Origin of the sequence: Desulfoplanes formicivorans (assembly GCF_001748225.1) — a bacterium.
GTDB classification, from domain to species: Bacteria; Desulfobacterota; Desulfovibrionia; order Desulfovibrionales; family Desulfomicrobiaceae; genus Desulfoplanes; species Desulfoplanes formicivorans.
Genome location: NZ_BDFE01000015.1, coordinates 576,715 through 634,385, shown reverse-complemented (window position 1 = coordinate 634,385; position 57,671 = coordinate 576,715). Strand labels below are relative to the sequence as shown.

The following is a 57,671-nucleotide window of genomic DNA, read 5'->3' as shown; positions in this document are numbered from 1 at the left end:
CAGTGCGCAGAACACAGTACGCAGTGGTTTTCGGCATCTTGTGAATTTAACATGATATTGCGAAACAAATGTATTTTAATGATTCATGAACATTATAAATTTTATAACTGCGCTCTGCGTACTGAGTACTGCGTACTTAAGTGCACTGCGTACTTAAATGTACTTAAATTATTTCAACCAAGGATCATTCCATGGAACGAAACATTTACCTCGATTTGATGACCATTCCCGAAGCCATAGACAAGGTCACCGCGGCCCTGGACCGGGACGGATTGATCAAGCAGGAAACCATCCCTTCCCACGAGGCCGCAGGCAGGGTTCTGGCCCGACCCGTGTACGCCAGGACCTCGTCGCCCACCTTTCATTCCGCAGCCATGGACGGCATCGCGGTCAAAGCAGCGTCCACCTTTGCCGCCCGGGAAGGTCGGCCCATCCAGCTGGTCCGCAACAGGGACTATATTCCCGTGAACACGGGCAACCCCCTGCCTGCGGACATGGACGCGGTGATCATGATCGAAGACGTCATTGAGGACACGGGCGAAAGCGTGACCATTGAAAAGGGCGCCTTTCCCATGCAGCATGTCCGACGCATTGGCGAAGACATCGTGGCCACGGAACTGCTTTTGCCCCAGAATCGCACCCTGTCCCCCTATGACATCGGCGCCCTGCTCAGCGCGGGTATCTGGGAGGTCTCGGTATGGGAACCCGTGCGCATGACCATCATCCCCACGGGTGACGAGGTCCTGGATTTCACCACCCGTCCCCAGCCCAAGCCGGGCCAGGTCATTGAAAGCAATTCCCAGGTGTTCATGGCCCTTGCCAGTACCTGGAATTGTGAAACCCAGCGAGTCACCCCGGTCCCGGACAATCCCGAAGCCCTGCAAAAAGCCGTGGATCAGGCCATTGACCAGGGCGCCCATGTGGTCATTGTGGGGGCGGGCTCTTCGGCCGGAAGCAAGGATTATTCAAAATCAGTGATCAGCAGGATGGGAGAGGTTCTGGTTCATGGCATTGCTGTCATGCCGGGCAAGCCGTCCATGCTGGGCACGGTCAGGGGCCGGCTTGTGGTGGGCGCCCCGGGCTATCCGGTCAGTGCCGTGGTCTGTATCGAGGAATTGCTGGGCCCGATCGTGGCCTGGCTCTCACGTGCAAGGGTATGGGAACGGCCTGAAATCACCGTGGAAATGGCCCGCAAGGTCCCGTCCAAACTGGGCCTTGAAGAACGGGTCAGACTGGCCATTGGCCGGGTTGGGGAAAAGAACGTGGCCATCCCCCTGGCCAGGGGCGCGGGCATGATCACCACCCTGACCAAGGCCCACGGGATGACCTCCATACCAGCCACCAGCGAAGGGGTGGAACAGGGAGCAACCGTTAAGGCTAGGCTGCTGGTTCCCCAGGCCGAACTCCACCAAACCCTGCTGGTCATCGGCAGCCACGACAACACCGTGGACCTTCTGGCCAACAAGCTCATGGGGCTTGAAAACCCCTTGTACCTGGCGTCCAGCCATGTGGGCTCCATGGGCGGACTCATGGCCCTCAAATCCGGATCAACCATGATCGCTGGCGCCCACCTCTTTGACCCGGAAACCGAAGACTACAATTTTCCCTTTATCCGCAAGTACCTGCCAGACATGGACCTGATCGTTGTCAATCTGGCCATTCGCCATCAGGGTTTCATTGTCGCGCCGGGCAATCCCCTGCACATTACCGGCATCAAGGATGTGATCGCCAAACAGGCCCGGTTCGTGAACCGCCAGCGGGGTGCGGGAACACGCATTCTTTTTGACCACGCCCTCAAACAGGCAGGAAAATCTCCCGCCGATATTGTGGGATATGACAGCGAGGAGTTCACTCACATGGCCCTGGCTGCCAACGTGCTCACGGGAGCCGCCGACTGCGGTCTGGGCATCTATGCCGCGGCCAAGGCCCTGAACCTGGATTTCGTCCCTCTGGCCCGGGAACGCTACGACCTGCTCATCCCCAGGGCCCATTACAACGACCCCAAAATCCAGACCCTGCTGGCCATGATCGGCCAGGAATCAACCCGCCAGCAGATCCAGGCCCTTGGAGGCTATGAAACCACCCTCACCGGCCAGATCATGCAGCCCGGTCAGGGACTGGACGCAACCCAAACAAGCTGAAGCCGTTCAGAAACCAATACCTGCAACCGGACCCTGCCGTTTTGACCGAAGCGTACCCAAAGGTGCCTTGTCTTGCGGCTCTGCCTGTCATGCAGCAGGCCGGGTCCACCTGATGCCGCCAACAGCGTGCATGATCTCCAGGGGGCTCGGTTCGAAACAACGTCTGTTTACTCCCTGTACCTCTGGCCGAAGATCCGGAAGCACAGGTACACGAACCACTTAACACCAAGGAGAACCACCATGAAATCATTTCTCTGGTCCCTGGCCCTTGTTCTAGGCATCACCCTGATCTCCTCTTCGGCATGGGCCGAGCCTTCGGGCAAGGTTGTCCTCTTCCATGCCGGCAGCCTCACCGTGCCCCTGGCCCAGATGGAAAAGGAGTTTGAAGCCAAATACCCCAAGGTGGACATCCTGCGCGAAGGCGGGGGCTCCACCAAGATGGCCCGGCTCATTGCCGAGGTGGGCAAGTACGCCGACATCATGGCCTCGGCCGACTACACGGTCATCGACAACAACCTCATCCCCAAGGATGCCGCCTGGAACATCCGCTTTGCCACCAACCAGCTGGTCCTCTGCTACACCGACAAGAGCCGGTACGCAGACCAGATCAATGCCGACAACTGGTACGAAATCCTCCAGAAAAAAGACGTGGTCTGGGGCCATTCCGACCCCAACCTGGACCCCTGCGGCTACCGGAGCCTCATGGTCCTTCAGCTGGCCGAAAAATTCTACGGCATCAAGGGCCTGAACCAGAAGCTGCTGGACAACCGGCCCATGAAGAACGTTCGCCCCAAATCCGTGGAACTGGTCAACCTGCTCAAGACCGGGAACATGGACTACGCCTGGGAATACCTTTCCGTGGCCGTGCAGCACGGGCTCAAGTACATCACCCTGAACGACCATATCAACCTGGGCAATTACAAGTACGACAACTTTTACAAGATGGCCGAGGTCAAGGTGACCGGCAAAAAACCCGGCACCTGGAAAGTCAAAAAGGGCAAGTCCTGCACCTACGGCATTACCATGATCAAAAACAGCTCCAACAAGGAAGCCACCATCGCCTTTTTGCAGTACATGCTTGATCCCCAAGGCGGTCTGAAGATTCTGAAAGACATGGGCCAGCCCCCGTTCATCCCCTGCCGCATTGCCGACCAGGCCGAATACGACAGCCTCCCCGCCAGCCTGAAACCTCTGGTGGAAGTCAAGAATTAAGGCAGGTCCCACGCGTTTATACCTGCCTGGGGCATCCTCCCATGGGGTGCCCCGGGCAGAACCAACCGTAACCCGTGCAGCACAACCCATGACCGTCAAACCCGGCGTTTTTTCCTGGATACTGATCCTGTTCAGCCTGCCCCTTATCGGACTGATCGTCCTGCCCCTGTCCAAAATGGTCCTCACCCCCACCTGGGCCGCCCTGTGGGAAAGCCTGAACGATCCCGTGGTGCTTGAGGCCATTGGCCGCAGCATGACCACATCCCTTGCCGCGGCCCTGATATGCTTTGTCTTTGGCACTCCCCTTGCCTATCTCATGGCCAGGCGGGATTTTCCGGGCAAGAGCCTGGTGGAGGCCATCATTGATCTGCCCATCATGATCCCCCATCCGGTCATTGGCATCGCCATCCTCAGTCTGGCCGGACGCAACCATCCCCTGGGACGCATGCTGGCCGACATGGGCATCCAGGTCATGGGCACCCTTACGGGAATCATTGTAGTCCTGACCTTTGTGGGCATGCCTTTTTACATCAACACGGCCAAGGCCGGGTTCGAGGCCATTCCCAAACGCCTGGAAAACGTGTCCCGCAGTCTGGGCGCGCCCATGGGCGCTACCTTTTTCCGGGTCACCTTTCCCCTGGCCTGGCAAAGCATGGTCCTTGGAATGATCATGTGCACGGCCAGAGCCATCAGCGAATTCGGGGCCGTGGTCATTGTGGCCTACCACCCCATGACCGCTCCGGTCCTCATCTACGAGCGGTTCACGGCCTACGGTCTCAGGTACTCCCAGCCCGTGTCCGTGTGGCTCATCGGCGTGTCCCTGATTCTCTTTGTGGCCATGCGTCTTGTTTCCAGACCACACCGGGAGATGTCATGATCCACCTGTCCCATCTGTACCTGACCCTGCCCGATTTTTCCCTCAAGGACATCACCCTGACCATTGATCAGGGCGACTTTTTTGCCCTCATCGGGCCCACGGGCGCGGGCAAGTCACTCATTCTGGAAACCATGCTGGGCATGCTCCCGGTCCACAGGGGAACCATCAGCCTGAACGGCACGGACATCACCAGACTGCCACCGGAAAAACGGGGGCTGGGTATTGTATACCAGGACTTTGCCCTGTTTCCCCATTTGAGCGTGCGCAAGAACATCCTCTATGGAACCGCATTTCATGACCTTGCCCCCCACAAGGTGGAGAACCACCTGAAATTTTTGGTCGAAAAACTGGGTATCGCGCACCTGCTCGACCGCAAGCCCACCACCCTGAGCGGTGGTGAAAAGCAGCGTGTTGCCCTGGCCCGGGCCCTGATCCTTGAGCCGGCCGCCCTGCTCCTGGACGAGCCCCTTTCGGCTCTGGACCCGGTTTTACGCGAAGAGATCAAGGATCTGCTCAGGTCCATCCACAGGGATCTGGGAACAACCATGGTCATGGTTTCCCACAGTTTTTCCGATGTGTTCTACCTGGCCAACAAGGTGGCCATCCTCAAGGACGGCAGCATTGTCCAGCAGGGCGAGGTGGAGCAGGTCTTTGACCAGCCCAATTCGCGATTCACCGCAGGATTTGTGGGCATGCGCAACATCCTGGAAGCCACCATAGAGGACAACCGGGCCCAGACCCGGGGACCGGCCGTGATCCTTCCCGCAGGCAACCATCCCGCGGGCGGCTTTCTGGCCATCCGGCCCGAAGACATCTGCCCCTTGCGTGCGGGCCACAACGGATTCGAAAATACCCTCTCCGGGACCATCACCCACATGGCCCACCAGGGATTTTATTTCGATGTCTGGCTTGATGTTGCCGGACTCAGGCTGCAAGCGGTCTGGGACAAACATTTTGTTCTTGAACACGATCTGGAACCCGGTACACGCGTGGACATCGGCTTTTACGCCCACAAGGTCCACGTGCTCCCGGAAAACACGGGGTAAATCTCCACCCACAGCCCATCGAGGTAAGAACCATGCCCATCGCCATAAGCATTGTCGGCTACAAGAACGCCGGCAAGACCAGCCTGGCCATTGATCTGGCCAGGGAACTCACCCAAACGGGCCATACTGTTGCCGGTGTCAAATTTTCCCACGAAGGATTTGATCAGCCATCCACCGATACCCATGCCCTGAGCCAGGTCTGCCAGCAGGTCATTGGCATGGGCCCTGACCAAACAGCCATATTCTGGCCCAAAGCAAGCTACCTTCCGGACCTGCTGCCCCTGGTCAATGCGGATGTGATTCTGGTGGAAGGCGGCAAATCCCTCACCTGGCTGCCCAGAATCCTGGTGCTCAGGTCTCCTGAAGAAGCCGAATCCCTGGACAACGGGCTGGCCCTGGGAACCTGGGGACAGGTGACGGCCAAGGGACTGCTCCCCTTGACCACCATGGAACAGCTGGCCCGGGTAGTTCTGACTCGCGGATTCATGCTGGCTGGCCTTGACTGCAAATCCTGCGGCCGTCCCGACTGCCTGACCCTGGCCAGGGAAATTGTGCAAGGCAAGGCCCTTCCCCGGGAGTGCAAGGCCTTCAAGACAGGCATGAAAATCACTGTCAACGGCCATCCCCTGCCCATGAAATCCTTTGTGGAAGACATGATTGCTGGCTCCCTCAAGGCCCAGCTGGCAACCCTCAAGGGATATGTTCCCGGATCAAAAATCGAGATCACCCTGCGCTGATCACCAAACCGTTCTGCATGAAAAAAGCCCGCTCACATGCGGGCTTTTTTCATGGCAGGCGCGCGAGCACGGCCTCCACCAGGGGAGCAAGGGAAGGCCGGTGCTTGGCCGAAACAAACACGGCCCGGGGAAATATATTGGCCACCACCTCCCGTCGGGCATCGTCCACAAGATCGTTCTTGTTCATGACCAGAATTCTCGGGATCTCGTGGACCCCCAGCTCGGCCAGGATGGCATCCACGGCCGCCACCTGGGCTTCCACCTCGGGATGGCTGGCATCGGCCACCTGCACAAGCAGATCGGCCACTTCCAGTTCCTCAAGGGTGGCCATGAAGGCCTCCTTGAGGTCCTCGGGCAGCTCCCTGATGAAGCCCACCGTGTCCGTGAGAATGATCTCCCGGTCCCGGGGAAAGCGAAGACGCCGGCTGGTGGGATCAAGGGTGGCAAAGAGTTTGTTCTCGGCCAGGACTCCACTGTGGGTCAGGGTATTGAGCAGGGTGGACTTGCCCGCGTTGGTATACCCGATCAGGGCGACAATGGGCACTCCGGCCCGGGCCCGGCTGGCCCTTGTGGCATGGCGGTGCTTGCGAAGCCTCTTGAGTTCTCCCTTGAGCAGGGAGATGCGGTTGCGGATCTTGCGCCGATCCATTTCCAGCTTGGTCTCACCGGGTCCACGGCCGCCAATGCCCCCGGCCAGACGACTCATAGCCCGGCTTTTGCCCACCAGCCGAGGCAGGGTGTATCCCAGCTGGGCCAGTTCCACTTGGAGTTTGCCGGCCTTGGTCACGGCATGCTGGGCAAAGATGTCCAGAATGAGCTGGGTCCGGTCCAGGATCTTGCGCTCGGTCAACCGGGAAAGATTGCGCATCTGGGTGGGTGAGAGTTCCCCCTCGAAAACGATCACGGCCACACCGTGCTGCAAAGCAAGAACCTCCAGCTCGGCCAGTTTGCCCTTGCCCAGAATGTGCTTGGGATTGACCCGGGCGACCCGCTGGACGATTCGGCCAACCACCTCCAGCCCGGCCGTGTTCGCCAGATCCGCGAGTTCATCAAGGCGGGATTTCTGGACCGGCTTGGGTTCCGTGCCCACACTCACAAGCAGGGCATTGCCCTCCCTGGCTCCGGTCTCAATGCGCTGACCGGTACGGGCCAATTCCTCTTCAAGGGATTCTGCCTGGGCCGTAAAATCCGTATCCACCCGGTCCCAGGGCCGGGGAGCATGCACCATGTACGGGGTATCGCCCGCACCAGGAGGGAGCAGATGGGCCCAGTGCAGCCGAAACGGCATGCCTTCCAGCACCGAAAGCACGGCAAAGGAGTCCAGACGCAGGAAAACCATATCCATCAGGTCTTCCGGAGTGATGACCGCGTCCCCGAACCTGGTCAGCAAGAACCTGACCCCCCGGAGCCGGCCGGCACTGGTGCGGAAACCGGTCAGTTCGGGAATGAGCATGGCATCATGCTCGCCAATGACAACCATGACCGGCCGTCCCTTGCGATCAATGACCAGACCGATCTGCCGGGAAATGTCCTGGCTGAGCAGGGCCAGCTCCCGCGCCTGTTCCAGCAAGTACCCTCCCCGGGGCGGAAACCTCCGGTTGTACAGCCGGGTCAGCCGTTTGATCTGACCGGGCTTGAGCCCGGTCAGATTTCCCTTGAGTTTGGAGGCTATAGGTCGTCCCTCCCCAGATAGTCGGCGATCATGCGATCATAGGCGGAAATCAGGGAAAAGGTCTTCACGGCCATGGCCCGCCTGAACGGCAGGGAAACCTTCATGTCATGGGCCGACAGCTCCTGCATGAAGGCGGGATAATCGGCAATGTCCGGAAGCACGGTCATGGAATGAAAATTCTTGGCCCCGGCCCGAAGCAGGGTGGGTCCGCCAATGTCGATCTGCTCCACGGCGGACTTGAGATCCATGGTTTGGGAAACCGCCTGGGCAAAATTGTACAGATTGACACAGATGAGATCAAAGGGTGCTATCTTCTTGTCCTCAAGGGTTGCCAGATGATCCGGGTTGTCCTTGTCGGCCAGGATTCCGGCGTGAATGCAGGGATGCAGGGTCTTGACCCGGCCGCCCAGGATCTCCGGGAATCCGGTCACCTGGCTGACCGGGGTGACCGGAAGACCGGCATCGGCCAGCATCTTTCTGGTCCCCCCCGTGGAAACCAGTTCAACGCCATTGTCCACCAGAAAACGGGCCAGTTCGGGCAGCCCGGATTTATCCGTCACGCTGAGAAGCGCGCGCCTGATCGGAAGCAGTTCCATTCTATTCCTCGCTTGGCATCCTGTTATGTTGTGACCGCACCGCTCCCAACGGACCGGTGCACCATGTGATCAGACCACTGATCATGGGGGTGATTGCCAGAAACCGCAGCAATAGGCAAGACAATAGGCACCATCCCGTCTTACATTCGCGCAAGACGTGATGGTGCCTATTGTCAATAAAGGGTCCTCTGTCCGAAAAAGGGCGGTTTAGACCTCTTCTTCCAGCTGATTAAGCAGCTCCCGGGCATCCTTGTGGGTTGCATCGGCCGCCAGAATGGTCTGAAGATGCGTTGCGGCCATGTCCTTTTTGCCCAGGGCAAAAAAACATCCGGCCAGGGAATATCTGACTTCATGCTTGGCGGGGTCAATGGCCAGATAGGTTTCAAGAAAGGGAATGACTTCTTCGAGCCTGTCACAGACATGTCCCAACTGGACCACCCCGAAAAGGGCTATCATATTCTCGGGATTCTTTTCCAGGGACTGGGCAAAAAGTTCAAACGCCCGATTTGTATTGCCGGTTTCCATTTCAATAAGTCCCATGCCTGCCAGGGCCTTGTCCCCGGGCTCTATGGATGCGGCCTTTCGGTACATCTCCATAGCCGAGTCCAGCTCGCCCTGTTGCACGGCAATGGTGGCCAGACCCAGATAGGGATCAGGGTGAATGCCGTTACTCTGGGCCGCTTTTTCATAATAATCCTTAGCCTTGTCGAGTTCTCCCATAAACAGGTAACACTCGCCGAGTTCCTTATTGATTTCGTAATCCAAATGACTGCTCATTGTTTTTCCCTCCTGGCTGATTGCGCGCTTGCCCATGGCTTGGAACATGATGGTTGGGCCAACTTCCTTTCCTCCGGTCAGCTTGCATTTTCCGACAGTCCGGACAGGGGTACCCCCTGTCCGGATAAGAAACCTTGTGCCAAAGAATTGATCAAGCATACCGGCGCCCAGCTTAATGCACAAATCATGCCGGACAATTTATTCTTAAATTAAAAACAAATAAGAAACTGCAGGACATTCTGGAACAAAGGTTGCTTGGCCTGAAACAATACAGCGTATCCGGGCGAGGAAAATAGAGGCGTATCATCCTTGCAACCATTTGCCATCCAAAGATTTTTTACTCGAAACAACCATGAAATCACTCTTTGCTCAACACATGAATCTGACGGAAAAGGTCCTTGACCTGCGTTTGCAACGTCAAAATGTTGTCGCTGCTAATATCGCTAACATCGATACCCCGGGGTACAAGGAACGGCGACTTGAGTTTGAAAAAGAGCTCCAAGAGGCCCTTCAGATTGACCCCCAAAAACGCATGACACGGACATCTTCCAATCACCTGCCAACACCATTTGCTTTTGAGTCCTGCCAGGGAACCTTAATCAAAGAATTAAACCCTCAGATCGTCCAGGGCAAAGACAGTGTTGACCTAGACAAGGAAATGTCCCGCATGGCCAAAAACACACTCTTGTACAACGCCATGGCCACTGTGCTCAAAAAAAGCTTTGATGGACTGGAAACCACTATTCAGGAGGCAAGCAAGTAATGGATTTCATGACCGCCATAGACATTGGCTCCTCAGGACTCACGGCCGAACGAACCCACCTGAACGTCGTGTCCATGAATCTGGCCAACGCCAATACCACTAAGGGGCCGGATGGGCTCCCCTATCGCCGTAAGGAAATATCCTTCAAGGCAGTGCCTGCTGAACCGACCTTTGAGAAACAGATGAAAAACGCCCTGACAAGGGAATTACATGGCGTGGAAGTGGATGACATACGCGATGATCCCCGTCCCTTCAGGCGTGTCTATGATCCAGGGCATCCTGATGCCGGGGAAGACGGGTATGTCAATTATCCGGACATCAATGTGGTCCAGGAGATGGCCTCCATGATGACCATCATGCGCAGTTACGAAGCGTGCGCAACGTCCATTTCCACTACAAAAACCATGTTTAACAAGGCCCTTGAACTGGGCAAATAAGGAGAATGGTTCATGGCTATCAATCCAGTGGCCCTCAAGGCCTATACCAATCCCCTGACCAACGGGACCCAGGAGACTGCCGGTCAAGCCTCGGGAATGGCCCAGAAAACCGGCGGCACCCGCTCTTTTTCCGATACCATCAAAGAATCCCTGGGCAAGGTCAATGACCTGCAAGGAACCAAGGACGCCATGATCAAGTCCTTTGCCTCGGGAGAACGACAAAACGTCCATGAGCTCATGATCTCATTGCAGAAAGCAGGCATGGCCATGCGCATGACCTCGGCGGTACGCAATAAGGTCCTCGAAGGGTACAAGGAACTCGTAAAAATGCAGTTCTAGGTGCCTGCAACGTCCGAAAATGACCATTTGAACCCCTTTTCACCGAGTCGAGACCATGCATCCCCTTGCGCAAAAAACAGTATCAAAGATCACATCCTTCTGGTCCACAAGCTCCATGGCCCAACGGATTCTTGTCACCGGCCTGTGTGTCAGCGTCATCGTCGTTTTCCTGCTGATGCTTTTCTGGCTTAACCAGACGTCCTACAAGGTTCTTTATACCAATCTCTACCAGGAAGATGCCTCCCGGGTGGTGGCCTTTCTGGAAAAAGAACACGTCAAATACAAGCTGGAAAACAACGGATCAACCATCCTGGTCCCAGAAAACAGGGTCTACAATCTCCGTCTGGCTCTTGCCGGAGCCGGTACCCTACACGGCCAGGGTGTGGGCTTTGAACTTTTCGACACAACCCAGATCGGACAGACCGACTTTATCCAGCACATCAACTACCAGCGCGCCCTGCAGGGAGAACTGGCACGGACCATTGCCGAATATCCGGATATCATCTCGGCCAGGGTGCACTTGGTCATTCCGGACAAAAGCCTGTTCATCGAAGATCAGGCCCCCACATCCGCATCCGTAGTTCTGAAAATGAAGCCCTCAACCACCCTTTCCAGGCAGGAAATACAAAGCATTGTCAATCTGGTGACAACCGGCGTGGAGGGCATGACAGACGAACATATTACCATATCCACCACCAAGGGACAGGTCCTTTACCAGCCCAAGGCTGAAGAAGGCATCGGCCTGACCAGCACGCAATTCGAGTACCAGCAGAACCTGCAACGCAATCTGGAACAGCGCATCGAACAAATGCTCGCGCCCATCGTGGGGCAGGACAGAGTCATTGCCCGGGTGGCTGCGGATCTTGACTTCAGCCAGACAAATACCCGGGAAGAAATCTATGACCCCGACAGTTCCGTGATACGCAGCGAACAGCGCAGCGAGGAAGAGAGTTCGGGCAATTCCATGATCGAACAAGGGGTTCCTGAAGCCGAATACCAGGCCGCCCCCAACAAGGCCACAGGCACTTCACAATCCACATCAAGGACCACCTCGACCATCAACTATGAAATCAACAAGGTGGACAAGCACACGGTGTCCCCGCTAGGAAAGATCGACCGGTTGAGCGTGGCTGTCATTGTAGATGGAACCTACGAACGCAATGAGCAGGGAGAATACGTTTATCAGCCCCTGTCGGCGGCACAAATGGACCGCATCCGCAGCCTGGTTGAAAAAGCCGTGGGCTTTGACGCAACACGCGCCGACTCCATCGAGGTTTCCAACATCTCCTTTGGCAAGCCCGAAATAGAGCCTGTGCCCACCATCAGTGATACGGTCTCCACCTATTTCAAACTGATCGGCAAGCCACTGCTCAATGCTCTGCTGGTTCTGCTGTTCCTTCTGCTCATCGTCAGACCGGTCATCCTGACCATTATCAAGCCCAAGGTTTCGGGCGAGGACATGGCCGTGACCGAGGAATTGCCCCAGGGTGAAGGCCGTATGGCTCTAGCCGAAGGGTTGGACGATGAAGTCATGCAGGACATTGAAGATCAGACCAAAATCAGCGATGCCAGGGCCTATGCCGCGCAATTGGTTGATCAGAACATGGAACAGGCGGTGCAGGTTATCAAAAAATGGGTTACCAAGGGAGGTTGATCCGTGGCAAATCCGGAGAATGCTGCAGCTTTAAACGGCCCCCAAAAAGCAGCCATCGTGCTTTTAGCCCTGGGCAAAAATCTCGCGGCGACGATCTTCAAGCAACTTGAACGGGATGAAATCACGGCCATATCCAAGGCCATGGTGGAAATGGATACCATTTCCAAGGAAATGGCCCAGGAAGTCCTCAAAGAATTCAACGAAACCATGCTCATCCAGAAGGACATGCTCATTGCCGGTCCTTCCCAGGTCAAAAAACTGCTTACGGAAAATCTTGATCCCGACACGGCCAAATATGTACTGGACTCCCTGGACCTGAATCTGGGCAGGACACCCTTCAAGGAGTTGAACAATGTCAGCCCCAAGATTCTTTCCCAGATCCTGCGCAACGAACATCCCCAGACAATGGCCCTCATCGCAGGGCATCTGCCCCCGGACAATGCGGCCGAGCTTCTCCAGCACCTGTCCCCTGGTGCCAGGGCCGAAGTCATGATGCGCCTGGCCAAACTCGAAGCGGTTCCCGAGGACATGCTCCTGGAAGTGGACAGGGTTCTGCAAAATCAGCTTATTGCCATTGGTGGCAAGGAAGGCAAACACGTGGGTGGAGTCCAGGCAGTGGCCGAAATTCTCAATGCCATCGACCATAGTACTGAAGAGGAAATCCTCACGGAAATCGAAGAAGATTCGGCCTCCCTGGCAGATGAGATCAGACAGCTCATGTTTGTTTTCGAAGACGCCACCAGCTTGGACAACAGGGCCATCCGCGAAGTACTCAAAGAAATCAGTAACGAGGAACTGGGCCTGGCCATGAAGACCGCTTCGGACGAGCTCAAGACTAAATTTTTCAGCAACATGTCCGAACGGGCCGCCACCATGATCCAGGAAGACCTGGAAATCATGGGCCCGGTCAAACTCTCTGAAGTGGAATCGGCCCAGCAGAGCATTGTCAAGACCATCAGACGGCTCGAGGCCGAAGGTCGAATTGCCATCCCTGGCAAGGGAGGAGGCGAGGTCCTTGTCTAGCACCCCCAAACCATTTCGGACCGGACGCATTGTTATGGGACTCAATGCCCAAGGCAATGATCCCTTAGCGCCTCTCCATGATTCGGCCAGGTTCACCCAGGAGATGGAAGAGGAATACACCCTGCGCGTCAAGAGCAGGGCAAGGGCCGCTGCCAAAGACATCATTGCCAAGGCCATGGCCGAAGCCGAGGCCATCAAGCAACAGGCCCACGAGCAGGGATATGAACAGGGTATGGCCACGGCCCACGAAGAACTGGCAAGCCATAGCCGGAAACTTTCCGACAAGTTCAATGGATTCCTGCACGAACTACACGCCTACAAGGATACGGTTCGCGCCGAATATTGCCGGGACATGTCGTTACTTCTCAAGACGGCCCTGGAAAAAATCGTAAGTATGGAGATAGCCACTGACCGGGTCCCTATTCTCGACCATCTCCTGAATGAAGCCCTGACCCTTATCGACAATCGGGAACGCATCACCCTTTTTTGTGCACCCGAAGACGAGTCACTGCTGAACGATCTTGTAGCCCAGTCCGTCGCTACATTTCCCGACCTGCAACAATGGATCGTCAAGGCCTCGCCAGAAATCCGACAAGGCGGCCTGAAAATCGAAAGCAGCAACGGCATGGTCGACAACACTATTGATGCCCGCTTTGCCCTGGTCAGGGAAATCGTCGATCAGATCTCCCTGGAGGACGAACAGTGAACCTGTCTACCGAGGCCGCCATGCATCTCCTGTCGGACCTTTCCCCTGCCCAGTCATACGGCAAGGTGAACAAGGTTGTGGGGCTTGTTGCCGAAGGCCAGGGTATCAAGGCACCCCTTGGCTCCATCTGCCAACTGCTCCCGGAATACGGGCACAACGCCGAGGGTATACCTGCCGAAGTTGTGGGCTTCAGGGACGGATCGGTCCTGTTCATGCCCTATGATGACATGCGCGGCATCAAACCCGGAAGTTTGATCCGCAACGCCCCCTCTCCCCCGGTCTTTCCCGTGGGCAACCGGTATCTCGGCCATGCCCTGGACGCCTTTGGCCATCCTCTGGACAAGAGGGAACACATTACTCCGGCACGATTCAATCCTCTGTACACCGCAGCACCCAATCCCCTTGAACGACCCAGGATCACAGAACCCCTGGATGTGGGCGTCCGGGCCATCAATTCCCTGCTCACCCTTGGCAAAGGCCAGCGAGTGGGCATCATGGCCGGGTCGGGTGTGGGCAAGAGCACCCTCATGGGCATGATCGCCCGATACACTGAAGCCGACGTCAATGTCATCGCCCTCATTGGTGAACGCGGTCGGGAAGTCCGCGAATTCATTGAAAAGGATCTGGGACCTGAAGGCATGGCCAGATCGGTTCTGGTCATTGCCACCTCGGATCAAGGTCCCCTGGTGCGCATGCGGGCGGCCTACGCGGCAACCGCCATGGCCGAATTCTTTCGGGACCAGGGTAAAGACGTCATCCTGATGATGGACTCGGTGACCCGCTTTGCCATGGCCGCCCGGGAAGTGGGCCTGGCTGCGGGCGAACCGCCGACCACCCGGGGATACACGCCAACCGTATTTTCTCACCTGCCCAAGCTTTTGGAAAGAGCAGGCAAGAATCAAAACGGCAGCATAACTGGTATTTATACGGTCCTAGTCGAGGGGGACGACTTCAACGAGCCCATTGCCGATGCCGTGCGGTCCATCCTGGACGGACACATTGTCCTTACCCGAGAATTGGCCGACCAGGGCCACTACCCCTGTATCGACGTGCTCAAGAGCGTCAGCCGCCTGCGTTCCGACGTTTCGCCCCAGGACATCATTGCGGCCGGTCAGGGACTCATCCGCCATCTGGCCACATACAACAAGGTCGAGGACATGGTGAACATCGGGGCCTACGCCAAAGGCAGCAATCCGAATATTGACACGGCCCTGACCATGATCGATCCTATCCGATCTTTTCTCCAGCAGCCCATAGCCGAGAAGGCGACACTCCAGCAGAGTTTTCAAGCCCTCAAGCAACTCATCGCCACCCAATCCACCTGATCCACTGAATTGAACTGTTGCCCTGTGCTGGTCCACCCTCAAGATTTTCTCCTGCCGGCCGATATAGTCTGTATGAGCATTCATCAAGGCAAGCCAGCCAGGCGCGTCCATGACACGGCGCCATTGGGGATCTGCAGGATGCGAATCATCATTCTGACGATTCTTTGCGCCCTCGGCTGCGCCCAGCAGCAAACAGCGTTATCCCTGCAATCCCACGACCCTTGCACTGTCAACGCCACCATTGAAGGCAATCCGGCCACGGGATCATCACAAACCCCGCGCACCAGACCGGACGACCTGCCGGCAATCTTTTCAGACAAACCGGCAACTCAACAGCACCAATCCGCCCGCCTCAAGGATGCCCGTGCATTTGCTCGCCAGGTACACGAGCTTGGCGAACAACTTGTGGCCAAACTGTCCGACGGCACCACGCCCGATCCCGCCAACCAACCGATAATCATGATTTTCCCGTTCAGACCACTGGATGGCTCCAGACAAACATCCATCCTGGGCACCTATATCGCCATGCAGCTCACAGCCCACTGCGCCCAACAGGGACTTGCCGCCCAGGAACAACACGTTTTTGACGTTTCCAACGATCAGGCAAACATAACGGAGAGCTACCGCATTGAGGGGACCTATCATGTCAATGCGGGAACCATCACTCTCTCGGGCTGGCTAATCAACCAGCACACAACAAGGATTGTGAACGCGGCAACCAAGATTGTGGCGGCCACACCGTTTGTCCATGGGCTGCTCCGGGATGAAAGCCTGCAGGAAAACACGGCTGTTCCCATTCGCGACCCCCTGTAACCCTGACCGGAAAGAACAGAACCGCGCCAGGCAAACCCTGAGCATGTTCATGCCCCAAGAAGCGGAGATCAATGCCATGCGCACTTCCATATTATTACTCTTTTATTCGGCCGTCTGCCTGATCGCATGGACAGCGCGTCCCTGCTTTGCCCTCGCCGCCCCGTCGCCATGCGCAATCATGGGACAGGACCTTGTGCGGCAACTCCAACACAGAGCCGACAACCAGGGTGTGGACCTTGACACCCTGACCTTTGTTGTCACCACCCCGGTCAATCTGGATGATCTGACCCGCAGCTCCCCCCTGGCACGGTTTACCGCGGAAAATCTGAGCATGTGGCTTGTGAGGCAGGGATTCAGGATCAGGGAGATCCGCCGGGCTGACGCCATCCTTATGGCACCAAGGCAGGGAGAAATGAGCCTGACCCGCAAACCGGAAGACCTGTACACCACAACGGTCAGCGGAACGCTTCTGGTCACGGGAACCTACACGGTCTTGAGCGACCGGGTGCTTTTTCACATCCGGGTGCTCAAAGCCGATTCCAACGAGGTCCTGGCCATGACGCACATGACCCTGCCACGAGATGCCAACACCAATGTTCTTCTGACTCGAAACGACAAAAAGGGGCGAACATCCCTGTTCGCCCCCAGTGTCACCACATCCCTGCCTGCCTATTGAGCAACAACCAGTCACCGTGCACACGCGGACCGGATATCACATCCGGTCCAGTCATGCCGGTCATCCCCTGGACGTTGCCCCTCCTGTCACCCGGAGAACTTCCTCAATGGTTGTTTTGCCGGCCCTGACCTTTTCCATGCCGTCCTGAAACAGGCTTTTGATGCCCCTGGTACGGATGGACCGACGCAATCCTTCCACATCCATGCCCGCATCAAGACCCTGCCCCAATCCGGCATCAAGGGGCACCACCTCGAACAGCCCCTCGCGTCCCAGATAGCCGGTGTTGCGGCAATATTCACACCCAACCCCCCGGTACAGGGTATCTTCCGGAGTAAAGAGCTCCCCTAGCCCCCATCCGTCCAGGTCTGCCTGGCGGGGATGGCTGGGAACCCTGCAGTGGGGACAGATGGTCCGCACCAAACGCTGGGCAATGACTCCCAAAAGGGAGGCATTGAGCAAATAGGATTCCACCCCCAGATCCCTGAGGCGGGTCAGGGTGGACGCGGCATCGTTGGTATGCAGGGTTGAAAGGACCAGATGGCCGGTCAGGGCGGCCTGAATGGCCTCTTCAGCCGTATCCAGGTCCCGCATTTCCCCCACCATGACAATGTCCGGATCCTGACGCAGGATGTGCCGAAGCATCTTGCCAAAGCCCACGCCAATGCGATCCTGGATGCCGATCTGATTGAAATCCTCCACAATCATTTCAATGGGGTCTTCAATGGTCACCACATTGATACCCGAATGGGCCATGACCTTCAGGGTCGAATACAGGGTCGTGGACTTGCCGCTTCCCGTGGGTCCGGTGACCAGGATCAGACCATGGGTCCGCCGGATCAGGGACTGGTAGGCCCCAAGCTGCTCAGGCCCCATGCCCAGGGCGTCCAGGGGCTTGAGAATGGACTCGCCTGAAAGCAGGCGCAAAACCATCTTTTCCCCAAAGGCCACGGGAATGGTCGAAACCCGGACATCCGTTGGGGTGCCCTCGAGCACGAGCTGGACCCGGCCATCCTGGGGCCGACGTTTTTCGGAAATATCCAGCCGGCTCATGCCCTTGAGCCGATTGAGCATGGCCTGGTGCACACTGGTGGGCAAACGGTGAACAGGATGCAGGATACCGTCGATCCTGAACCGGACCAGACTGTGATCCCGCTTGGGTTCGAAATGGATGTCGCTGGCCCGTTCCACCAGGGCCGTGGCAAGCAGATAGTCCACCGCCTTGACCAGATGATGCTGGGAGGTCGGGTCCAGTCGGCCGGCAATGCTCACCCGGGCTTCCTGATCCCCGAGCCCTGCCTGGCCCTCGATTTCCCGCTCGGCCGCCCTGACCGAAAGACGAAACTGGAAAACATCCTCGATCAGCCGGGTAATCTGTTCCCTGGAAGTCAGAAAAACCCGGTGCGGCAGGGTTGTCACCCGGGCAACATCCTCCCACAGCTCGGGACAAAAGGGGTTGTGCACGGCAACGCACAAAACCCCGTCCTGGATGTACAGGGGCACAAGCAGATTCCTGCGGGCAAAACTTTCGGAAACCAGACCGGCGCTCACTTCGAGATCAATCTCCAGGGGATCGATCCGCTTGTACTCAAGCCCGGCATCCTGGGCCACGGCACGCAGGATGCTTTCCTCGTCAAGACGGCGATCCGGACCGGAAGCCATTGCCCTGGCCCGGGTGAGCCCCAGACGAATGAGGAAATCCAGCCCCTGGGGATCATCACGGCCAATGCCATGTTCCCGGGCCTTGCGCACCACCAGGGAGGTCTGCTCCCGGTTCAATTCGCCCTGCTGGCCAAGCACAGGCAGCAAAAAGGACAGGCTGTAGGTATGACGGGGCCAGATCTTCGCTGTCATGACCGAGACCCCGTGCCGGTTCCGGAAGCGTACAGGGCGCAAATCCGTTCAATGGTCCCTGTTGTCGAGTACCCGTCCAACACGGGCAGACTCAAAACCTTCCCGCCTTTGGCCTCGACAATATCCCGGCCCACGATCCTGTCCACGGGCCAATCCCCTCCCTTGACCAGAATGTCCGGCTGAACCAGCTGGATCAGCCGGTAGGGCGTATCCTCTTCAAAAATGATCACATGATCCACACAGGCCAGGGCCCCAAGAACCCCGGCCCGGTCGTGTTCCTGATTCACGGGCCGCTTCTCCCCCTTGAGCCGGCGCACGGACGCGTCGCTGTTCACCCCGACCACGAGCAGGTCACCCAGTTGCCGGGCACGGGTCAGATAGTCCACGTGGCCCAAATGCAAAAGATCAAAACATCCGTTGGTAAAGACCAACCGCTTCCCGGCACAGGCCGAACGAAGGGCTGAAATGTTGGCCCAGGAAACAAGCTTCTGGCTATACGTCATGATCATCCTGTTTTTGCTGGTAAAAGGGGGATACACGTCAACACGGTCCGGTACACACTCCGGGAAAAAGGACCAGACGGCACCTTGCAGCGCATCGCCACCGGCCCGCAACCAACCCCTGATTACCCCTTTCCCAGACAAAAAAAAAGGCCATCCGCCTTGCTGGGAACGGATGGCCGGACTAGATTGACCGATTATGCTTCAACGGAGGCCTGATTGCCGCTTATGCGCACATTCTCCTCGGGAATACGCAACCCGAGGCAATAAGCAGACAGCGCAGCAGCCTTCCAAGTAACCATTTAGCGTAGACGGTCCCCAGTGTATTCATCTGAAGCCTTCTGGATATTCCCACTCGAATTTCAAGACGCACGTCCTGTTTTCTGCCCATGCTTGCCCATCACCTCCAAAACGGAGGTGATTCAAGGCATGATCCCTGTCCACATCCATTCCCTAGAACATGGACAGCGCGGACAAAAAAACAACGGTCCACGCCATGGCCATGCACAGCGTCATGCGGCATAGCGCTTTGGCACAAAACAGTTACTGGCATTGACTTGACACCAACACCATCAAAGAGAATAGTTTCTCCACCCCTATGTACGTGCATGGGCCTTTGTCCTTCTTGTCCACGCCATCAGGATCAATGCGTCCTGGCAAGACAGCCCCCTTTCCAACCACGGCACAAGGATTTGTCATGTCAAAATCATGGATCAAACAGAAACGGGATGAATTCGTCAGGGACGTTCTCAGGGATTTTTGCCTGGTAAGCGTACAACTGGAAAATGAATTCAAGCATTATGATCTCAACGGGTTCACCCGATTCACGTTTTTCAGGGATCTTCTCGGGGCCCGCACCAACAAGGGGCAATTGTGGCGCCTTAAAGACACGGCCCACCTGCTGTTCAGAAACGAGCCCGAAGAGTCGATCATTGCCCATTACCTGGACTGGGCCATTGGGTACATTTTCCACGAGTGCATGAAACTCATGGAAGACAGCTACCAGCGCCGCCGCTACAAGCCCTGGTTCGAATCCCTCCCGCCCAAGACCAACATGGAACCCGAAGAGGTGCTCATTGGCAAGGAGCTGTACATGCTCATCGAGCAGACCAGGGAAAGCATCGACAGGGAAATCAAACGGGTCAGATTCCTGCTTTTCCACTGCCGCAGGATGCTGACCATCTACCTGCCCGCCCATCATGAAAACGCCCTGCTGGCCCGGTTCATTTACGATCAGAACGACCTTGTCCGCCAGGTCTTTCGAAGCGGGTATGACAGCTTCATTCAGGCCCTGTACAATGACTCCCCGGACAGGCTGTTTTCCCTGGCAGCCCAGAGCCTGGAACAGGGAGGATGGCATCGCGAGGCACGGGAAGCCCGGGAGGCCGGGAAAAACAACGAACTCCTGGAATTCAGCTCATCCTTGCAAGCCTGAACAAGACATGCTATTTCTTCGTGCTCAGCGTAATCCTGACATTTTCACCCAACCCAAGACAACAACTACCCAATAGGAGGAACCTTTTCATGAAACGCGTGATCGGACTCATTTTCCTCAGTGCTCTTCTTTTCAGCTTCGGCTGTGCCAAGAAGACCAAGGTGACCTGCCCTGAACCCCAGACCCAGCAGCAGGAACAGGTCGCACAGGACGCCCCCATGGCAATGGAAGAGGCCGCTCCTGTTCCCGTAGCCGAGCCAACGCCCATGGAACTCTACGCCAAGGACTATGCCGAATTGCCAACCCAGTACCAGGTCGCCAAGGGTGATTGCCTGTGGTGGATCGCCGAGTTCAAGCAGATCTACAACGACCCGTTTATGTGGCCCCTGATCTACAAGGCCAATCGCGACAAGATCAACAATCCCGATCTCATCTACCCGAACCAGATTTTCTCCATTCCCAGGGATTTCAGCCTGACCGAACTGACCCAGAGCCGCAAGCAGGCCGGGGCAGCCAAGCCATACATCGCCCCCCAGGATGCCAACCTTCCTGCCAACCTGCGGGCAGAGCTCGGCTGGGGCTTCTAACAACCGCATGCGCCCACAAAAAAACGCCCCAGCTTGCCGGGGCGTTTTTTTGTGGGCGGCCTCAAGTGACCATGTCTGCTTAAGGAACTTGAGGTAAAAAGGGACATGCTGTCGCCAGGAGAGAGCGAGTGTCTGACAATGAATATCAAGCCGTCTTCACGGAACCCTCAAGACGGCTTGACATGATTTCGGACATACACGACCCCTTGTTGCCGGTCCAAACAGACTCGTCATCATGATGATGCATGCCCCTTCCGGAAACAGTTTCCACACAAGCCGTATCCCAGAAACCACTTGGTTTCTGATCCAATACGAGCAAAGGCGTCGTGTCTTGTTTACCTAAAAACGCCTGCCACCCGGGCAGCCAGAAAGTTGTCGCAACCACAACGTTTGGGAGCAACCATGCTGAAAAACGGCCTTCACTTCAACCCGGCCCGTCTGGACCACGACTTGATCAATCGCGACAAGCCGGAATTGTACCGTTCCATCTATCCGTACAAAAAAATCGGTCGGATGCCCTTTGACGACAATTTTGTGCTTCCCCGTTTTCCCAAGGAACTGTTCATCACGGACACGACCTTCAGGGACGGCCAGCAGGCACGGCCCCCGTACACGGTCAAACAGATGGGGGACATCTTTGATCTGCTCCACAAACTGGGAGGACACAGCGGGCTGATCCGTCAAAGTGAATTCTTCCTGTACTCGGACAAGGACAAGCGTGCCGTGGAGCTCTGCCAGTCCAAGGACTACCGCTTTCCCGAAGTGACGGCCTGGATACGGGCCAACACCGAGGATCTCAAACTGGTCAAGTCCATGGGGATCAAGGAAACGGGCATGCTCACCTCGGTCTCGGACTACCACATCTACATGAAGCTGGGCAAGGACCGCAAAACCGCCATGCGCGACTACCTCACGGTGGTGGAACAGGCCCTGGCCGATGGCATCCGCCCCCGGTGCCATTTTGAGGATATCACCCGGGCGGATATCTACGGATTCTGCATCCCCTTTGCCCGCCAGCTCATGAGCCTGTCACGTCAAAGCGGCATCCCCGTGAAAATCAGGCTCTGCGACACCATGGGTTTCGGCGTTCCCTACCCGGGTGCGGCCCTGCCCCGCAGCGTGGGCAAGATCGTCCGGGCGTTTACGGACGAGGCCTCGGTTCCCGGGGAATGGCTGGAATGGCACGGACACAACGATTTTCACAAGGCCCTCATCAATACCACGACCGCATGGATCTATGGCTGCTCCGGGGCCAACGGCACCCTGCTCGGTTTTGGCGAACGGACCGGCAATGCCCCCATTGAGGCCCTGATCATCGAGTACATTTCCCTGACCGGTGACGACGATGCCGCCATCACCCAGACCATTTCCGAAATCGGCTCGTATTTTTCCCGCGAACTCGACTACGCCATCCCCCACAACTACCCCTTTGTGGGCCGCGATTTCAACACCACCAGCGCGGGCATCCACGTGGACGGCTTGCTCAAGAACGAAGAGATCTACAACATATTCGACACCAAGCACATCCTCAACAAACCCGTTCCCATCACCATCACCGACAAATCGGGCAAGGCCGGAATCGCCTACTGGATCAACACGGCCCTGAATCTGGAAGGCACCCGCAAGGTGGACAAACGCCATCCGGCCGTGGGCAAAATCTACAAGCGGATCATGGAATCCTACGCCCGAGGGAGAACAACCAAGTTCTCCTATGACGAAATGCACGCTATTGTGGCCAGGTTCATGCCCGAGCTGTTCTCCTCGAGTTTTGACCATCTCAAGAAGCTGGCCCAATCCATTGCCACCAAGATCGTCACCAAGCTCGCCCAGAGCCCGGCCATCACCTCCCTGGACCGGGACGTGGCGGCCCAGCACATGACCGCTTTTCTGGAAGAATATCCGTTCATCCAGTACCTCTATCTCATCGACACCAAGGGATTCCCCATCACCTGGCAGGTCGCCCATCCCGAGGACCAGGAGCTCTACAGAAGCAAGCTTGGCCCGGATCACGACTTTTCCGGCCGGGACTGGTTCAAGGGGCCCATGAGCAGCGGCAAGTTCTGTGTCACGGACTTCTACCGTTCCTATCTCTCGGGCAAACTCTGTCTGACCGTGTCCACGCCCGTAAGCGACCAGGAAGACGAAATCCGGGCCATTCTCGGGGCTGACATCCGATTCGAGGAACTGGTCAAAATCCAGCAGAGCATCGAAAACGATGAAAAAGAGCAGGAACTGGATTAAATCCCCCCTTGCCAAGCTGCTCCTGGCCACGGGTGTTGTGTTGATCCTGAGTTCCCTCCTGTTTTATGGCATTGAATTCCAGGAGCAGGACCGGAACCTGTTCGAGGCCCTGTGGTGGTCGGCGGTGACCATTACCACGGTCGGCTACGGGGATATTGTTCCCCTTTCCCCTGCGGGCAGGCTCCTGGGTGTCGTGGTCATGCTCTCGGGCATCGGGCTGATATCCACCCTGACGGGCAATCTGGGCCGTCTTCTGGCCCGGCATGTGCGCCGGGGCAACCGGGAACAAATCAAATTGACAACCGCCCTGGCCCTGGCCTTGTCCCTCCGGGGGTGAACAAAATCATCATATTCCTGCCTTCCACCCATCTCTTGCACACTCCGGGACAAGGGTGACCGGCCGGAAGCAGGCACCCATCTCGCCCCCAAGCACTCACAATGCAGGGCCCTGGGACAGAATGGGCGAAACCATGTTGCCAGGGCCGCAACCATCAATCCCGAACCGTTTTTCTTGACATCTCTGCCGAGAATGGTTCTCTTCTCAATTCCGTTTGTCCCGAGAGGACACGATGGGCAGCATAGCCTGCAAAACCTCTTATTTCTTCACTGGAGGAAGGTGAAGCCATGAAAAGACTTCTTGTGATCCTGATGCTTTTTGGAATGTTTGGAATGGGATGTGCCGGCATGGGGGGAAGTGACAAGACCGCCACGCAAAATCCTGCAACCCCCACCCAGTCCCAGCAGGTCAACCCGGAGGATGTCGATTCCTATTATGATTTTGATGATGTTCTTGTGCCCCGGGAAATGGAGATCGACAGCAAAAAATCCCTGGTCTTTGAAAGCCCCAACCTCAAGGCTGGCATGATGTCCTTTGAAGGACGCGTTGATGCGGTTTCCCTGTTCGATTTCTTTGTCAACTCCATGCCCAAGGACGGCTGGCAAACGACCAGTTCCTTCAAGTACGGGCGGTATATCATCGGTTTTGAAAAGCCCAACAAGGATTGCATCATCTCCATCACCGACGGGTCCTTCAAGACCGGCCTGCAGATCTGGGTCAACGAACGCAAACCCTCCAGTGCCTCAACGAGCGTGGAACGCAACCTGAGCGAATAACCATGATCCCTCTGCGTCTCCCTGTTTTTGCCGGAAAAAGGGTTCACCTCGGCGTGACCGGCAGCATTGCCGCGTACAAGGGGCTGGACCTGCTTCGGCTGTTCGTGAAAACCGGCCTGACGGCCGGGGCGACCCTGACCCATGCGGCCTCCAGATTTGTAACTGATCTTTCCTTTGCATCTCTGGGGGCCGATCCGGTTTATGGTGACCTGTTCCAGGACCGGCTGGCCCCCTACGGACACCTCGAACCGGGCCAGGTGGCCCAGGCCATGGTCATCGCCCCGGCAACGGCCAGCATGCTGGCCAAACTGGCCCATGGCCTGGCCGACGACATGCTGTCCACCCAGGCTCTGGCCTTTGACGGCCCCCTGATCATTGCCCCGTGCATGAACCCGAGGATGTGGCGCAATCCGGCCACAAGGGCCAATTGGGAAACCCTGCTGTCCCGCGGCATCATCGGAGTTCCTCCCTGCTCGGGAGACGTGGCCTGCGGTGATTCGGGCCAGGGACGACTGGCCGAAACCGCAGATATCTATCTGGCAACATTGAAGGCCCTGGCTCCCCACGATCTGACCGGACAAAAAATCCTGATCACCCTGGGGCCGACACGGGAACATTTCGACAAGGTCAGATTCTGGTCCAACCCCTCTTCCGGCAAGATGGGCTGGTCCCTGGCCATGGCCGCATGGCTGCGCCATGCCCGGGTTACCGTGGTCCATGGCCCGGTCAATCTGACCTTTCCACCGGGCGTGGACACCATCGGGGTGAACACGGCCAGGGAGATGTTTGACGCATGCATGGACCTGTGGCCGGATATGGACATGGGCTGCTGCACCGCGGCGGTGGCGGATTTTTCCCCTGTTCCCCATGGACGGGGCAAACTCAAAAAAGACGAATGCCCGGAAGGCTTGTGCGTCACCTTTACCCGCAATCCGGATATTCTGAAAACCATGGGCGAGCACAAACGACCCGACCAACGGCTGATCGGATTTGCAGCCGAGGCCGAGGTCGACCTTCAGACCACGGCCAAAGCCAAGCTCACGGCCAAAAACCTGGATCTGATCGCTGCCAACCGCATCGACTCGGATGAAACAGGATTTGCCCGGTGGAACAATTCCGTGCTTTTGCTGGACAGCCAGGGCCAATCCGAACACATGCTCAACCGGCCCAAAATCGACATTGCCTGGAGGATCTGGGATTGGATGTAAGCGGGATCGACCTGTCCCTGACCATGCATCTGTGGCATGCAAGCGGCCTGCGCGCCATCCTGACCGATCCCCAAACGGTCAAGCGGGCCATGGAGTCATCCCCCGCGCCCCTGCCGCGTGCCAATCCACCCCAACCCACGCGGAAGTCACAGCCCGGGGCGGTGACGCCCACACCTACCGCACCCCGCAAGAAGACCTCTGCCCCTCTCGCCAACAAAAGCGCCCACGGCTCGGCCTCCACATCCAGGCCCGGGTCGTCCAGACCGGTCCCTTCATCCAGGACTCCCCAGCTTCCCCCAGAGTTGCGCGCCTATTTTTCCCGGTTGCCCGTTCCGGCCTTTTCCCTGTGGACCTATTGGGATCTGCCCGTGGACCTCGGCCCGACCCCCAACAAGGCCCGACAGACCTTGATCAAGAACATGCTGCATGCGTTACACTGGCCGGCCCGGTCATCGGTTTTCTGGCCCCTGTCCCGGCTGCAGGGGGATACGGTTGTGGCGGATCTTGATCTTTTCACCTTTGGCGTCCAGGCCGTCACGCCGGTTTACGTATTCTGCTTTGGCGAGCAGGCATGCCGTGTCCTGGTGCCGGACAAGGATCCGGCCACCCTGCAGCGCTCCACGTCCCCATACACCCAGGCCCTGGTACAATGTTTCCCCAGCCTGAACGCCATGCTTCCGGACAATCGCGAGCTCAAGACCATTGCCTGGAAAATCCTCAAGGGCTATGCTCCCATGCCCATGTAGTCTTTTTTCACGCCTTGTCCTTGCCCTCTTTTGCGGAGCAGGGTACACTTGTTCCTCATACGAGTACGATCACTTCTGTCCCACCGGCCTCGCATCCGCTTTTGAGGAGGTTTTGCCATGGTCTGTCAGCCTTTCAAACTGGTGCTGCTTGTCTACCTGCTCGCACCGTTCTGGTGCCCCGGATCATTGTCGGCCGCTCCCCTTCCTGCTGTGTCCTGCCTCTATCTCCAACTTGAAACGCCCCTTGGTCCCGCCCAGGAAGAACTGCTTGCAAATTGCCTGAGCCAGAGCCAAACCATGGCGGCGGATCTTGTCCTGATCCGGCTGGACACCCCCGGAGGACTGGGCACGTCCATGCGGTCCATGGTCACATCCATCCTCAACGCGCCCGTTCCCGTTGCCATATGGGTCGGGCCCGCAGGAGCCAGGGCCGCATCGGCCGGAGTCTTTCTGGTGGCGGCTTCGGACTACGCCGCCATGGCACCGCAAACCTCCATCGGGGCGGCATCACCCGTGGGCATGAGCGGCAAGGAGATGCCCGAGACCATGGCCAGAAAGATTCAAAACGACATCATCAGTCTGCTGCGTGGCGTGGTCACGGCCAGGAACCGGAACATGGCCTGGTATGAGAAGGCGGTCACCGAGAGCGCAAGCATCACGGCCCACGAGGCCGTGCAACACCGGGTCGTGGAATTTCTGGCCCCGACCGTGGAAGATTTTCTGGATCAGCTGGGCTCCCGAGGAATCGAACAGGGCGAGGACACGCTCCTTTTTGACCACACCCAGGTCCGGATGACATCGTTTGAACCTGGCCTGAAGTACAAGCTCCTTGCCTGGCTGCTCAATCCGAGCATTGCCTATCTCCTGTTTCTCGGGGGCATTGCCGGACTCTTTTTTGAACTGTCCAATCCCGGTGCCATCTTTCCCGGGGTCTTCGGCACCCTGTGTCTGCTCCTTGGCATGTACGCCCTGTCCATTTTGCCCACTACCCCGGCCGGCGTGCTGCTCATCCTTTTGGGGTTGATCCTGTTTGTCATCGAGCTCAAGGTGGTCAGCTACGGGCTGCTGACCTTGGCCGGCATGGCCTCCCTGACCATTGGCTCCCTGATCCTCTTTGATTTCGAATACGGGCTGACAGCATTGCCCCTTCGCATTATCATCGCATCCATTGCCGGTATCGGGGCCCTGTTCGTGGCCGTTCTCCTGCTGGTGGCCAAGGCCCACACACGCCCCAAGGCCATGGGTCTTGCAGCCCTTGTGGGCCAATCAGGCGAGGTGCTCATCTGGGAAAAAAACCGCGGCCAGATCAAGGTACGGGGCGAACGATGGTCGGCCAGGACCAGCGTTCCCTATCCTCTTGTCCCGGGCGACAAGGTTCTGGTCACCCGGGCCGACGGACTCGTTCTGGACATTGATCCCGCATCACCACCCACCCAAACCGTATAACCATGACAAAAGGCCCGATTTCCGGCTTACATCCATCCAACGGAGGCACACCATGCTCACCCTTGCTCCGATCATTGCCATCATTGTCTTGTTCCTGTTTTCCGCCCTCAAGGTACTCAACGAGTACGAACGGGGCGTGATCTTCCGTCTCGGCCGGGTCATCAAGACCAAAGGCCCCGGCCTGATCATCCTCATTCCGGTGATCGACCGCATGATCCGCATGAGTCTGCGCATCATCACCCTGGATGTTCCCCACCAGGACGTGATCACCAAGGACAACGTGAGCATCAAGGTCAACGCGGTGGTCTATTATCGGGTGGTTGACCCCCAAAAAGCGGTCCTTGAGGTGGAGGATGTGCATTTCGCCACCTCCCAGCTGGCTCAGACAACCCTGCGCAGCGTGTGCGGTGCGGTCGAACTTGACGAGATTCTTGCCCATCGCGACAAGATCAACACCAAGATCCAGGTCATTCTGGACGAACAGACCGATGCCTGGGGGGTCAAGATTTCCACGGTTGAACTCAAACACATAGACCTGCCCCAGGAGATGCAACGGGCCATGGCCAAACAGGCCGAGGCCGAACGCGAACGGCGGGCCAAGGTCATCAATGCCGAAGGCGAATTCCAGGCGGCGGACAAGCTTGCCCAGGCAGCCGAGATCATCAGCGCCAAACCCCAGGCCCTGCAGCTCAGATATCTGCAGACCATGCGAGAGATGGCCGCTGAAAGCAAAGCAGCAACCATTCTGCCCATCCCCCTTGATCTGCTCAAGATGCTGCCCGAACTGATCCGAGAAGACCGGCCTAGGGGCCCCAGGGACGAACCCCGGGAATAATCCAAAGTGCTCTGCCCGCTGCATCCGCCTATTGATTGTTGCCCGTCTCGCTGTTATAGATTATGTTCTTTTTTGAACATGCAGCAGCAAGGTGAGTATGCTGGAAACGTTTTTCTTTCCGGGCGGGACCTGGAACTGGTTCGCCCTGTTCTGGTTTCTCCTTGGCGCCATGGGCACCCTGGTGGTTCTTTGCCTGGTTATCGCCCCGTTTTTCATCTGGAGGTACGCCCGACAAACAGCCAGCAATACCCACAACACCATGGTGTATGCCAAACACCTCCTGGAAATGACGCAGACGCGGCTTGCCGCCATCGAAGCCGTGCTCGCGTCCAGGACCAGCGACAAGGAGTCACACCACAATGAGTGAACAACAAATCATCAAATACGTTTTGGCCGGAGCCTGCAGCCTCATGGCCATTCTGGGTCTGTACAACCTCTTGTTCAGTGACAGTTCCTGGTTCATGAGCCTCCTGTTCATGACCCTGGCTGGAGGCTTGTACCTGTGGACCAAAAACATTCTCGACCGGGATCAATGATCTTTAAAATAAATTTGCCATGATCCGCAAAAAAATGCTTGCCAACCACCCGGGGTTTCTATAAACACCGTTCCTGTCGTTCGCGGTGCCGAGGTAGCTCAGTCGGTAGAGCAGGGGACTGAAAATCCCCGTGTCGGCAGTTCGATTCTGTCCCTCGGCACCAGTTAATGACAAATAAAGGACTTAAGCTTGCATGTTTAAGTCCTTATCTTTTTTGGATCCCCTCACTTCATGCTTTTTTTGCGCAACGAGGATTCGCCCCTTCTTACGGGACCTTGATCGCAAACAGGCTTCCCCGAATCCTCCCACCACACCCCTTCCAAGCCAGCGAGGTGCATGCATGCTAACGTCCAAACCTCTCTCCTTTCAGGCCAAGCTCTCTTCCGCCTTTGCCCTGCTGATCGCCGTTATCGTTATGGTCATGGGCCTTGTGACCTTCATTCAGGTCAAGACGTCCCTCACCTCCTTGGCCCAGGCCGATCTGGCCAACAATTCTGCCACGGTCAAGGATATCCTGACCATGCAACACGAAATCATTACCAATTCGTTAAAGTCCGACCTGACCTTTTTTGAGAAGGCCATCAGTGACATGGGCTACCTTACCGTGGATGCAAAGGCCTCCTCAACCATGACCATCACCAATCAGCTAACCAACGAACAGGAAAAGGTGACCATCCCCCCCATGCGCCTTTCCGTAATTAATTTGCACTATGACACCGAGCTGGTTGACAAAATTAAAGAATCCACCGGTGCTGTCGCCACCATTTTTCAGGTCCTGCCGGGAAAATTGCTGCGGGTCTCCACCAGTGTCACGACTGCCCAGGGAAAACGGGCCAGCGGAACCTATATTCCTTCATCAAGTCCGGTTTACCAAACAGTCATGCAGGGCAAAACCTTTCTGGGCAAGGCCTTTGTTGTTGATGACTGGTATCTGACCGCCTACAAACCCATCCTTGATTTTGAAGACAATATTGTGGCGGTCCTCTTTGTGGGGAAAAAACTCCTTTCTCCCACCATGCGAAACGCGTTGAACCACCTCAAGGTGGGTGATGGCAAATTGGTGGCCTTTGATTCCCAAAACACCATTATTTATCATCCTGATCCCCAATTCCAGGGCAAGCCTCTGGACTCCCTGGCCCTGGGCAAGGCCATCAAAAAAACCTCCACCAAAGCCGTCACCTTTACCCGAAACGGCATCCGCCAACTGGCCAGCCTGGATTATTTTGCCCCATGGGACTGGCACATAGCCTCCTTTGCCAGTGAAAAATCACTGCTTTTGGGCATGGATCAGCACATCTTCACGAGCTCCTTGATTACGGGCATTGTGGCCGTTTTAAGCGGGGTGCTCATTTTATGGTTCGTGACCAAGGTCATGTTGCGTCCCCTGGATCGGTTGGCCAAGTACTCCCAGGAGGTTGCTTCGGGTAATTTCCAGGCATCCATTTCCTACGGGGCCAAGGATGCCATCGGGCTGACCATTGAAGGAGTCAAATCCATGGTTGGGCAGATCAAGAATCGTCTCGGATTCGCCCAAGGAGTTCTTCATGGCCTGCATTTTCCCTGCGCGGTTGTGGACAAAGACAACCGGCTGACCTTTGTCAATCAACAGATGCTCGATCTTTTGGGTGTTACCGAATCACCACAGGAATTGCTGGGACGCCCCAGCGGCGAACTGGTCCACGGGGACAGCCACAAGGCAACCCTTGCCTCAGAGGCCTTGCAAAAAAATACAACCCTGGAACAAGAAAAATCCCATACCCGACAAGATGGCAAACCCTTGACCGTCTCCATCACGGCTGCTCCCATCAGAGATCTGGATGATCAGCTCATTGGTGCGGTCTCCACCTGGTTTGACCTCACGGAAATAAGGGCTCAGCAAAGTATCATCGAGGCCCAGAACAACGCCATCAGCGAAGTTGCCCACGAAGCACACACCTTGACCGAACAGCTTGCAAGTTCCGTGACCCAGCTCTCGGCCCAGATCGACCAAGTCACCAAGGGTGCGAAAACCCAACAAAAGAGGACAGACAGCACGGCAACGGCCATGGAAGAGATGAACGCCTCGGTCATGGAGGTAGCTCGCAATGCATCTGACGCCGCCTTAGCAGCAGAAAAAAGCATGGAGCAATCCCGCCAGGGTGAGCGCGACGTTCTCGAATCAGCGGCCCAAATGGAGTCCATTCGCGACCAGATCCTGCATCTCAACAACTCAATGACATCTCTTGGAAAGGATGCCCGAGCCATCGGACAGATTATCGAAGTTATCAACGATATTGCCGACCAAACCAACCTTTTGGCCCTCAATGCGGCCATTGAGGCCGCACGGGCGGGCGAAGCAGGTCGTGGCTTTGCCGTGGTGGCCGATGAAGTGCGTAAACTGGCAGAAAAAACCATGCAGGCCACCAAGGATGTCGGCACATCCATCAATGCCATCCGCGGCGGCGTACAAACCAATGTTGATGCCACCCAGCAAGCAGTCGCCGCCATTGAACAAAGTGTAGCCACAGCCAAGCGCACGGGCCTTTCAATTAAGGAAGTAGTCTCTATTATTGAAAAAACATCCGAACAGGTCCATAGCATTGCCACGGCAGCTGAAGAGCAGTCTGCAGCAAGTGAAGAAGTCGCCCAAAGCACCAACGATATCAGCCAAATCGCTGACGAAACTGCCCGAAGCATGGAAGAAGCCGACCAGGCCGTTGCAGGACTGGCCCAAATGGCGACCACCCTGGAAGCAACCATTGCCCGGCTCAAAACCAGCTAAGACGCAAGGAAGTTGATAATCCTTCCAACAACAAAAAGGCTTGCTTCAGAGGTGAAGCAAGCCTTTTTGTCATGAACAAGCGGTTGATCAAGCGAACTAGCGAATTACACGTTGTTGCTTCTCGGCCTTACACTCCTTCCAGTTGAAACCGGCCCTCAGCATACACAAGGACCTCACTTCCATCGCCAAGATGGGCGATGACCTTCTTGTCTTCGGTATTGACCAGATCCCAGTGCAGGGCCGAATCATTGAACCCGAGGTCCTGCTTCAACCGCTTATCCAACTTGGCAACATCGCCAGCATAGGTATCCGCATAGGACGCGCCCACGGCCACGTGGCAATTACCGTGCTCACCGCCAAAATTCTCATCAAACAGGGTGTTGGCCATGAAATGGTCGATACGAGAAAACCGGATGTCCGTGAGGGAAAATTCCCCGAGACGTCGGGCCCCTTCGTCCATATGCAGCTGATTACGGACAAAATCCTCCCCTTGCTCGGCACTGATCCCCACGACTTCACCATCCTTGAACTCCAACTGAACGCCCTTGACCAGATTGCCGCTTCGAAACGAGGGCTGATCCGCATAATAGATCCCGTTGGTCCCCCGCCAGTCAGGAGAAAGAAAGAGCTCAAAGCTGGGGATGTTGTGCCCGGAAACCCCTATCCATTGACGATCCTTGCCAGGCGTTACCCGCAGGTCAACATGTCTGGAGAGCACATGATAATACTCCACGTCCATGCTGTTCAGCCACTGCTTGACCTTTTCCGCCTTGGTAAAAATGCTTTCCCACTGATCAACGGGACGGGCATCATCCAGATATACTGCCTTGACAATCTGATCAGCATAGGTCCGGGCATCAAGACCGGCATGTTCTGCCAGTGCCGGTGTGGGCATAAGACAAAGGGTCCATCCAAACGCGCCCCTGGCTTCACGTTCATCCAGGATATCGCGCAGATATTTTCTGGTTACGGCGGACCTAGCGATCTTGCCTGGATCGATATCCTTGAGATGCGTGAGCGAGGCAGGCGAAATAATAGAGATCAACCCGTTTAGGCTTTCGTAGAGTTCCCTGTCTCCCGGGGTCTTGAAGGTGAGCTGAAAGTCCTCGGCATTGGCAAAGAAACTCTGCTCGCATCCGGGATCGGCATTAACGCGCACCACCGGATGGCAGCCCATGGCCAGAACCTCTTCAATGACATACCGCGTCAGGGGCAATCCGCTGATGTCGCTGCGAACCAGAATGACGTCCCCTTGGGCATAAGCCCCCATTCTGGCCTTGGTAAGGCCCCAGGTCAGTACCTGGGCATATTTACGCAATTGGTCGTTAGTGAACATGACGAGCATTTCCCATGGTTGAGGTTGGTGCATGCCGTCATGTACCCCGAGCCATCACGGGGATCAACCTTGCCGATACACCACCCGCGACAGGACACCACCTCCCGGACTGTTCCGAATCCCCTCTGGCACATCCTCAGATGCTCCATCCCTTCAAACCTTGCCCACGCATCACTCGGAGACAGCCTCCGGATCAGGGCCTGAAGGCCCGTCATGCCCGAGCATGGCCCCGGTCCAGGCAAGGGCATGGGCACTGATGCGGGCCACGGTTGCAGCGTCCACACCGGCCTGTTGCAAAAGCTGATCGCATTCCTCCCATCTGGCGTGCTCCAGGGCGTGCAGAAAATGCACCCATACACACCCGCTTCCAAAGGGATCAAGAATCGCCTGCTTGAGTTTGTCTTCCAGGGTAACCCGCTCAAGGAGTTCGGGCATGGGCTGCCTGAGCATGACATCCAGAAAGGAAAAAAGGCCCATGATGAACATGGCGTCCGGGGGCAGGATGGTTGGCTGCACCTCGGCCATAAGTTCCAGAAAGCGGGCACGGTACACGGACAGCCAGATCAGTTCCTTGGCTGCGCAGGAACTGCCGAGATCGGCAAAAATGGTGACCCGCAGCCAGAGCAGGGCCTTGCGGCGCCCCAGAAGATTGAGTGCCCCCAGAATGGAGGAAATGACATTGGGAAAGCAGAAATGAGCGGAATTGATGAACTGGAGCAGCCGATAGCTCAAGCCCACGTCTCCCTTGATAATATCAGCCAGCTGATTCATTTCCCAGTCGTCCTGGCTCAAGGCCGCCAGAAGTTTTACCCGGGAAAGCTGACTGGAAGCGAGCTTGAACCCGGGGATGACCACGGGTCTGCTGAAAAAAAAGCCCTGAAAGAGCTCAAATCCCATCTTCTGGGTGGCAAAAAACATGTCCATGGTCTCGACCTTTTCTGCCAGCAAGGTGCAGGGAAGCACCTTGAGTCGCTGGACAAGATCCTCCAGGGAATCGCGGTCAATGGCCAGAACATCCACCTTGATGACGTCAGAAAGTCGGACCAGTGGCTGCAGATGCGGCTGACCCACAAAATCATCCAGGGAAATGATGTACCCGTTTTCCCTGAACATCCGAACCCGCTCCATCAGCTCATCGTCAACGCGGGTGTCCTCGAGAATTTCAATGACCGACGTTTCCGGAGGCAGGGCCAACGGCAGCTCTTCCAGAAGAAGATCCCGGGGAAAATTGATACACACCTTGATCCCGGGGGCGATTCCCGGCACAGCCAATTGATAGCCGTCGGCAATGACCTGATGGGTGGCCAGTTCCGACGACGGACATCGAGCCACATCAAGAGACTGACCATTCCGAAAAAGAAGCTCATATCCCCACAGTTCCCTGTTGCTTGTAAAAATGGGCTGTCTGGCCACAAAAATGGGTTCACAGGCGGCCGGGGCCTGCATATCTCCTGAGGGTTGGTGCATGACGGCTCATGGGGTTGTCGTGTTGAATGGAAATCAAACCATCAATTGTCGAACACTACATAAAGACACCCCATATCACTGTACCATGTTTTCTGCAACGCCTTTGTGTTTTTTCCTCTCAAACTCTTTTTTTTGTATGACACAGGCGCCAGCCACCACCTCCCTGTTCATCACGTCAAACCAAGCATGCCCACCAATAGGCTGATTTACATACCATCCAGGCACATCAATCAGCCAGAACGACCATATTGCGCTTGCACATCATTCCAGCAGGGAAAAAATGATAATGCCTTACAATGACCACGGACACATTCATTTCCGGACAAAGGCCCTGCTCATGCCGTACCGGATGGTTTGAGGTGCGGTGCGCAGAGCATGTTCAAGACCCGGAGTGATGGGGGTCATAGACGTGATCTCCCCGTCCGGCTCGGTAATGGTTACATAGATCAGGTCGCCCTTGCGAGGATAAAAATACAGATCCGGGCCGACCATGCCGTGACGTTTTTGGAAATCCGTTTCAATGGACCGACATATTCCCGTGAACACGGGCGGCGTCTCTTTTGTCACACCGTATGTCCGCCTGAAGGTGACCCGCTTGGTGGTAAAAAACTCTCCCGCGTCAAGAACATGCACGTGTTCGACCGTACAGATCGCCTTGATCCGTGCCTGCTCGGATCTGCTTACATAATATTGGGGAGACATGAGTCCCAACGCAGTGGTTGTTGCCCCGAAAATCAGTCCCAGGGCCCACATTGTAATCCATCGACTGTGCGTCATTCGTGTATACCCCTCCATAATACGGGCATTGCCCAAGAATCAGCGAGCCTCGTTTCCCCACATGCCCCAATCGTTCTGTGCGCACTGCATGAACACGTTGCACGGCGCCTGGCCGCCCCGCCACCTCATCCCGCCGGTCCATAAAGGCGACCCCGTTCTCATTTTTGCGCCCTTTCCACGGTGGCCGTGACGATCCCGGCGATGATCGTCCCTCCGGCCAGGACATGGATCCAGGTCATGGATTCTCCCAGAATCATCCAGGCCTCGATCCCGCTGAACAAGGGCAGCGCGTAGTACACGATCCCCGCCTTGACCGGACCGACTGCAGCCACCGCTTTTGTCCAGCAGACATAGGCCACAAGGGCCGGCCCAATGCCCACAAAACAAAGGGAGCCGAGAACCGCGGGACCGGGCATGGCCAGTGGATGGTGCATCCACTCCCATGCAGCCCAGGGGACCAGCATGACCAGACCGAGGAGGAAGGTTGCCGTCAGGTAGACAGTGGGCTCGATATCGCGCGGTTTTCGACGGAGCAGGATGGAATAGACCGCAAACACGGCAGTGGCCGCAAGCATGAGCACATCCCCGGGGTTGAAGGTCAACCGGGCAAGAACCCTGAGATGGCCCGAAGTCGTCAGGATGACAACCCCGAGCACGGCCAGAAACACCCCCAGGAGCCGCTGGGGCGTGATGGGATCATGCATCCATATCCGGGCCAGAATGATGATGAATACCGGTGAGAATACCGCGATCAGGGAAAGATTCATGGCCGTGGTATGCTGGCCGGCAATGTAGATCAGAGTGTTGAACAGGGTAATGCCCAAAAAGGCGCTGCCCACAAGGTGAGGCATGTTTGCCCACACCTCGGCCCTTTGCCTGATGAGCGCAGGCAGGCCAAAGGGAAGCAGTACCACCGAGGCAATGAGCCAACGGAAAAAAGCAATGGAAACAGGAGGAAAGGCATCGGCCAGTCCCCGGGCAACAATGAAGTTGCCGGACCAGATCACGGTTGCGGCCAAGGCAAAACCATAACCCAACACGACACGGGAAGATGAAAACGCAAAACCGGACATGAAACTCCTTGGGTGGCGGATACGCCAGGAGGAAAAACGCACCCTCATCCTAGCTTAATGTAAAAGAGGAGGCTATGAATCCCCTGCCCCCTCTTGTCAACGATTCCTGTTCATCCAGAAAGTCGCAGACCGGCATATCCTCCCTGAGCAGCACGGCCTGCCATGTCCCGGACGCAACGCAAAAGGCCGACCTCAAGGGCCGGCCTTTTGCGTTGCCAGGGTGGCAGACAGATATTATTCAGCGGCCTTTCTTGCCTCATCAAGCCAGCTGTTCCAGGTGGTTCTGTTCTTGGCAATCCATTGGTCCACATGCCGGGCAATATCCCTGGCAGATTTTTCTCCCTCGTTCATGCGGGTATTCTGTTCGTTGATATCCGCCAAAGACAGGGTGAACACCTCGAAGAATTTCTTGATGGCCGGATTGGCCTCCACAAAGCGCTTGTTGGCCACAATGCGAATATCCGCCACAATGAATCCCAGTTTGACGGGATCGGTGACCGCGCCCTCAACACCGGAGACAGTGAGCTTTTCCACGGAATTCTTCTGATTTTCCGTTGGGTTGATTTCAGGCACATTGATCCAGACAACGTCCTTGCCGGGTTTGAACTTGAACACGGTCCAGTTGGGGGCCCATGTATAGAAAAAAGCGGGGCCGCCACTCTTGTACTGACCAAGGGCCGAGGCCATGCCCGCTTCATAGGAGGCCTTGATGGGCTTGATGTCGTTTTTGAGCCCGTACACCTTGAGATGGTGATCAATGGTCTTTTCACATCCCCAACCCGGAGGGCAGGCGGTCAGTTCCGCCTTGCCGTCTCCGTCCCTGTCAAAGGCCTTTTTGACCTCGGGCCGCTTGAAATCGGCAAGCGAGGTAATGCCGAACTTGTCGGCCTCGCGTTTGGAGACAAGATACCCCTGCAACCCGCCCGACTTGACCACATAGCCGTACAGATCGGCCTTTTCAAAAAAATTCTTGGGCATCTGGCTGTAATGGATGGGAAACCACCCGTTGGTCCAGTAATCCACATCCCCGAGGTAGACGGATTTGTAGAAAAGGGGATTTTGCAAATCCCGGGGACGCTTGACCTTGTAACCAAGCTCTTCCAGTCCCCTGCGGACCAGGGCTTCCTGAAAGAAGCCGGTATTCCAAGTAGCCCGGGCTGGCTGGACAGTCACTCCCTTGCCGGGTTGCATGTTCAAAGCATGGACGGATGGTGCCGCCAACAGCAGAATCGCCAGAGACAGAAATATCTTTCGCATATTCATGTTCGTCTCCTCTATGGTTGATGGTTCGTGTCAACTTATTGCTGGGCCATGGACTGGGTGATCCGGTCGAGAAGAATGGCCAGAAGCACAATGGCCAGACCACCCACAACAGCGCGCCCGATGTCCAGGGTGTTGAGACCGAGGACCACGGGTGATCCCAGTCCGCCAGCCCCGATAAGGGCGGCAATGACCACCATGGAAAGGGCCATCATGATGGTCTGGTTGAGTCCTGCCAGAATGGTGGGCATGGCCAGGGGAATCTGCACCTTGCGCAGCACCTGCCACTTGGTGGCGCCAAAAGCCTGGGACGCCTCCACCAGTTCAGGATGGACCTGGCGGATCCCCAGACTGGTCAGCCGGATGATGGGCGGCAGGGCAAAAATGATTGTTGCCAGCACACCCGCCACGTTGCCCACGGAAAAGAGCATGACAATGGGCACCAGATACACAAAGGCCGGGGTGGTCTGCATGGCGTCCAGAACGGGACGAATACCTGCCTCGAACCTGTCCGAGCGACCGGCCAGGATCCCCAGAGGCATACCCAAGAGGGTACACAGAATCACCGAGGCCAAAACCATGGCCAGGGTGGTCATAGAATCTTCCCACAATCCGAGCAGGCCGATAAAGACCATGGAGACCACGGCAAAAAGGGCCAGCCTGATGCCGGAAAATTTCCATGCGGCCAGGGCGAGCACCGCAATGACGATCAGGGGATGCAGCGCATTGAGACCACCATCCAGATGGTTGAGCAGATACTCCACGGGTACTTTCATGGCCTGGAAGATATCCCGATAGTCGTTCACGAGCATGTCCACAAAACGGGACACCCACATATCCAAGGGAATTACACTTTCTTCAAACATATATCATTTCCTCCTGCATGGCGTTCCTGCCGGTTGGCTTTCTGTTGAGAGTGGCTATGGAGACACAGGAACTCATGAGGATGCCTCCGGTTTCTGGTCGTGGCCATTGCGGGTCTTTTCCGTACGGTGCAGGGTGCGCAAAAAACGGGTTCTTGAAACCACGCCCTTGTACCGTCCCTGCTCGTCGACCACCGGGACGGGCCAGAGGTTTGAAGCCACAATGGGCAGGATATCCTGCATGGACATGGAGGTCTCCACGGAACGGGTACCCGGAATAAAGGCCTGATCCAGGGTCGTTGCTCCTGCTTCCAGGGCATCGTTGAGGGTGTCCGTGGAAACAATGCCCAAAAACCGCCGTTTGGCATCCAGAATATACCCATAATCCCGTTCACTGCCACTCAAAATTTCATGGGCGGTCCGGACACTGCCCTTTTTGGTCCGGATGATGGTGGGATAACTGTCCCTGTATATATCCCCGGCCGAAAGGACATTGGTGGGATCAACCCCTCTGAAAAAGGCCCGGACATAATCGTCGGCCGGATTCTGGAGGATCTCTTCGGGAATGCCCACCTGAATGATCTGCCCGCCTTCCATGATGGCGATGCGGTCGCCAATGCGCAGGGCCTCGTCCAGATCATGGGAGATGAACACAATGGTGCGCTGCTGTTCTTCCTGAAGACTGAGCAGTTCATCCTGCATCTCGGTTCGGTTCAGGGGATCCAGGGCAGAAAAGGCCTCGTCCATGAGCAGGATTTCCGGATCAACGGCCAGCCCCCTGGCCAATCCGACCCGCTGCTGCATTCCTCCGCTGAGCTGGGGGGGATAGGCATCTTCCCACCCGGCCAGACCAACCTGTTCCAGGGCCTGCATGGCCCGTTCATGCCGATGTGCCTTGTCCACTCCGGCAAGTTCCAAACCAAAAGCGGTATTTTCCAGTACGGTCTGATGGGGCATGAGGGCAAAGGACTGAAAAACCATGCTCATGTTGCGAAGCCTGAAGGCAACCAGTTCCTTGGGGCTCATGGCCGTGATCTCCTGGTCGTCCACAAAAACCTTGCCGGAGGTTGGTTCGATGAGCCGGTTGAGCATGCGCACCAATGTGGACTTGCCCGATCCGGACAGCCCCATGATGACAAAGATTTCTCCGGCCTTGATGGAAAAACTGGCGTTGTCCACTCCAACGGTCATTCCTGTTTTTTCAAGCACGGCGTTCTTGTCCAATCCCTGGGACAAAAGCTTCATGCCCTTGGCCGGATTGGGGCCGAATATCTTGTAAAGATTTTCTACACGTATTTTGTCCATCCTGTTCTCCTTTTCAAAAGCCTTCCTCCCGCTCCGTATCAATGCCGTCAGAATCCTTTCCTGACGAGCAGCCCGCATGGGCGTCCCGGGGCATGGATTCCCGATCCCCGTAAGGCCACATGGCCCCCTGGGGGGCCTCCATCATTTCGACCAGATGCTGCAGCATGGTATCAAACTGTTCCTGCTTGTCAGAGGAAAGTGAGGCCAGGCTCTGGGCAAACCGTTCCTGCAGGGGCCAGGGCATCTCTTCATTGAGTTTGATCCCGGCCTCGGTCAGGGAAACAAAAACCTGCCGGCGATCAAGGGTGCTTCGCTGCCGCATGATAAGTCCCTTGCGCTCCAGGCGATCCAGAATACCTGTGACCGTTGCCTGACTCAGATACACCTGTTTGGCCAGATTCCCGGTGGTCACCTGACCATCCTGGCTGGCCAGCTGGCGCAGGCAGACCAGCTGGGGGATGGTCATCTGATATTTTTTGCCAAGCTGCTTGTTATGCTGGTCTATGGATCGGATGATCCTGCGCAATGACTGAAGAATACTTGCTGCGTATTGATTTGCCATGGGGGTGATTCGCTCCTTGGACCAAGATAATTTGGGTGAAATAATTGGCGTCAAATATTTTGAACGCAAAATGTTTATATACGAAAAATCGCCTGAGTCAAATGACCCTGCCCCAAAAAACTTCAGGTCCACACCACGCATGGCAACAGCAAACCTGACTGACGGTTGATCCCAAACAAAATCCCCTTGCCGCACGCAACGACAAGGGGATCATTTGCTGAAAAAAAGAAACCTGTTACAGGCTTTTGGCCAACTGACCTCCGGCCTCATGGGCCCTGTCCAGAATGTCCTGGTGACCACCAATGGCTCCCCGGTCAAAAAGTCCGAGCACAGGCATCTCGGCCACGATTTCATAGCCCAGGGCTTCCAGGGGCAGACGCATGGCCTCCAGGGCAATCCCCAGGTCTTGCGGATGTTCCTGCTCGCCAATGGCCGCGATCACAGCCTTTCTTCCCTGGCCAGCCAACCGGCTGGACCAGCCACGGGGACGGGTGTCCTCGAACTGGTAAAAACAGTACAACCGATCAATAAAGGCCTTCATCCAGGCGGTAATATTGTAGTTGTTCACCGGAGAAACCAGAACCAGCCCCCTGGCCTTCTGCAGCCGGAGATAGATCAAGGTCATGGCGTCCTGAAACCGGGTGCAGATCTTGTCCTTGCGACAACGTTCGCACCCCACGCAGGGCTCGTACCGGCAATCGCGAAGATGCACATCAACACAGGTCTGTCCCCCTTGCCGGGCTCCGGCCAGAATGGCGGCAAGCATCTTTTCGGAATTGCCTTTTGTCCGGGGGCTTCCTTCCACACCAAGAATCATGATAACCTCCAGGGTTTCATGGCTATGCACCCACGTTGAGCATCAGCAAGGGAGCTGGTCGGGATCTTCATATCCATCCTCGGGAGGAAAAAGACCTTCCCCGCCCAGCTGGCGCTCGCAGGCCACGCCCCAGGCGCGCATGGCATGCAAAAGAGGAAGGATGGTCGTTCCCATCCCGGTCAGAGAATATTCCACACGAGGCGGTGACGTAGGGTACACGGTCCGCCGGACCATGCCATCGGACTCCAGCTCGCGCAGCTGACGGGTGAGCATTCTCTCGGTGATCTCGGGCATGGTCCGCCTGAGCTGACCGAAACGAAGGACCTTCCGAATACCCAGATGATACAGGATGATCGGCTTCCATTTTCCGCCAATGATGGACAGGGTCAACTCGAAATAGCACCGATACGAACGCTTGCCCAAGGTTTTGACCTTGCATGGGGCAATGCGATTGTCATTTGAAGAGGTCATGGTTCATCCACTATACTTTATGTCCGTACTTGTTCCCAAACGCGCCATGTGGCATGGAAAGAGAATCCATGAAACCATTAAGCACAAGGAGCGATCCATGTACGCAGTAGCCTTTAACGGAAGCCCGAGGAAAAAGGGAAATACCCGGCAGCTGCTGGACGGGGTTCTGGCCCCCCTGCACGCCAGGGGATGGGAGACAGAAGTGGTACAGGTGGGCGGCAAGCGCCTTGGCGGGTGCATTGCCTGCTACAAATGCGTCAAGAATAAGGACAAGCGCTGTGCGGTCAAGGATGACATGGTCAATGAGTGCATCCAGAAGATGCTACGGGCCGACGCCATCATCATGGGTTCCCCCACCTATTTTGCCGGCGTTGCCTCGGACATCAAGTCCCTCATCGACCGGGCCGGACTGGTGGCCCATGTCAATGGCGGACTGTTCGCCGGAAAGATCGGAGCGGCGGTTGTTGCTGTTCGCCGGGGCGGAGCCACCCACGTCTTTGACACCATCAATCACATGTACCAGATGTCGCGCATGATCGTGCCCGGTTCCACCTACTGGAACATGGGCTATGGCCTGGACAAGGGCGACGTGCAAAACGATACTGAAGGCCTGGCCAACATGAAAAATCTCGGTGAAATGATCCACTGGACGGCTTCGGCCCTGGCCCCGGTCATGGACAGTCTGCCCTGCCCGGAATGACCAACCCATAAAGATTCCTGGATGCCCCTTTCAGGCTGAAAACATCCACGGGCACACCACGCAATGGGATTGCAACTCGCAACCTTGAACCCGGGGCACCATGGACAGGTGTCCCGGGTTCATGATCATGAAGGCGTCCTGCCTGCATCCTTGGGGAAAACAGGCCACGTGGGCCCTTGTGTTTCCGGTTCAACATGCCTGCCGGACAGAACAATCAGCAACAAGGTACCGGAAAAATCGGCACAAACGACACGGGCTTCCCAATGCAAGCCGTGCTCATCTGATTTTCAGCAGAAACCCGAGCACGTCGTCCATCAGTCGATTGATGGTTTTATAGCACCCTGGCTCGGCCCGAAGGATTTCCTGCTCCATCTGCACATACCTGGCAGCAACCAGTTCATCCCGGCAATGGGCAACAAGGTCCCGGGCCGACTCAGGCGTGGTTTCAAGGTGACATTGCAAACCCATGATGGAGGTTCCCACCTGAAAGGCCTGGTTGAGACAGCCTTCACTGGATGCAAGACGCCTGGCCCCCGGGGGAAGATCAAAGGTTTCACCGTGCCAATGGAACACCGTGGTTGAAGGGGGAAAGGCAAAACAGCCGGGCTCAGGATCCTTTTGTCCCTGAAGGGGAAACCACCCTATCTCCTTGAACGAATGGGGATAGACACGGGCACCCAGGGCCGAGGCAATGAGCTGGGCACCCAGGCAGATGCCCAGGACCGGCTTGCCCGTTTTCATGAACTCGCGCACGCATTGTTTTTCCTGCACAAGCCAAGGGAAGCGATCCTCATCGTTCACGCTCATGGGCCCTCCCATGACAATGAGGGCATCCATCTCCTCCGGAAGGGGCGGGGTCTCTTTGGCAAAAAAACGGGTCCTGCTCACCTTGCAATCCCGGGCCTCAAGCCATGGGCCAATGCTCCCCAAACCTTCAAAAGGAACGTGCTGGAACCAGTGTACATGCATGAGTATTCTCTTAAGCGTGGTTATTGTGCGTAACGGGAAAAAACGATCTTCCGGACGCAATCCGGTGCGACCCCGTCAATAATCCTGGGGCAACCCGTCCAGCTGGGTCTTGGAAAAAACCGGTCCGTCCTTGCACACGTAATAAGGGCCCACATTGCACCGCCCGCAAATGCCGATGCCGCATTTCATGCGGTTTTCCAGACTCATGAAAATCTGGTCCCCGTTCCAGCCCATCTTGTCGAACACCGGCTGGGTGAACTTGATCATGATGGGAGGGCCGCAAATAAGGGCGATGGCATTGTCCGGTCTGGGCTCGGCCTGCTCGGCAATGGTGGGCACAAAACCCACCAATCCGTCCCACCCCTCGGCCTCCCGGTCGATGGTGATGTGACAGCGAACATCGTCGCGTTCCTGCCATTGTTTGAGCTCGTCCCGGTACAAGAGCATGCCCGGAGTTCTGGCTCCGTAGATAAAATCAATGGTCCCGTAATCCTTGCGATTGTCGGGATGCAGAAGCCAGTGCATGGTGGCCCGCAGGGTGGTTACGGCAAACCCCCCGGCAACAATGACGATATTCTTGCCCCTGTTTTCCTCAAGGGGATAGCTGTTGCCCAGGGGACCGCGAATGCCCATGATCTCGCCTTCGCCCATGTTGTGCAGCCGGGTGGTCACCTTGCCCGCCCGGTTCACCGTGAACAGCAGCTTGTTCCCTTCGGTGGGGCTTGAAGCAATACCAATGGGGATCTCGCCATATCCGGCAATGCTCAATTCAGCGAACTGACCGGGAAAATGACGAAAGGCCTGAGCATGCTCCTCATGGACGAACTCGAACCAGTAGGACCGCAATTGCCGGTCCTCGGTCTCTACAACGACCTTGTCGATACGAACGGGATAGGGAAGATAGGGATTGTGCATAAGAGTCCGAAAAGGATTTTAGATTACAAGCATGAAAATTGTCATGGTGCGCAAGACAATATAATGATTATGTTGATACAAAGTCCTACATGAAGGACATTTTGCGCAGTGCGCACTCCTGCGTTCTGCGCACTGCGTACTGTGCACTCCTGTATACTGCGCACTGCGTACTGTGCACTCTATTATTCTTTTGTTGACGCGGCCCACGCATCCATCAACCGAACAACCTCGCGCACATCGATATTCACCGGGCAAAGGCGGACGCACCGGCCACATCCCACGCAGCCAAGGGCTCCGTCACGGCGTACCGGGATATAGGAAAATTTGTGCATGAACCGTTGCCTGACCCGGTCCGTTTTGGTGGGCCTGGGATTATGACCGGAGGCGTGCTGGGTAAACAGCCAGCTCATGCAGCTGTCCCACACGCGGATGCGGCGTCCCTCGTCGCCCTGAACCTCGTCCTGAATGTCGAAACAATGGCAGGTGGGACAGCAGAAGGTGCATGCCCCGCAATTGAGGCAGGATGCAGCCACCTCATCCCAAAAAGGCGCATTGAACAGGGAGAGCACATTGGCCGTGGCCAGATGTTCTGTGGACCATTGTGGCTGCAGGGACGCCTCGGCCGTACCCTTGAGTTCCTCTGCCCGGGCCGCATCGTCCTCATTGGCAGGGTCCAGGTCACGGACCAGGGGTTCTCCCCTGTCGCTCACAACGTGGACCACCAGACGATCACCCAGATCAGTCATGAGGAGATCAAGCCCTTCCTGGTGGTGGGGTCCGCACTGCATGGAGGTACAAAAACAGGTGGAACAGGGATCATTGCAGGCCAGGCCGATGAGAATGGTCTTGACCCGCTTGTCCGCCCAGTACACGTCATGGGTCATGGCATCCTGGCAAAAAATCCGGTCAAGCAGGGCAAAGGCCCGGGCATCACAGGGACGGATGTTGAAGAGAACCTGCTCCCGGCCCATCCGGTCCACATCCTTGAGCATCCTTCCCCGGGCTGCGTGGCCTTCCTCTTCACCTGCAGGGGTAAAACGCATCATGCATTCGTCCTGGGGGAAAAAAAAGGATTTGGGCGAGAGATCCGTGTTCTGAAAATCAAACACCAGGTCATCCGCATTTTCCACCCGGGCCCAGACCAGGGCGTTATCCCGCATTACCGGGGCATGCACATCCCGGTCTTGTTGCAGGGTTTCCAGGAAGGTCGGGATCTGTGTTTTGGGAAGTATCTTGACTGTCATGGGCGCTATCGTCCTTGGAGAAGGCTGGGTTCAGCTGATGAAATCTTCGGGATCGTCCGGCTGGAAAACGGTCATGGGCGGCTTGGCATCCACATCCATGCCGGGCTCATACCCATAGAGATCCCGGATGTCCTTTTCAATCTTGCTGGTCAACCGGCGCATCTTGATCTGCATGGGACAGACCGACTCGCAGGCCCCGCAATCCGTGCACCGTCCTGCGCAGTGAAAGGCCCGCAAAAGATGAAAGGTGGCCACATCCGCGGATTCCAGGGTCTTGCCGCACCACTGGGGCGAGGCTTCATCCACGAAACAGACCTTGCAATAACACAGGGGACAGACATCCCGGCAGGCATAACAGCGGATGCACGAAGCAAAGGTTTGGGAAAACATGTCCCATTTTTTGGCCGCATCAAAGGATTCCCAGGGGGTGGCCACCTTGTCCAGGTTACCTCCTGCGGTCTCTTCCACCTTGTCGGCAGCCAGAATGTCCGCAATGACCGGGTTTCTGTGCATGCAGGTGGTGCAATTGTCCCGCTTGACAAAATTTCTGGGGATTTCCTGGGAAAAACCCGGTCCCTTGACCAGAATATTTTCCCCCTCTTCGTCCACGCTCTCAATCACTTTCCCCGGGAGCCTGGCCTGGATTTTCCGGTAATCCAGCATACCCAGGCAGGGAACACCAATGACCACGATGCGCTCCCGGTCCACCTGGCCCTCCTGAATCAAGCCCACGATGTTCCGGCTGACACACCCCTGGGCCACAATGGCGACCTTGTCCTTTCTGCCCATGAGATACTTGGCCAGATTCCCGGTACAAAAACCCGTCCAGCAAAGACGGTCCACGTCTTCCGGGCGGGAGATGAACACGGGTCGGGCGCGCAGGGGAATGGTTCCGGCCTCGTAACCGAGAACACAATCCACCGTACCCTTGGTGAGCAATTCACGGGCAGTCTCACGGATTTTCAATTCTCTTTCTCGCATCATCCCGCCGTCCTGATATCCTTGATGAGCCGGGTATTCGGCCCGAGCGCACGAACAGCCTCCACAACTTCCTGGGCGGTTTGCTGAAATTTGTTGGATTCTGCCGAGGAAATCCAGGAAAAGTGCACACGCCCGGGTTCAAGTCCGATGTATTCCAGAAGATTTTTGAAGACGGCGAACCGCCGCCTGGCGTAGAGGTTGCCACTGATATAGTGACACTCGCCCGGATGTCAGCCCGAAACCCAGACCCCGTCCACACCCCGACGAAAGGCCTGCAGGATATAGTCGGGTTTCATGCTCCCGGTGCAGGGAATGCGGATGATCCGGATATTGGCCGGATAGGCCATCCGACCGACCCCGGCCAGGTCGGCGGCCCCGTACGAACACCAATTGCACAAAAAAGCCGCAATGCGCGGTTCAAAAGTATGATCGCTCATAAGCCCTCTCTTTGCGAGTGGGAAATACCGTCAAATGACGTCAGCGTCCAGCTGGTCACCGACCAGACAGTTTTCTCATTATCAGGCAACCGTGTGGGCGCAAATGGAGTTTTCAGTCAACATGATGAATTAATTCACAACATCCCAAGCCCAATCAGCATGCAACAGAACTGAAATCATCACCCACAGAAACAGTACTATCTCCACCAGGGATCTCCCTGTTCTGATTGAATTTTCTGCCATTGTCCCCCTTGCAGGCAATGTTGCAACTCCGGTCAACGGTTCTTTGCAACAGGTGAACGGCAGGGAGACATGGCTTCACATACCCTTTCTGCACGTGTGTTGCAAACCAGTGGCCTGCTTTTTTCTTTGATAACCGCACGTATCCGGCAAGCGCGCCCCTTTTCAGCCCGTCATGGTGCAAAGGCACGTTGTACCAATCCATCGCCTACACCGAGTAAAACTTGGAGCTTAAAGCCTGATACCATGTCCTGCAGGCTGTGTATCTTTCACCTTTTCCACTTACGCAGCCAAGCAGCCGTTCACCTAAAATCAATGCGGATTTTGGTCGTTCACAAGCGATGAACTTGTTTTAGTCTGATCCGCACCAAAATATGGGACGGATCCTGCAAGCAATGTGACGTCTTGATGGCAATCAACCTGATCACGGGAGGATATCGATGCAGCACATGCGGGAGAAAACCGGTTTCTTTCTCGGCCCTATCTTGTTTTTTCTGGTTCTGCTTATGCCGGTACCCGAAGGCATGAAACCCGAAGCCCTCAAAGTCGCTGCGGTCACGGTTCTCATGGCTGTCTGGTGGATCACCGAAGCCATCCCCCTTCCAGCAACGTCGCTCATACCCATTGCCCTGTTTCCCATCCTCGGCATCATGAAGTCCAAAGCGGCAACAGCCCCTTATGCCAACCATTTGATCTACCTGTTCATGGGTGGTTTCTTCATCGCCGTGACCATGGAAAAATGGAATCTACACAAGCGCATTGCCATGCACATTGTCAATGTGGTGGGCACAAGTCCCGGCAGACTCATCCTCGGCTTCATGATTGCCACGGCCTTTTTGTCCATGTGGGTGAGCAATACGGCCACAGCTATGATGATGGTCCCCATTGGACTGGCCGTCATCAAGAAGGCCAATGAAGACGCAGACGCGCAACGCCAGAAGACCGGGGCGCCCCTGTCGGAAAACTTCGGCATCGCCCTGATGCTTGGCATTGCCTATTCCGCATCCATTGGCGGCGTGGCCACCATCATCGGCACCCCGCCCAACGTGGTCATGGTGGGCATGCTGGACAAAATGTATGGTCAGACCATCTCCTTTTTTGACTGGATGCTCTTTGGCGTCCCCCTGGCCGTGATCATGATCACCATTGCCTGGGTGTTGCTGACCAAGGTTCTTTTCTCCCTCAAGGGGGATGTTCTGGCCGGCGGCAAGGAATACATCCAGGCGGAACTTGCCCGGCTGGGCAAAACCACTCCTGAAGAAAAAAAGATCCTGATCATCGGAGCCTTTGTGTGCACCTTCTGGATCTGCCGGGGATTCATCCACCTGGATGCGCTCAAATACGTGCATGACGCAACCATCGGTATTCTGGGAGCGGGTCTGCTGTTCATCACTCCGACCAATTTTGCCAAACGCCAGTTTCTGCTGGACTGGGAAACAGCCGTCAAAATTCCCTGGGACATCATCCTGCTTTTTGGTGGCGGTCTGGCCCTGGCCAACGGGTTTTCCAAATCCGGCCTGGCCGTATGGCTGGCCACCCAGCTCACCGGACTTCAGGGAGCCAACATGACCCTCTTCATCGGCATTGTTGTCCTGATGGTCGTTTTCCTGACAGAAATCACCTCCAACACGGCAACAGCAACCCTGCTCGTCCCCATCATGGGCAGTGCAGCCGTGGCTCTGGGCATCCACCCCTATGGCCCCATCATTGCCGGTTGTGTTTCCGCTTCCTTTGCCTTCATGCTCCCGGTGGCGACTCCGCCCAACGCCGTTGTCTTTGGCAGCGGCTGCCTGAGTGTACCCCAGATGGCCAAGGCCGGTATCTGGCTGAACATCATCGGCTCATTGGTCATCACTGCAGCCATCATTTACGGCGTTCCCCTCATCTGGGGCGTTGATCTCTCCCAGCTGCCCGACTGGGCACTGACCGTGCAATAAGCTCCACGCTCGCCATATAAAAAGGGACGCATATGCGTCCCTTTTTATATGGTTCAGCCTTGAATAATTCATCTCCGTGGCAAGCGCACCACAAAGGTCGTTCCTTCTCCCGGTCTGGTGGTGAAATCGATCTCACCGCCATGCTTTTCCACCACGATCATCCGACAGATATTAAGCCCCTGACCTGTTCCCCGGCCCACCTCCTTGGTGGTGAAAAAGGGGTCAAAAACCCGGTGGGCAATATGTTCGGGGATGCCGGCACCCGTATCGGCAATCAGCACATCCACCCAGGCGTCGTCATGTCGCGTGGTCACGGTGATGCGTCCCTTGCCCTGACTGCCGTCGCCGACCTTGTCGCCTATGGCATGGGCCGCATTGGTGATCAGATTCAAAAAGACCTGATTGATCTCCCCTGGCAGGCAGGTGATGGGCGGAAGAGCCTCGTCAAAGTTCTCCTCAAGGTCGGCAACATATTTCCACACGTTGCGTGATACCGTGATGGTGCTTGCCAGGGCCCTGTTGATGTCGGTCACGGTCTTTTCCTTGGTCCCGGGATGGGAAAAATCCTTCATGGACCGGACAATATCTGCCACACGTTCCAACCCCTCCAAAGACTGATCAATGGCCTGGGGGATTTCTTCCTCCAGAAATTCCCAGTCAGCCTCTTCCAGGGCCTCCTCGATATGCTCTCGCAGGGCGGGTTCCACATCCCTTTCTGCACAGGCATCAAAAAGTTGTCTGTACGCGCCCACCACCTCACGGATATCCTCGAAGGAATCCTTGAAAAAATGCGTATTGTCGGAAATGTACTGGGTGGGCGTATTGATCTCGTGGGCGATTCCGGCTGCCAGCTGGCCCACGGATTCCAGTTTGCGGGCGTGGGAAAGCTGGGTTTCCAGATTCAACCGTTCCGTGATGTCCGCCCCCATGAGGAGCAGGCTGCGCTGCGCAACAGGTCCCGAACTCAAGGGGGTGACCGTAAGTCCCAAAACCCCCTCGTACCCATCCGCCCGGTGAAAGGTCATGCTTTTCAAACGAATGTGTTCCTCTTGCTCCAGACATTGATTCATAGTCCGAACAAGAACTTCCCGGTCCCAATCAAGATCAATATCCTGCAAAGGCTTGCCTATGACCTCTTCCGCAGGAATACCCAAAACACTTTCTGCCACAGGATTCCACTGGAGCACGGTTCCGCCCTCGGCCACCTGAATCAGCAGGGAGGGAATCTTGTCCACGAGCTGCTTGTTGGCCTCAAGCGAACGCACAAGCTCCTGCTGGGCTTTTTTGGCCACGCCAATGTCTTCAAGGATGGCAATGACTTCGGTTGGTGTCTTTCCGGGAGTAACCGGATTCATGATCGCCCGCAGTTCAATGGTTTTGCCCCCGGTGACCGAGGTGTATTCGTCCTCATAGACGCTCACCTCACCACCAAGTGCCCGGGCAATAATCTTGCGCATCTTGGAAGACGTGTTTTTGGCCGGGTTGAACCCCACCAACTGCTCCTTGGACGCCCCCATGAGCTCAACAAAGGTTTCATTGCAATCGGCAATAACGCCATCGCTGTTCAGCCGCAGCATGCCCAGGGGGGAACGCTCGAAAATGATCCGGTAGTTGCGCTCGCTCGCCCGGACCCGTGATTCCATTTCCTTGCGCCGGGTGATGTCAATCACGGTTCCTTCCACGGCCACCTGCTCACCATTGGCATCGGTGACAACCTGCATGTTGGCCAGTCCGGTAAATCGAGATTTGTCCCGACGGCACAGGGACAATTCAAAATTGGAAATTTTTCCCTGCTCCCTGAGCACCGCACGAAGAGTCCTCATCTGTTCGGGCTCAATGACAAAATTCTTCGCATCCATGCCGCACATGTCCTCAACATCCAAACCGCACAGCTCGCCAATGCCTGAAAAACCGAGCAGAGCCATGCCCGAAGGATTGGTCATGAGGATGCGCCCGTCCATATCCACCCGGAAATAGGCCTCCTGGATGTTTTCGAGAATCGACCGGTATTTCCATTCGCTTTCCCGCAAACCCTTTTGCATCATTTCCATGCGATGGAGCGTCTTGCTCAATTGGGCGGTCCTGCGCTCGACCAGTTGCTCCAGTTCGTTGAGATACATCTGCCGCTGTTTTTCCAGGTCCATCCGCTTGAGGGCGTTGTCCACGGCAATGAGAAGCTGATCGCTGCCAAAAGGCTTGTTGAGATGTCCATACACTCCTATTTCCAGGGCTTCTTTGGCAACCGTTCGATTACCGAATCCGGTCATGGTGATGATCGCCGTATGCGGATGCAAAGTATGACAGTCCCTGGCCAAATCCAAACCGGACTCTTCCGGCAGTCTGATATCGACAATCATCAAATCAAAAGGACGGGCGGCAAGGAGATTTCTGGCCTGATCGGCGCTTTCGGCTTCAGCGCAGACATGAGCGGAATACTTGCCAAGCATGGCCACGATCATGTCCCGGATGGCCGCTTCATCGTCCACAATCAATATATGTTTCTGTTCCATGAACATACCCGGTAAAAGTGAACCCCCTGGACCAAGCACACGACCCATACAGAGGCAAAAAGGTACAAGGCGCCTTGCATAGCCGAATTTTCCTCCCCCCACAACAAGCGGAAACCTGACTCCGTGCAGGGCAAACCGCCACGGAGTCCTGCACAAACCCTGTACCACCCCCAAAGGTGATCTTGTCTCCTCATGCGTGTTGCGGTACATGAACGGCCCTGTCCGTCCATAACATCCCATGGACGCATTGCGCCTGACCGGCACAAGACGCCTTTGTTCGGCCAGACCTTTCCCTCAACATTCACCGCGTCTGTCTGCCATGTCTACACATTCCCGATATACCGTCCTTGTCCGAGACTATGTCATCCGCATGCTCAACGGCATGGCCCACGGCCTGTTTGCCTCCCTGATCATCGGTCTGATCCTCAAACAGGTGGGCAACCTGCTGGGCCTGCCCCTGGTTGTCCAGTTCGGCCAGGTGGCCCAGTATCTCATGGGACCGGCCATTGGCGTGGGCGTGGCCGCCAGCCTGGGGACCGGCCACAAATCACCCCTTGGTTTGTACGCCTCCCTGATCACCGGGGCCATTGGCGCCAAGACCCTTGTCTTTCACGGACCATCCGTGAGCATTGCCATCGGGGAACCCGTGGGAGCCCTGATGGCCGCATGGGCCGGTGCCGAATGCGCCAGACTCATCAGCGGCAAAACCCGTCTGGACATTGTGCTCGTCCCGGCGGGAACCATTCTGGTCGGCGGATTGGTGGGGCATCTCATTGGTCCCTTTGTGGTCCAGCTCATGACCTGGCTGGGTGAGCTCATCAACGTGGCCACCCAGATGCATCCCCTTCCCATGGGTGTTGCCGTGGCTGTTCTCATGGGTATGTTCCTGACCCTGCCCATCAGCAGCGCGGCCATTGCCATTTCCCTGGGGCTGCACGGCCTGGCCGCAGGCGCGGCCACCGTGGGATGCGCCTGTCAGATGATCGGATTTGCCGTGATCAGCTTTCGGGAAAACCGAATAAGCGGGCTCATTGCCCAGGGACTGGGCACCTCCATGCTCCAGATCCCCAACATCATCAAAAATCCCCGCATCTGGATTCCCCCCATCATCACCTCGGCCATCCTGGGCCCCCTGGCAACCACCCTCTTTCACATGACCAACAATAAAATCGGCGCGGGCATGGGCACCAGCGGCCTGGTGGGACAATTCGCCACCCTGGAAGTCATGGGCGTGCAGGGGTGGACCGGGATCATCCTGTTGCACTTTGTGCTCCCGGCGATCATTTCCCTGGGTATTGCAGAATACATGCGTACCAGGGGATGGATCGCCCCCGGGGACATGCGATTGCCCTAACCCGGCTTTTTGCTACCAACTGTTTGCTGTCCAGGGAGAAAAGGCTGTCGTTTCTGACAGCCTTTTCCTGTTTTACCCCGTTGCCCCTGATGTTTTGTTATAACGTGGCAACCCGCATGGTCTCCACCCTGGTTGCACGCAACGCCGCGTTCCTGAATTTGTGGGCAACCAAGGTATCCAGGATCATCTGGGTAAGATGGTAGGCAATGGCAGGAATAAGCCCCATGGGAGCCAGGGTCATGAAGTAACCGGCCCAGACCACATAGGTGATGGTCAGGGTCTTCTGAGAAGTATGAATGGTAAAGGCGGCCGTGGACGAACGATCCAGATGCAGGGCCCGGGAAATCATGTAATTTAGGCACAGCATGAGCACGTGCAGTCCGATCATGAAACAAAAGACATAAACAAGCATGCCCCCAACCCCAACCAGCTTTTCCGTGGAACTGGAGACCGCATTGAAAATAATCAAAAGCACGATGCACTGGGAAAAGATGGAACACTGCTTCTTGAACACAACCACCTGGTTGCGGATGGTCTGGTTCATCCGCAACCCCTGACCGATCAGGGTGGGCAGGAGCACGGTCAGCACAAGATTGATCAGCATATGCATGACCGGCAGATCAATACCCTGGGAGGTTCCCAGCAAGAACTCCAGGGAAAAGGGGATGGTGAAAATGGCCAGGCAATTCCCCAGAATGCAGATGAACAGACTCAGGGGAACGTTTCCCAAGGCAATGCCCGTCATGACAGTACCTGAAGCCACGGTGACCGGAGCCACTGCAATAAGGGTCGCTCCAATGACAAAATCAGGTACGGAACCAAACAATGCCCGAACCAGAATCGCGGTAACAAGAGGAAACAGAACCAGGGATGATCCCAGAGAGGCCGCCAGAACCCGGACATTTTTGAACTGCTCCCCGATGCTGCGGGTTTCAAGCTTCAACCCCGTGAGCATGAAGGCCAAAAAAATCCCTATCTTGAGGATCTTCCATTCCCGGACGAACGTCCCCCAACCGGGAAACGCAAAGGCCGCCAGGACCACAACCGCTATACCCATGAAAAACCAATACTTTTGAAATATTGCCTTCATGTGAACCTCCTTGAGACCCCTCCCAGAGCGTCCCCTTGAGCACGAGCCCCTCCACGTTCCCCTCTAATTGGTCCAACCAATATGCGGTTTTTTTATGCCCGTCAACGGCAAAGTTCATTTTTTCACAAAACATCCCCTTACGGAAAGCGCCGGACTTCTGGTGGGCAGCATGGCATTTTCCACAAGCACAGCGCATTGTGTAAAAAACCATCAACACCACGTCAGGTGATCACCAATCAACCAGGCGATCGCGGTTGTCGTGAACATCCCTGCCTGCCCCGAGTGACAACACCTGCGGCCTTGTGCTAGCACTCCCGTCAATTCCACAGTGTTGCCAGAAATCACCATCCTCTTTTGTTCCCACCGACCAAGGAGGCATCATGAAGTATGACCACCATGTACTCCGCATTTTCCTGTCCGTGATCACGCTCGGATACCTGCTGACTGGGTTTGTCCCCCCCTGTGTCGCGCGTCCCCAGCTTCAGGCCCCAACAACCTACCGCGGCAACGAAGACATAACCGGGTGGTACATGAGCGAAAAACTCGACGGCATCCGGGGCTATTGGGACGGTCACCACCTGCTCACCAGGGAAGGAACCGTCATCCACGCGCCTTCATGGTTTACGAGCAACCTGCCTCCGTTTGAACTGGACGGAGAACTCTGGGCCGGGCGCGGGAACTTTGAAATAGTCCAGTCAACCGTCCTGGACACAACCCCGTCTTCAGGATGGCAAAACATCACGTACAATATTTTCGAAGTTCCCCATGCCTCAGGGGACTTTCCCGCCCGCCTGGCCAAGGCACAAAACTGGTTTGCCAACCACAAGGCCGACCATGTGCGCATCATCCCCCAGACAATCTGTACCGGCCACCAGCATGTGCAGCGCTTTCTCAAACACATCGCCCAACAAGGCGGCGAAGGCGTGATCATCAAGGACCCGACCATCCCCTATCAGGACGGATCCGAGCAACACCTGGTGAAACTCAAGCACATCAACTATATGGACGGAGTGGTTATGGGGCATACCCCGGGCAAAGGCAGCTACGCAGGCCTCATGGGCAGCCTGACCCTGCAGCTGGACAACGGGGTTGTCTTCAACCTGGGCACGGGATTCTCCATGCAGGAACGCCGTCATCCACCGCGCAAGGGAGCCGTGGTCACCTTCAAGCACTACGGGTTTTCCCAAAGCGGCAAGCCCAGGTTCGCCTCATTCGTGAAGGTCAAAACACCATAAAATCAGCAAATCCCTGACTGGTCCTACTACAGACTTGAGGAGTCGGAGTTAAGCCACTATCTTGACAATCAACCGGGAGGACCACATGAACAAAATTTTCGACAAAGACCAAAAAAAGATAATTTACCTCTTAGGAATTTACCATATTTTTCAGATTGAACATTGTGTAAAATTTTCTGAATACATTCGTAATTTCTGCATACAGCACAATATTAAGTCTATCGCTGAAGAAATGAGTAGCGATGCACTTGAGGATGCTGGAATCGTTCAAAGCACAGTTTTTGATATTGCTGTCGAACTTGGATTGCCACATGAATATTGCGATCCACCTGAAGTCATAAGAAAAGAAAGACGCATTCTTGGAGAGCGCGATATCGAATACAAAACTTGGCGTGACGAATTGCCAAATGATGACAAGGAAGGATTAAAATTAATTCATTTTAGAAAAAGGGAATTATATTGGGTTGAGAAACTTCTACCGATCTATGTCGATCCGATGTTGTTTGTCTGCGGGGCAGCTCACCTATCAACATTCCCAAAACTTCTTGAGGAAAATGGATTTCATGTTCAAATATTAGATAAAAAATGGGAACCGAACCTGAGCGCAGCCCAACACTCGCAACACGCCAGCAAATAACAGACTCCCCGAGCTGGTTACATTAAACCCTATGCGCAACGCACTAAATGCTTATGAATAATTCACTTTTTTCATTCGGAGAAGATTGTGGTAGCAACGCTTGCCTCAACTGGACTCACGATACCATTCGTTTATATATAAATGGATACTTAAAAGCTGCAGAAGAGCTAACCCATAAAGTCATTGAAACTTCATCAGATCAAGATATATTGGTTTATCCTATAGTATTCCTATACAGACAATACATTGAGCTAAATCTCAAAAATATAATTAAAGAATCAAGGATAATTTTGAGTGAAGGATGCGGGTTTCCTGAACATCACAAAATATGGAATCTATGGTGTGTATCCAATGGATTAATGAAAAAAATCATAAATAAAATTGACAAAGGAATTCAAGAATACATAACAAAAGAAGATACAGACTGCATATCAAAAATTATACATGATTTTGCTAATATTGACAAAGAATCATTTACATTTCGATACCCAAAAGACAAAAATGGCCACAATAACCTAGATGGCATCATGTATATTAATTTAAAAAATCTACATAATAATATGAAAATATTAGCTGAAAAGCTAGGCAAGTTTAATTCAGTGATAGATTTAATAAGGGAGAGAGAATAATATGCAAACCATTTATCATTAGCAATCAAATAAAAAGTTTTTGTTGATGGTTAGACTTTAACAATCGACTACACCGAAATATCATTCGAAAAACCAAATAATCCCCGTGCGGCTGCATTATCGCATATGCATTATTGCGAATTAATACATCCTAAGCACTTGTTTGATGCTATCTAACCTCGAAGCATTCGTGCGACAGTATGATCGGACTTTTAACATGTCCCTTTATTTCATCTTTGTTGGTCTGTCTTTGAGGTGAGGGGATTGCGAGGAGGAGTTGATTGAACAAAAAAAACAGTTTCAACCTAATCTGATACATTGTTACCCATCGAAAGGCCAACTATCAAATCAAGTCGAAACTGTTTCATTTCATCTCGCCGAAAATGACGGCTACATCTTCTGGCCGGACATGTCGCCATTATTCACATGAATCTGGCGTTCCTGCCTGCATCCAGTGCATAATCTCCCGGGCAAAGGTACTGAAATCATCAAGATGGTTCGTGCACACCGTGTGCACAATATTCCAATCAATGGAAAAGTAGTCATGTACTGCGATATTCCGGAATCCCACGCTTTTTTTCATTCGCGTACAAACATGGTCCGAGAGGATGCCGCATTCCCGGAGTCTTTCAAAACTTTCAGCCATGGTCATGGGTGGACGCACATCAAGATCCGCCACAATGTGGGAGGCGATATCCACACATATCTGAACGGCCCGCTGAAGATTCAGGGAGATGATGTCCTGCAGATCCATGTCACCCTGCAGCTCTGCCGGGGTTGCAGGTGTTTTGCTCCGGATACGATCCACA

At 55.7% G+C, this 57,671-nt stretch carries 55 protein-coding genes and 1 tRNA gene (1 of these 56 running past the window's edge); 33 read left to right on the top strand and 23 right to left on the bottom strand.

Going from position 1 to position 57,671, the window contains the following annotated elements; all coding sequences use genetic code 11:
- Positions 1-191 precede the first annotated feature (191 nt).
- The 5 genes from DPF_RS07645 to DPF_RS07625 all read left to right on the top strand — a co-directional run bounded on the left by DPF_RS07645 (position 192) and on the right by DPF_RS07625 (position 6,013).
- Entirely contained in the window at positions 192-2,141 is a 1,950-nt protein-coding gene (locus DPF_RS07645) for a molybdopterin biosynthesis protein (RefSeq protein WP_069858594.1), read from the top strand.
- Positions 2,142-2,381: 240 nt separating this feature from the next.
- On the top strand, positions 2,382-3,353 hold the full coding sequence (gene wtpA, locus DPF_RS07640; protein WP_069858591.1) for a tungstate ABC transporter substrate-binding protein WtpA: 972 nt from the start codon (positions 2,382-2,384) through the stop codon (positions 3,351-3,353).
- Between the two features lie 88 nt (positions 3,354-3,441).
- On the top strand, positions 3,442-4,230 hold the full coding sequence (locus tag DPF_RS07635) for an ABC transporter permease (protein WP_069858589.1): 789 nt from the start codon (positions 3,442-3,444) through the stop codon (positions 4,228-4,230).
- Positions 4,227-5,276: an ABC transporter ATP-binding protein gene (locus tag DPF_RS07630; protein WP_069858587.1), complete on the top strand. Its 1,050-nt coding sequence runs from the start codon at positions 4,227-4,229 to the stop codon at positions 5,274-5,276. The genes DPF_RS07635 and DPF_RS07630 overlap by 4 nt, the downstream gene beginning before the upstream one ends.
- 32 nt (positions 5,277-5,308) lie before the next feature.
- On the top strand, positions 5,309-6,013 hold the full coding sequence (locus tag DPF_RS07625) for a molybdopterin-guanine dinucleotide biosynthesis protein MobB (RefSeq protein WP_069858585.1): 705 nt from the start codon (positions 5,309-5,311) through the stop codon (positions 6,011-6,013).
- Between the two features lie 49 nt (positions 6,014-6,062).
- Here DPF_RS07625 and hflX read toward each other — a convergent pair whose 3' ends face one another.
- From hflX to DPF_RS07610, 3 genes are all read right to left on the bottom strand, one after another.
- On the bottom strand, positions 6,063-7,685 hold the full coding sequence (gene hflX, locus DPF_RS07620) for a GTPase HflX (RefSeq protein WP_069858583.1): 1,623 nt from the start codon (positions 7,683-7,685) through the stop codon (positions 6,063-6,065).
- Positions 7,682-8,281 (bottom strand): IMP cyclohydrolase, encoded by a 600-nt coding sequence (locus DPF_RS07615; protein WP_069858581.1) that lies wholly within the window; start codon positions 8,279-8,281, stop codon positions 7,682-7,684. The genes hflX and DPF_RS07615 overlap by 4 nt, the downstream gene beginning before the upstream one ends.
- 207 nt (positions 8,282-8,488) lie before the next feature.
- Positions 8,489-9,058 (bottom strand): tetratricopeptide repeat protein, encoded by a 570-nt coding sequence (locus DPF_RS07610; RefSeq protein ID WP_069858846.1) that lies wholly within the window; start codon positions 9,056-9,058, stop codon positions 8,489-8,491.
- Between the two features lie 352 nt (positions 9,059-9,410).
- Here DPF_RS07610 and flgB point away from each other — a divergent pair, with 352 nt between their 5' ends.
- From flgB to DPF_RS07565, 9 genes are all read left to right on the top strand, one after another.
- Positions 9,411-9,821, top strand: coding sequence for a flagellar basal body rod protein FlgB (gene flgB / locus DPF_RS07605; RefSeq protein WP_069858579.1), 411 nt, complete (start codon positions 9,411-9,413; stop codon positions 9,819-9,821).
- On the top strand, positions 9,821-10,258 hold the full coding sequence (gene flgC / locus DPF_RS07600) for a flagellar basal body rod protein FlgC (protein WP_069858575.1): 438 nt from the start codon (positions 9,821-9,823) through the stop codon (positions 10,256-10,258). Before flgB ends, flgC begins: the two co-directional genes overlap by 1 nt.
- Before the next feature lie 12 nt (positions 10,259-10,270).
- A complete protein-coding gene (gene fliE / locus DPF_RS07595) occupies positions 10,271-10,597 on the top strand; it encodes a flagellar hook-basal body complex protein FliE (protein WP_069858573.1) in 327 nt (108 codons plus the stop codon).
- A gap of 55 nt (positions 10,598-10,652) precedes the next feature.
- Positions 10,653-12,251 (top strand): flagellar basal-body MS-ring/collar protein FliF, encoded by a 1,599-nt coding sequence (gene fliF, locus DPF_RS07590; protein WP_069858571.1) that lies wholly within the window; start codon positions 10,653-10,655, stop codon positions 12,249-12,251.
- A gap of 3 nt (positions 12,252-12,254) precedes the next feature.
- Positions 12,255-13,274: a flagellar motor switch protein FliG gene (fliG, locus tag DPF_RS07585; RefSeq protein WP_069858569.1), complete on the top strand. Its 1,020-nt coding sequence runs from the start codon at positions 12,255-12,257 to the stop codon at positions 13,272-13,274.
- Positions 13,267-13,980, top strand: coding sequence for a FliH/SctL family protein (locus tag DPF_RS07580; protein WP_141721087.1), 714 nt, complete (start codon positions 13,267-13,269; stop codon positions 13,978-13,980). Before fliG ends, DPF_RS07580 begins: the two co-directional genes overlap by 8 nt.
- A gap of 20 nt (positions 13,981-14,000) precedes the next feature.
- Entirely contained in the window at positions 14,001-15,305 is a 1,305-nt protein-coding gene (locus DPF_RS07575; protein WP_069858844.1) for a FliI/YscN family ATPase, read from the top strand.
- Positions 15,306-15,443: 138 nt separating this feature from the next.
- Positions 15,444-16,118 (top strand): hypothetical protein, encoded by a 675-nt coding sequence (locus DPF_RS07570; RefSeq protein WP_069858565.1) that lies wholly within the window; start codon positions 15,444-15,446, stop codon positions 16,116-16,118.
- Between the two features lie 76 nt (positions 16,119-16,194).
- Complete coding sequence (locus tag DPF_RS07565; protein ID WP_141721086.1) at positions 16,195-16,794, top strand: FlgO family outer membrane protein; 600 nt, start codon at positions 16,195-16,197, stop codon at positions 16,792-16,794.
- 60 nt (positions 16,795-16,854) lie between these two features.
- Here DPF_RS07565 and DPF_RS07560 read toward each other — a convergent pair whose 3' ends face one another.
- Positions 16,855-18,645, bottom strand: coding sequence for a GspE/PulE family protein (locus DPF_RS07560; RefSeq protein WP_069858560.1), 1,791 nt, complete (start codon positions 18,643-18,645; stop codon positions 16,855-16,857).
- Positions 18,642-19,148, bottom strand: a complete 507-nt coding sequence (rfaE2, locus tag DPF_RS07555) for a D-glycero-beta-D-manno-heptose 1-phosphate adenylyltransferase (protein ID WP_083254559.1) — start codon at positions 19,146-19,148, stop codon at positions 18,642-18,644. Before rfaE2 ends, DPF_RS07560 begins: the two co-directional genes overlap by 4 nt.
- Before the next feature lie 694 nt (positions 19,149-19,842).
- Between rfaE2 and DPF_RS07550 the strand changes: the two genes are divergently transcribed.
- The 13 genes from DPF_RS07550 to DPF_RS07495 all read left to right on the top strand — a co-directional run bounded on the left by DPF_RS07550 (position 19,843) and on the right by DPF_RS07495 (position 32,053).
- A complete protein-coding gene (locus DPF_RS07550; protein WP_069858841.1) occupies positions 19,843-20,580 on the top strand; it encodes a hypothetical protein in 738 nt (245 codons plus the stop codon).
- 89 nt (positions 20,581-20,669) lie between these two features.
- Positions 20,670-21,167, top strand: coding sequence for a LysM peptidoglycan-binding domain-containing protein (locus tag DPF_RS07545; RefSeq protein WP_069858558.1), 498 nt, complete (start codon positions 20,670-20,672; stop codon positions 21,165-21,167).
- A gap of 402 nt (positions 21,168-21,569) precedes the next feature.
- A complete protein-coding gene (locus tag DPF_RS07540; RefSeq protein WP_069858556.1) occupies positions 21,570-23,408 on the top strand; it encodes a triose-phosphate isomerase in 1,839 nt (612 codons plus the stop codon).
- Complete coding sequence (locus DPF_RS07535) at positions 23,383-23,745, top strand: potassium channel family protein (RefSeq protein WP_069858554.1); 363 nt, start codon at positions 23,383-23,385, stop codon at positions 23,743-23,745. Before DPF_RS07540 ends, DPF_RS07535 begins: the two co-directional genes overlap by 26 nt.
- Positions 23,746-24,032: 287 nt before the next feature.
- A complete protein-coding gene (locus DPF_RS07530; protein ID WP_069858552.1) occupies positions 24,033-24,521 on the top strand; it encodes a hypothetical protein in 489 nt (162 codons plus the stop codon).
- Positions 24,522-24,523: 2 nt separating this feature from the next.
- Positions 24,524-25,729, top strand: a complete 1,206-nt coding sequence (coaBC, locus tag DPF_RS07525) for a bifunctional phosphopantothenoylcysteine decarboxylase/phosphopantothenate--cysteine ligase CoaBC (RefSeq protein WP_069858550.1) — start codon at positions 24,524-24,526, stop codon at positions 25,727-25,729.
- Positions 25,720-26,475 carry a hypothetical protein gene (locus DPF_RS07520; RefSeq protein ID WP_069858548.1) on the top strand — a complete coding sequence of 252 codons (756 nt, stop codon included), beginning with the start codon at positions 25,720-25,722 and terminating at the stop codon, positions 26,473-26,475. Before coaBC ends, DPF_RS07520 begins: the two co-directional genes overlap by 10 nt.
- A gap of 117 nt (positions 26,476-26,592) precedes the next feature.
- Entirely contained in the window at positions 26,593-27,921 is a 1,329-nt protein-coding gene (locus DPF_RS07515) for an NfeD family protein (RefSeq protein ID WP_083254544.1), read from the top strand.
- Between the two features lie 52 nt (positions 27,922-27,973).
- On the top strand, positions 27,974-28,756 hold the full coding sequence (locus tag DPF_RS07510; protein WP_069858546.1) for a slipin family protein: 783 nt from the start codon (positions 27,974-27,976) through the stop codon (positions 28,754-28,756).
- A gap of 97 nt (positions 28,757-28,853) precedes the next feature.
- Positions 28,854-29,123 carry a hypothetical protein gene (locus tag DPF_RS07505; protein WP_069858544.1) on the top strand — a complete coding sequence of 90 codons (270 nt, stop codon included), beginning with the start codon at positions 28,854-28,856 and terminating at the stop codon, positions 29,121-29,123.
- Positions 29,116-29,292: a hypothetical protein gene (locus DPF_RS14045; RefSeq protein ID WP_176724201.1), complete on the top strand. Its 177-nt coding sequence runs from the start codon at positions 29,116-29,118 to the stop codon at positions 29,290-29,292. The genes DPF_RS07505 and DPF_RS14045 overlap by 8 nt, the downstream gene beginning before the upstream one ends.
- A gap of 87 nt (positions 29,293-29,379) precedes the next feature.
- Positions 29,380-29,455 (top strand) — tRNA-Phe (locus DPF_RS07500).
- A gap of 177 nt (positions 29,456-29,632) precedes the next feature.
- On the top strand, positions 29,633-32,053 hold the full coding sequence (locus DPF_RS07495) for a methyl-accepting chemotaxis protein (RefSeq protein ID WP_069858542.1): 2,421 nt from the start codon (positions 29,633-29,635) through the stop codon (positions 32,051-32,053).
- Positions 32,054-32,180: 127 nt separating this feature from the next.
- On the opposite strand, the gene DPF_RS07490 is transcribed toward DPF_RS07495, so the two are convergent.
- The 10 genes from DPF_RS07490 to DPF_RS07445 all read right to left on the bottom strand — a co-directional run bounded on the left by DPF_RS07490 (position 32,181) and on the right by DPF_RS07445 (position 41,984).
- Positions 32,181-33,389, bottom strand: a complete 1,209-nt coding sequence (locus DPF_RS07490) for an aminopeptidase (RefSeq protein ID WP_069858837.1) — start codon at positions 33,387-33,389, stop codon at positions 32,181-32,183.
- A 171-nt stretch (positions 33,390-33,560) separates the two neighbouring features.
- Positions 33,561-34,856 carry an EAL and HDOD domain-containing protein gene (locus DPF_RS07485; protein ID WP_083254542.1) on the bottom strand — a complete coding sequence of 432 codons (1,296 nt, stop codon included), beginning with the start codon at positions 34,854-34,856 and terminating at the stop codon, positions 33,561-33,563.
- 312 nt (positions 34,857-35,168) lie between these two features.
- Positions 35,169-35,633 (bottom strand): hypothetical protein, encoded by a 465-nt coding sequence (locus tag DPF_RS07480; protein WP_141721085.1) that lies wholly within the window; start codon positions 35,631-35,633, stop codon positions 35,169-35,171.
- Positions 35,634-35,791: 158 nt separating this feature from the next.
- Positions 35,792-36,706, bottom strand: a complete 915-nt coding sequence (locus tag DPF_RS07475) for a DMT family transporter (RefSeq protein ID WP_069858536.1) — start codon at positions 36,704-36,706, stop codon at positions 35,792-35,794.
- Between the two features lie 234 nt (positions 36,707-36,940).
- Positions 36,941-37,969, bottom strand: coding sequence for a glycine betaine/L-proline ABC transporter substrate-binding protein ProX (gene proX, locus DPF_RS07470; RefSeq protein WP_069858534.1), 1,029 nt, complete (start codon positions 37,967-37,969; stop codon positions 36,941-36,943).
- Between the two features lie 35 nt (positions 37,970-38,004).
- On the bottom strand, positions 38,005-38,832 hold the full coding sequence (locus DPF_RS07465) for an ABC transporter permease (protein ID WP_069858532.1): 828 nt from the start codon (positions 38,830-38,832) through the stop codon (positions 38,005-38,007).
- Between the two features lie 72 nt (positions 38,833-38,904).
- The gene (gene proV, locus DPF_RS07460) at positions 38,905-40,134 is read right to left on the bottom strand and encodes a glycine betaine/L-proline ABC transporter ATP-binding protein ProV (RefSeq protein WP_069858530.1); all 1,230 of its coding nucleotides are present in this window, start codon (positions 40,132-40,134) and stop codon (positions 38,905-38,907) included.
- 13 nt (positions 40,135-40,147) lie between these two features.
- On the bottom strand, positions 40,148-40,696 hold the full coding sequence (locus DPF_RS07455; RefSeq protein WP_069858528.1) for a MarR family winged helix-turn-helix transcriptional regulator: 549 nt from the start codon (positions 40,694-40,696) through the stop codon (positions 40,148-40,150).
- A gap of 235 nt (positions 40,697-40,931) precedes the next feature.
- Positions 40,932-41,513, bottom strand: a complete 582-nt coding sequence (locus DPF_RS07450; RefSeq protein WP_069858526.1) for a flavodoxin family protein — start codon at positions 41,511-41,513, stop codon at positions 40,932-40,934.
- Between the two features lie 42 nt (positions 41,514-41,555).
- Entirely contained in the window at positions 41,556-41,984 is a 429-nt protein-coding gene (locus DPF_RS07445; protein WP_069858524.1) for a winged helix-turn-helix transcriptional regulator, read from the bottom strand.
- 97 nt (positions 41,985-42,081) lie between these two features.
- Here DPF_RS07445 and DPF_RS07440 point away from each other — a divergent pair, with 97 nt between their 5' ends.
- A complete protein-coding gene (locus tag DPF_RS07440; RefSeq protein ID WP_069858522.1) occupies positions 42,082-42,684 on the top strand; it encodes a flavodoxin family protein in 603 nt (200 codons plus the stop codon).
- 276 nt (positions 42,685-42,960) lie between these two features.
- On the opposite strand, the gene DPF_RS07435 is transcribed toward DPF_RS07440, so the two are convergent.
- The 5 genes from DPF_RS07435 to DPF_RS14285 form a co-directional block, all read right to left on the bottom strand.
- Positions 42,961-43,653, bottom strand: coding sequence for a type 1 glutamine amidotransferase (locus DPF_RS07435; RefSeq protein ID WP_069858520.1), 693 nt, complete (start codon positions 43,651-43,653; stop codon positions 42,961-42,963).
- 75 nt (positions 43,654-43,728) lie between these two features.
- A complete protein-coding gene (locus DPF_RS07430; RefSeq protein WP_069858518.1) occupies positions 43,729-44,568 on the bottom strand; it encodes an FAD/NAD(P)-binding protein in 840 nt (279 codons plus the stop codon).
- Between the two features lie 182 nt (positions 44,569-44,750).
- Complete coding sequence (locus DPF_RS07425) at positions 44,751-45,812, bottom strand: 4Fe-4S dicluster domain-containing protein (RefSeq protein ID WP_069858516.1); 1,062 nt, start codon at positions 45,810-45,812, stop codon at positions 44,751-44,753.
- Positions 45,813-45,842: 30 nt separating this feature from the next.
- Positions 45,843-46,796 (bottom strand): 4Fe-4S dicluster domain-containing protein, encoded by a 954-nt coding sequence (locus tag DPF_RS07420; protein WP_218069968.1) that lies wholly within the window; start codon positions 46,794-46,796, stop codon positions 45,843-45,845.
- Positions 46,793-47,230 (bottom strand): hydrogenase iron-sulfur subunit, encoded by a 438-nt coding sequence (locus DPF_RS14285; protein ID WP_176724200.1) that lies wholly within the window; start codon positions 47,228-47,230, stop codon positions 46,793-46,795. Before DPF_RS14285 ends, DPF_RS07420 begins: the two co-directional genes overlap by 4 nt.
- 689 nt (positions 47,231-47,919) lie before the next feature.
- Between DPF_RS14285 and DPF_RS07410 the strand changes: the two genes are divergently transcribed.
- Positions 47,920-49,407, top strand: coding sequence for an SLC13 family permease (locus DPF_RS07410; protein ID WP_088178321.1), 1,488 nt, complete (start codon positions 47,920-47,922; stop codon positions 49,405-49,407).
- 68 nt (positions 49,408-49,475) lie between these two features.
- On the opposite strand, the gene DPF_RS07405 is transcribed toward DPF_RS07410, so the two are convergent.
- The gene (locus DPF_RS07405) at positions 49,476-51,917 is read right to left on the bottom strand and encodes a hybrid sensor histidine kinase/response regulator (protein WP_176724199.1); all 2,442 of its coding nucleotides are present in this window, start codon (positions 51,915-51,917) and stop codon (positions 49,476-49,478) included.
- 319 nt (positions 51,918-52,236) lie between these two features.
- On the opposite strand from DPF_RS07405, the gene DPF_RS07400 reads away from it, so the two are divergent.
- The gene (locus DPF_RS07400; RefSeq protein WP_069858510.1) at positions 52,237-53,271 is read left to right on the top strand and encodes a PTS sugar transporter subunit IIC; all 1,035 of its coding nucleotides are present in this window, start codon (positions 52,237-52,239) and stop codon (positions 53,269-53,271) included.
- Positions 53,272-53,368: 97 nt separating this feature from the next.
- Here the strand turns inward: DPF_RS07400 and DPF_RS07395 are convergent, their stop codons facing one another.
- The gene (locus tag DPF_RS07395; RefSeq protein WP_069858508.1) at positions 53,369-54,361 is read right to left on the bottom strand and encodes a bile acid:sodium symporter; all 993 of its coding nucleotides are present in this window, start codon (positions 54,359-54,361) and stop codon (positions 53,369-53,371) included.
- A gap of 380 nt (positions 54,362-54,741) precedes the next feature.
- On the opposite strand from DPF_RS07395, the gene DPF_RS07390 reads away from it, so the two are divergent.
- The 3 genes from DPF_RS07390 (at position 54,742) to DPF_RS07380 (ending at position 56,862) form a co-directional block, all read left to right on the top strand.
- Complete coding sequence (locus tag DPF_RS07390) at positions 54,742-55,596, top strand: DNA ligase (protein WP_069858506.1); 855 nt, start codon at positions 54,742-54,744, stop codon at positions 55,594-55,596.
- 85 nt (positions 55,597-55,681) lie between these two features.
- Positions 55,682-56,233, top strand: a complete 552-nt coding sequence (locus DPF_RS07385) for a hypothetical protein (RefSeq protein WP_069858504.1) — start codon at positions 55,682-55,684, stop codon at positions 56,231-56,233.
- 53 nt (positions 56,234-56,286) lie between these two features.
- Positions 56,287-56,862: a hypothetical protein gene (locus tag DPF_RS07380; protein WP_069858833.1), complete on the top strand. Its 576-nt coding sequence runs from the start codon at positions 56,287-56,289 to the stop codon at positions 56,860-56,862.
- A gap of 418 nt (positions 56,863-57,280) precedes the next feature.
- On the opposite strand, the gene hepT is transcribed toward DPF_RS07380, so the two are convergent.
- On the bottom strand, positions 57,281-57,671 hold the 3' end of the coding sequence (gene hepT, locus DPF_RS13900) for a type VII toxin-antitoxin system HepT family RNase toxin (protein WP_176724198.1). 446 nt of this gene lie beyond the right edge of the window; the window shows 391 of its 837 coding nt (coding positions 447-837); its start codon lies beyond the right edge, outside the window; the stop codon is at positions 57,281-57,283.

Excerpts from the sequence above, each read along its gene's own strand:
- DPF_RS07630 (WP_069858587.1), top strand. The coding sequence starts at position 4,227 with ATGATCCACCTGTCCCATCTGTACCTGACCCTGCCCGATTTTTCCCTC.
- DPF_RS07450 (WP_069858526.1), bottom strand. The coding sequence starts at position 41,513 with ATGATTCTTGGTGTGGAAGGAAGCCCCCGGACAAAAGGCAATTCCGAA.
- wtpA (WP_069858591.1), top strand. The coding sequence starts at position 2,382 with ATGAAATCATTTCTCTGGTCCCTGGCCCTTGTTCTAGGCATCACCCTG.
- DPF_RS07380 (WP_069858833.1), top strand. The coding sequence starts at position 56,287 with ATGAATAATTCACTTTTTTCATTCGGAGAAGATTGTGGTAGCAACGCT.
- DPF_RS07435 (WP_069858520.1), bottom strand. The coding sequence starts at position 43,653 with ATGCATGTACACTGGTTCCAGCACGTTCCTTTTGAAGGTTTGGGGAGC.
- DPF_RS07570 (WP_069858565.1), top strand. The coding sequence starts at position 15,444 with ATGCGAATCATCATTCTGACGATTCTTTGCGCCCTCGGCTGCGCCCAG.
- DPF_RS07575 (WP_069858844.1), top strand. The coding sequence starts at position 14,001 with ATGCATCTCCTGTCGGACCTTTCCCCTGCCCAGTCATACGGCAAGGTG.
- DPF_RS07510 (WP_069858546.1), top strand. The coding sequence starts at position 27,974 with ATGCTCACCCTTGCTCCGATCATTGCCATCATTGTCTTGTTCCTGTTT.
- DPF_RS14045 (WP_176724201.1), top strand. The coding sequence starts at position 29,116 with ATGAGTGAACAACAAATCATCAAATACGTTTTGGCCGGAGCCTGCAGC.
- DPF_RS07495 (WP_069858542.1), top strand. The coding sequence starts at position 29,633 with ATGCTAACGTCCAAACCTCTCTCCTTTCAGGCCAAGCTCTCTTCCGCC.
- DPF_RS07505 (WP_069858544.1), top strand. The coding sequence starts at position 28,854 with ATGCTGGAAACGTTTTTCTTTCCGGGCGGGACCTGGAACTGGTTCGCC.
- coaBC (WP_069858550.1), top strand. The coding sequence starts at position 24,524 with ATGATCCCTCTGCGTCTCCCTGTTTTTGCCGGAAAAAGGGTTCACCTC.
- DPF_RS07560 (WP_069858560.1), bottom strand. The coding sequence starts at position 18,645 with ATGACAGCGAAGATCTGGCCCCGTCATACCTACAGCCTGTCCTTTTTG.
- DPF_RS07425 (WP_069858516.1), bottom strand. The coding sequence starts at position 45,812 with ATGACAGTCAAGATACTTCCCAAAACACAGATCCCGACCTTCCTGGAA.
- DPF_RS07485 (WP_083254542.1), bottom strand. The coding sequence starts at position 34,856 with ATGCACCAACCCTCAGGAGATATGCAGGCCCCGGCCGCCTGTGAACCC.
- DPF_RS07645 (WP_069858594.1), top strand. The coding sequence starts at position 192 with ATGGAACGAAACATTTACCTCGATTTGATGACCATTCCCGAAGCCATA.
- DPF_RS07475 (WP_069858536.1), bottom strand. The coding sequence starts at position 36,706 with ATGTCCGGTTTTGCGTTTTCATCTTCCCGTGTCGTGTTGGGTTATGGT.
- DPF_RS07395 (WP_069858508.1), bottom strand. The coding sequence starts at position 54,361 with ATGAAGGCAATATTTCAAAAGTATTGGTTTTTCATGGGTATAGCGGTT.
- rfaE2 (WP_083254559.1), bottom strand. The coding sequence starts at position 19,148 with ATGACGTATAGCCAGAAGCTTGTTTCCTGGGCCAACATTTCAGCCCTT.
- DPF_RS07490 (WP_069858837.1), bottom strand. The coding sequence starts at position 33,389 with ATGTTCACTAACGACCAATTGCGTAAATATGCCCAGGTACTGACCTGG.
- DPF_RS07455 (WP_069858528.1), bottom strand. The coding sequence starts at position 40,696 with ATGGCAAATCAATACGCAGCAAGTATTCTTCAGTCATTGCGCAGGATC.
- DPF_RS07610 (WP_069858846.1), bottom strand. The coding sequence starts at position 9,058 with ATGAGCAGTCATTTGGATTACGAAATCAATAAGGAACTCGGCGAGTGT.
- DPF_RS07445 (WP_069858524.1), bottom strand. The coding sequence starts at position 41,984 with ATGACCTCTTCAAATGACAATCGCATTGCCCCATGCAAGGTCAAAACC.
- DPF_RS07390 (WP_069858506.1), top strand. The coding sequence starts at position 54,742 with ATGAAGTATGACCACCATGTACTCCGCATTTTCCTGTCCGTGATCACG.
- proX (WP_069858534.1), bottom strand. The coding sequence starts at position 37,969 with ATGAATATGCGAAAGATATTTCTGTCTCTGGCGATTCTGCTGTTGGCG.
- DPF_RS07400 (WP_069858510.1), top strand. The coding sequence starts at position 52,237 with ATGTCTACACATTCCCGATATACCGTCCTTGTCCGAGACTATGTCATC.
- proV (WP_069858530.1), bottom strand. The coding sequence starts at position 40,134 with ATGGACAAAATACGTGTAGAAAATCTTTACAAGATATTCGGCCCCAAT.
- DPF_RS07540 (WP_069858556.1), top strand. The coding sequence starts at position 21,570 with ATGCTGAAAAACGGCCTTCACTTCAACCCGGCCCGTCTGGACCACGAC.
- DPF_RS07385 (WP_069858504.1), top strand. The coding sequence starts at position 55,682 with ATGAACAAAATTTTCGACAAAGACCAAAAAAAGATAATTTACCTCTTA.
- DPF_RS07405 (WP_176724199.1), bottom strand. The coding sequence starts at position 51,917 with ATGGAACAGAAACATATATTGATTGTGGACGATGAAGCGGCCATCCGG.
- DPF_RS07615 (WP_069858581.1), bottom strand. The coding sequence starts at position 8,281 with ATGGAACTGCTTCCGATCAGGCGCGCGCTTCTCAGCGTGACGGATAAA.
- DPF_RS07565 (WP_141721086.1), top strand. The coding sequence starts at position 16,195 with ATGCGCACTTCCATATTATTACTCTTTTATTCGGCCGTCTGCCTGATC.
- DPF_RS07480 (WP_141721085.1), bottom strand. The coding sequence starts at position 35,633 with ATGACGCACAGTCGATGGATTACAATGTGGGCCCTGGGACTGATTTTC.
- DPF_RS07440 (WP_069858522.1), top strand. The coding sequence starts at position 42,082 with ATGTACGCAGTAGCCTTTAACGGAAGCCCGAGGAAAAAGGGAAATACC.
- DPF_RS07550 (WP_069858841.1), top strand. The coding sequence starts at position 19,843 with ATGTCAAAATCATGGATCAAACAGAAACGGGATGAATTCGTCAGGGAC.
- DPF_RS07465 (WP_069858532.1), bottom strand. The coding sequence starts at position 38,832 with ATGTTTGAAGAAAGTGTAATTCCCTTGGATATGTGGGTGTCCCGTTTT.
- DPF_RS07545 (WP_069858558.1), top strand. The coding sequence starts at position 20,670 with ATGAAACGCGTGATCGGACTCATTTTCCTCAGTGCTCTTCTTTTCAGC.
- DPF_RS07515 (WP_083254544.1), top strand. The coding sequence starts at position 26,593 with ATGGTCTGTCAGCCTTTCAAACTGGTGCTGCTTGTCTACCTGCTCGCA.
- fliF (WP_069858571.1), top strand. The coding sequence starts at position 10,653 with ATGCATCCCCTTGCGCAAAAAACAGTATCAAAGATCACATCCTTCTGG.
- DPF_RS07420 (WP_218069968.1), bottom strand. The coding sequence starts at position 46,796 with ATGATGCGAGAAAGAGAATTGAAAATCCGTGAGACTGCCCGTGAATTG.
- fliE (WP_069858573.1), top strand. The coding sequence starts at position 10,271 with ATGGCTATCAATCCAGTGGCCCTCAAGGCCTATACCAATCCCCTGACC.
- DPF_RS07635 (WP_069858589.1), top strand. The coding sequence starts at position 3,442 with ATGACCGTCAAACCCGGCGTTTTTTCCTGGATACTGATCCTGTTCAGC.
- flgC (WP_069858575.1), top strand. The coding sequence starts at position 9,821 with ATGGATTTCATGACCGCCATAGACATTGGCTCCTCAGGACTCACGGCC.
- DPF_RS07530 (WP_069858552.1), top strand. The coding sequence starts at position 24,033 with ATGAAAAGACTTCTTGTGATCCTGATGCTTTTTGGAATGTTTGGAATG.
- flgB (WP_069858579.1), top strand. The coding sequence starts at position 9,411 with ATGAAATCACTCTTTGCTCAACACATGAATCTGACGGAAAAGGTCCTT.
- DPF_RS07625 (WP_069858585.1), top strand. The coding sequence starts at position 5,309 with ATGCCCATCGCCATAAGCATTGTCGGCTACAAGAACGCCGGCAAGACC.
- DPF_RS07410 (WP_088178321.1), top strand. The coding sequence starts at position 47,920 with ATGCGGGAGAAAACCGGTTTCTTTCTCGGCCCTATCTTGTTTTTTCTG.
- DPF_RS07430 (WP_069858518.1), bottom strand. The coding sequence starts at position 44,568 with ATGCACAATCCCTATCTTCCCTATCCCGTTCGTATCGACAAGGTCGTT.
- DPF_RS07535 (WP_069858554.1), top strand. The coding sequence starts at position 23,383 with ATGAAAAAGAGCAGGAACTGGATTAAATCCCCCCTTGCCAAGCTGCTC.